The sequence below is a fragment of the Gemella haemolysans ATCC 10379 genome (assembly GCF_000173915.1).
Taxonomy (GTDB): Bacteria; Bacillota; Bacilli; order Staphylococcales; family Gemellaceae; genus Gemella; species Gemella haemolysans.
Window position 1 is genome coordinate 1 of sequence record NZ_ACDZ02000011.1, and the last position, 57,671, is coordinate 57,671.

The 57,671-nt window shown below is 29.9% G+C and carries 55 protein-coding genes (1 of these 55 running past the window's edge); 42 read left to right on the plus strand and 13 right to left on the minus strand.

Features of this window, described 5'->3' with window-relative positions; genetic code table 11:
- On the minus strand, positions 1 to 335 hold a 335-nt coding region (locus tag GEMHA0001_RS04525; protein WP_004264389.1), incomplete at its 3' end, for a pneumococcal-type histidine triad protein.
- Between the two features lie 233 nt (positions 336 to 568).
- On the opposite strand from GEMHA0001_RS04525, the gene GEMHA0001_RS04530 reads away from it, so the two are divergent.
- From GEMHA0001_RS04530 to GEMHA0001_RS08960, 6 genes are all read left to right on the plus strand, one after another.
- On the plus strand, positions 569 to 1,414 hold the full coding sequence (locus tag GEMHA0001_RS04530) for a sulfurtransferase (RefSeq protein WP_003144671.1): 846 nt from the start codon (positions 569 to 571) through the stop codon (positions 1,412 to 1,414).
- Positions 1,415 to 1,440: 26 nt separating this feature from the next.
- Positions 1,441 to 2,811: an SLC5/6 family protein gene (locus GEMHA0001_RS04535; protein ID WP_004264355.1), complete on the plus strand. Its 1,371-nt coding sequence runs from the start codon at positions 1,441 to 1,443 to the stop codon at positions 2,809 to 2,811.
- Positions 2,812 to 2,875: 64 nt separating this feature from the next.
- A complete protein-coding gene (locus tag GEMHA0001_RS04540; protein WP_003144680.1) occupies positions 2,876 to 3,781 on the plus strand; it encodes a metallophosphoesterase family protein in 906 nt (301 codons plus the stop codon).
- An 8-nt stretch (positions 3,782 to 3,789) separates the two neighbouring features.
- Positions 3,790 to 4,341 carry a GNAT family N-acetyltransferase gene (locus GEMHA0001_RS04545; RefSeq protein WP_003144723.1) on the plus strand — a complete coding sequence of 184 codons (552 nt, stop codon included), beginning with the start codon at positions 3,790 to 3,792 and terminating at the stop codon, positions 4,339 to 4,341.
- A gap of 114 nt (positions 4,342 to 4,455) precedes the next feature.
- On the plus strand, positions 4,456 to 6,258 hold the full coding sequence (pepF, locus tag GEMHA0001_RS04550; protein ID WP_004264501.1) for an oligoendopeptidase F: 1,803 nt from the start codon (positions 4,456 to 4,458) through the stop codon (positions 6,256 to 6,258).
- Positions 6,259 to 6,451: 193 nt separating this feature from the next.
- A complete protein-coding gene (locus GEMHA0001_RS08960; protein WP_004264498.1) occupies positions 6,452 to 6,616 on the plus strand; it encodes a hypothetical protein in 165 nt (54 codons plus the stop codon).
- A gap of 218 nt (positions 6,617 to 6,834) precedes the next feature.
- On the opposite strand, the gene GEMHA0001_RS04555 is transcribed toward GEMHA0001_RS08960, so the two are convergent.
- Positions 6,835 to 7,479: a metallophosphoesterase gene (locus GEMHA0001_RS04555; protein ID WP_345908465.1), complete on the minus strand. Its 645-nt coding sequence runs from the start codon at positions 7,477 to 7,479 to the stop codon at positions 6,835 to 6,837.
- Positions 7,443 to 7,664: a hypothetical protein gene (locus GEMHA0001_RS09195; protein ID WP_248657382.1), complete on the minus strand. Its 222-nt coding sequence runs from the start codon at positions 7,662 to 7,664 to the stop codon at positions 7,443 to 7,445. The genes GEMHA0001_RS04555 and GEMHA0001_RS09195 overlap by 37 nt, the downstream gene beginning before the upstream one ends.
- A 74-nt stretch (positions 7,665 to 7,738) precedes the next feature.
- On the opposite strand from GEMHA0001_RS09195, the gene GEMHA0001_RS04560 reads away from it, so the two are divergent.
- The 11 genes from GEMHA0001_RS04560 (at position 7,739) to GEMHA0001_RS04605 (ending at position 20,683) form a co-directional block, all read left to right on the plus strand.
- The gene (locus tag GEMHA0001_RS04560) at positions 7,739 to 11,440 is read left to right on the plus strand and encodes a UvrD-helicase domain-containing protein (protein ID WP_233445914.1); all 3,702 of its coding nucleotides are present in this window, start codon (positions 7,739 to 7,741) and stop codon (positions 11,438 to 11,440) included.
- 99 nt (positions 11,441 to 11,539) lie between these two features.
- Positions 11,540 to 12,355 carry a 6-phosphogluconolactonase gene (locus GEMHA0001_RS04565; RefSeq protein ID WP_004264466.1) on the plus strand — a complete coding sequence of 272 codons (816 nt, stop codon included), beginning with the start codon at positions 11,540 to 11,542 and terminating at the stop codon, positions 12,353 to 12,355.
- Positions 12,356 to 12,360: 5 nt separating this feature from the next.
- Complete coding sequence (locus GEMHA0001_RS04570) at positions 12,361 to 13,689, plus strand: hypothetical protein (RefSeq protein WP_003144693.1); 1,329 nt, start codon at positions 12,361 to 12,363, stop codon at positions 13,687 to 13,689.
- Positions 13,690 to 13,699: 10 nt separating this feature from the next.
- On the plus strand, positions 13,700 to 14,587 hold the full coding sequence (locus tag GEMHA0001_RS04575; RefSeq protein ID WP_004264495.1) for a DMT family transporter: 888 nt from the start codon (positions 13,700 to 13,702) through the stop codon (positions 14,585 to 14,587).
- A 188-nt stretch (positions 14,588 to 14,775) separates the two neighbouring features.
- Positions 14,776 to 16,044 carry a transcription termination factor Rho gene (gene rho, locus GEMHA0001_RS04580; protein ID WP_003144706.1) on the plus strand — a complete coding sequence of 423 codons (1,269 nt, stop codon included), beginning with the start codon at positions 14,776 to 14,778 and terminating at the stop codon, positions 16,042 to 16,044.
- 82 nt (positions 16,045 to 16,126) lie between these two features.
- Entirely contained in the window at positions 16,127 to 16,771 is a 645-nt protein-coding gene (locus tag GEMHA0001_RS04585; RefSeq protein ID WP_004264491.1) for a VTT domain-containing protein, read from the plus strand.
- Positions 16,772 to 17,477: 706 nt separating this feature from the next.
- On the plus strand, positions 17,478 to 17,606 hold the full coding sequence (locus GEMHA0001_RS09310) for a hypothetical protein (protein ID WP_267902317.1): 129 nt from the start codon (positions 17,478 to 17,480) through the stop codon (positions 17,604 to 17,606).
- A gap of 16 nt (positions 17,607 to 17,622) precedes the next feature.
- Complete coding sequence (locus tag GEMHA0001_RS04590) at positions 17,623 to 17,913, plus strand: bacteriocin immunity family protein (protein WP_003144667.1); 291 nt, start codon at positions 17,623 to 17,625, stop codon at positions 17,911 to 17,913.
- A 269-nt stretch (positions 17,914 to 18,182) separates the two neighbouring features.
- The gene (locus GEMHA0001_RS04595) at positions 18,183 to 19,142 is read left to right on the plus strand and encodes a Gfo/Idh/MocA family protein (RefSeq protein ID WP_003144725.1); all 960 of its coding nucleotides are present in this window, start codon (positions 18,183 to 18,185) and stop codon (positions 19,140 to 19,142) included.
- A gap of 15 nt (positions 19,143 to 19,157) precedes the next feature.
- On the plus strand, positions 19,158 to 20,027 hold the full coding sequence (locus GEMHA0001_RS04600; protein ID WP_004264320.1) for a glutathione S-transferase C-terminal domain-containing protein: 870 nt from the start codon (positions 19,158 to 19,160) through the stop codon (positions 20,025 to 20,027).
- A 5-nt stretch (positions 20,028 to 20,032) separates the two neighbouring features.
- Positions 20,033 to 20,683 carry an MmcQ/YjbR family DNA-binding protein gene (locus tag GEMHA0001_RS04605; protein ID WP_003144722.1) on the plus strand — a complete coding sequence of 217 codons (651 nt, stop codon included), beginning with the start codon at positions 20,033 to 20,035 and terminating at the stop codon, positions 20,681 to 20,683.
- A gap of 60 nt (positions 20,684 to 20,743) precedes the next feature.
- Here GEMHA0001_RS04605 and GEMHA0001_RS04610 read toward each other — a convergent pair whose 3' ends face one another.
- The 6 genes from GEMHA0001_RS04610 to GEMHA0001_RS04635 all read right to left on the minus strand — a co-directional run bounded on the left by GEMHA0001_RS04610 (position 20,744) and on the right by GEMHA0001_RS04635 (position 25,414).
- Positions 20,744 to 21,097 carry a hypothetical protein gene (locus GEMHA0001_RS04610; protein WP_004264385.1) on the minus strand — a complete coding sequence of 118 codons (354 nt, stop codon included), beginning with the start codon at positions 21,095 to 21,097 and terminating at the stop codon, positions 20,744 to 20,746.
- The gene (locus tag GEMHA0001_RS04615; RefSeq protein WP_003144665.1) at positions 21,098 to 21,697 is read right to left on the minus strand and encodes a response regulator transcription factor; all 600 of its coding nucleotides are present in this window, start codon (positions 21,695 to 21,697) and stop codon (positions 21,098 to 21,100) included.
- Positions 21,698 to 21,712: 15 nt separating this feature from the next.
- Positions 21,713 to 22,579 (minus strand): sensor histidine kinase, encoded by an 867-nt coding sequence (locus GEMHA0001_RS04620; RefSeq protein WP_233445913.1) that lies wholly within the window; start codon positions 22,577 to 22,579, stop codon positions 21,713 to 21,715.
- Between the two features lie 295 nt (positions 22,580 to 22,874).
- Positions 22,875 to 23,615, minus strand: coding sequence for an ABC transporter permease (locus GEMHA0001_RS04625; RefSeq protein WP_003144657.1), 741 nt, complete (start codon positions 23,613 to 23,615; stop codon positions 22,875 to 22,877).
- Positions 23,615 to 24,514, minus strand: a complete 900-nt coding sequence (locus GEMHA0001_RS04630) for an ABC transporter ATP-binding protein (protein WP_004264382.1) — start codon at positions 24,512 to 24,514, stop codon at positions 23,615 to 23,617. The genes GEMHA0001_RS04625 and GEMHA0001_RS04630 overlap by 1 nt, the downstream gene beginning before the upstream one ends.
- Before the next feature lie 300 nt (positions 24,515 to 24,814).
- Entirely contained in the window at positions 24,815 to 25,414 is a 600-nt protein-coding gene (locus GEMHA0001_RS04635; protein ID WP_003144663.1) for an NAD-dependent epimerase/dehydratase family protein, read from the minus strand.
- Between the two features lie 126 nt (positions 25,415 to 25,540).
- On the opposite strand from GEMHA0001_RS04635, the gene GEMHA0001_RS04640 reads away from it, so the two are divergent.
- The 4 genes from GEMHA0001_RS04640 (at position 25,541) to pflA (ending at position 30,477) form a co-directional block, all read left to right on the plus strand.
- Positions 25,541 to 26,395 carry a patatin-like phospholipase family protein gene (locus GEMHA0001_RS04640; RefSeq protein WP_004264425.1) on the plus strand — a complete coding sequence of 285 codons (855 nt, stop codon included), beginning with the start codon at positions 25,541 to 25,543 and terminating at the stop codon, positions 26,393 to 26,395.
- A 1-nt stretch (position 26,396) separates the two neighbouring features.
- On the plus strand, positions 26,397 to 26,867 hold the full coding sequence (gene msrB, locus GEMHA0001_RS04645) for a peptide-methionine (R)-S-oxide reductase MsrB (protein WP_003144661.1): 471 nt from the start codon (positions 26,397 to 26,399) through the stop codon (positions 26,865 to 26,867).
- A 424-nt stretch (positions 26,868 to 27,291) separates the two neighbouring features.
- Positions 27,292 to 29,532, plus strand: coding sequence for a formate C-acetyltransferase (gene pflB / locus GEMHA0001_RS04650; RefSeq protein ID WP_003144656.1), 2,241 nt, complete (start codon positions 27,292 to 27,294; stop codon positions 29,530 to 29,532).
- Between the two features lie 147 nt (positions 29,533 to 29,679).
- Positions 29,680 to 30,477, plus strand: coding sequence for a pyruvate formate-lyase-activating protein (gene pflA, locus GEMHA0001_RS04655; protein ID WP_004264295.1), 798 nt, complete (start codon positions 29,680 to 29,682; stop codon positions 30,475 to 30,477).
- A 121-nt stretch (positions 30,478 to 30,598) separates the two neighbouring features.
- Here pflA and GEMHA0001_RS04660 read toward each other — a convergent pair whose 3' ends face one another.
- On the minus strand, positions 30,599 to 31,537 hold the full coding sequence (locus tag GEMHA0001_RS04660; protein ID WP_004264403.1) for a foldase protein PrsA: 939 nt from the start codon (positions 31,535 to 31,537) through the stop codon (positions 30,599 to 30,601).
- A 65-nt stretch (positions 31,538 to 31,602) separates the two neighbouring features.
- Positions 31,603 to 33,120 (minus strand): cardiolipin synthase, encoded by a 1,518-nt coding sequence (cls, locus tag GEMHA0001_RS04665; RefSeq protein WP_003144703.1) that lies wholly within the window; start codon positions 33,118 to 33,120, stop codon positions 31,603 to 31,605.
- A gap of 244 nt (positions 33,121 to 33,364) precedes the next feature.
- Between cls and GEMHA0001_RS09060 the strand changes: the two genes are divergently transcribed.
- The 3 genes from GEMHA0001_RS09060 (at position 33,365) to GEMHA0001_RS04680 (ending at position 35,548) form a co-directional block, all read left to right on the plus strand.
- Positions 33,365 to 33,520: an SE1561 family protein gene (locus GEMHA0001_RS09060; protein ID WP_003144715.1), complete on the plus strand. Its 156-nt coding sequence runs from the start codon at positions 33,365 to 33,367 to the stop codon at positions 33,518 to 33,520.
- A 71-nt stretch (positions 33,521 to 33,591) separates the two neighbouring features.
- Entirely contained in the window at positions 33,592 to 34,947 is a 1,356-nt protein-coding gene (gene rlmD / locus GEMHA0001_RS04675) for a 23S rRNA (uracil(1939)-C(5))-methyltransferase RlmD (protein ID WP_004264420.1), read from the plus strand.
- Positions 34,948 to 34,963: 16 nt separating this feature from the next.
- Complete coding sequence (locus GEMHA0001_RS04680) at positions 34,964 to 35,548, plus strand: uracil-DNA glycosylase family protein (protein WP_004264315.1); 585 nt, start codon at positions 34,964 to 34,966, stop codon at positions 35,546 to 35,548.
- A 73-nt stretch (positions 35,549 to 35,621) separates the two neighbouring features.
- On the opposite strand, the gene GEMHA0001_RS04685 is transcribed toward GEMHA0001_RS04680, so the two are convergent.
- Entirely contained in the window at positions 35,622 to 35,903 is a 282-nt protein-coding gene (locus tag GEMHA0001_RS04685; RefSeq protein WP_003144652.1) for a peptidase dimerization domain-containing protein, read from the minus strand.
- 2 nt (positions 35,904 to 35,905) lie between these two features.
- A complete protein-coding gene (locus GEMHA0001_RS04690) occupies positions 35,906 to 37,063 on the minus strand; it encodes a M20 metallopeptidase family protein (RefSeq protein WP_003144672.1) in 1,158 nt (385 codons plus the stop codon).
- A gap of 208 nt (positions 37,064 to 37,271) precedes the next feature.
- Between GEMHA0001_RS04690 and GEMHA0001_RS04695 the strand changes: the two genes are divergently transcribed.
- The 18 genes from GEMHA0001_RS04695 to GEMHA0001_RS04780 all read left to right on the plus strand — a co-directional run.
- The gene (locus GEMHA0001_RS04695) at positions 37,272 to 38,627 is read left to right on the plus strand and encodes an ATP-binding cassette domain-containing protein (RefSeq protein WP_004264328.1); all 1,356 of its coding nucleotides are present in this window, start codon (positions 37,272 to 37,274) and stop codon (positions 38,625 to 38,627) included.
- Positions 38,628 to 38,966: 339 nt separating this feature from the next.
- A complete protein-coding gene (pyrR, locus tag GEMHA0001_RS04700) occupies positions 38,967 to 39,491 on the plus strand; it encodes a bifunctional pyr operon transcriptional regulator/uracil phosphoribosyltransferase PyrR (protein ID WP_004264393.1) in 525 nt (174 codons plus the stop codon).
- Between the two features lie 194 nt (positions 39,492 to 39,685).
- Complete coding sequence (locus tag GEMHA0001_RS04705) at positions 39,686 to 40,567, plus strand: aspartate carbamoyltransferase catalytic subunit (protein WP_003144695.1); 882 nt, start codon at positions 39,686 to 39,688, stop codon at positions 40,565 to 40,567.
- Between the two features lie 13 nt (positions 40,568 to 40,580).
- Positions 40,581 to 41,861 (plus strand): dihydroorotase, encoded by a 1,281-nt coding sequence (locus GEMHA0001_RS04710; protein ID WP_004264480.1) that lies wholly within the window; start codon positions 40,581 to 40,583, stop codon positions 41,859 to 41,861.
- Positions 41,862 to 41,892: 31 nt separating this feature from the next.
- Positions 41,893 to 42,981 carry a glutamine-hydrolyzing carbamoyl-phosphate synthase small subunit gene (carA, locus tag GEMHA0001_RS04715; RefSeq protein WP_003144720.1) on the plus strand — a complete coding sequence of 363 codons (1,089 nt, stop codon included), beginning with the start codon at positions 41,893 to 41,895 and terminating at the stop codon, positions 42,979 to 42,981.
- Between the two features lie 52 nt (positions 42,982 to 43,033).
- Positions 43,034 to 46,210: a carbamoyl-phosphate synthase large subunit gene (gene carB, locus GEMHA0001_RS04720; protein ID WP_004264433.1), complete on the plus strand. Its 3,177-nt coding sequence runs from the start codon at positions 43,034 to 43,036 to the stop codon at positions 46,208 to 46,210.
- Positions 46,211 to 46,270: 60 nt separating this feature from the next.
- Positions 46,271 to 47,035, plus strand: coding sequence for a dihydroorotate dehydrogenase electron transfer subunit (locus GEMHA0001_RS04725; protein ID WP_004264286.1), 765 nt, complete (start codon positions 46,271 to 46,273; stop codon positions 47,033 to 47,035).
- 9 nt (positions 47,036 to 47,044) lie between these two features.
- Positions 47,045 to 47,959: a dihydroorotate dehydrogenase gene (locus tag GEMHA0001_RS04730; protein WP_003144655.1), complete on the plus strand. Its 915-nt coding sequence runs from the start codon at positions 47,045 to 47,047 to the stop codon at positions 47,957 to 47,959.
- Between the two features lie 14 nt (positions 47,960 to 47,973).
- Entirely contained in the window at positions 47,974 to 48,672 is a 699-nt protein-coding gene (gene pyrF, locus GEMHA0001_RS04735) for an orotidine-5'-phosphate decarboxylase (protein ID WP_004264339.1), read from the plus strand.
- 34 nt (positions 48,673 to 48,706) lie between these two features.
- Positions 48,707 to 49,321 carry an orotate phosphoribosyltransferase gene (gene pyrE / locus GEMHA0001_RS04740; protein WP_004264368.1) on the plus strand — a complete coding sequence of 205 codons (615 nt, stop codon included), beginning with the start codon at positions 48,707 to 48,709 and terminating at the stop codon, positions 49,319 to 49,321.
- Between the two features lie 177 nt (positions 49,322 to 49,498).
- The gene (locus GEMHA0001_RS04745; RefSeq protein ID WP_003144696.1) at positions 49,499 to 49,732 is read left to right on the plus strand and encodes a DUF1858 domain-containing protein; all 234 of its coding nucleotides are present in this window, start codon (positions 49,499 to 49,501) and stop codon (positions 49,730 to 49,732) included.
- Positions 49,732 to 51,069 (plus strand): DUF438 domain-containing protein, encoded by a 1,338-nt coding sequence (locus GEMHA0001_RS04750; RefSeq protein WP_003144682.1) that lies wholly within the window; start codon positions 49,732 to 49,734, stop codon positions 51,067 to 51,069. The genes GEMHA0001_RS04745 and GEMHA0001_RS04750 overlap by 1 nt, the downstream gene beginning before the upstream one ends.
- Positions 51,070 to 51,615: 546 nt before the next feature.
- Positions 51,616 to 53,022, plus strand: coding sequence for a hypothetical protein (locus tag GEMHA0001_RS04755; RefSeq protein ID WP_004264323.1), 1,407 nt, complete (start codon positions 51,616 to 51,618; stop codon positions 53,020 to 53,022).
- A gap of 2 nt (positions 53,023 to 53,024) precedes the next feature.
- Positions 53,025 to 53,975, plus strand: a complete 951-nt coding sequence (locus tag GEMHA0001_RS04760) for a helix-turn-helix transcriptional regulator (protein ID WP_004264278.1) — start codon at positions 53,025 to 53,027, stop codon at positions 53,973 to 53,975.
- 71 nt (positions 53,976 to 54,046) lie between these two features.
- Positions 54,047 to 54,280 (plus strand): hypothetical protein, encoded by a 234-nt coding sequence (locus GEMHA0001_RS04765; protein WP_004264414.1) that lies wholly within the window; start codon positions 54,047 to 54,049, stop codon positions 54,278 to 54,280.
- 11 nt (positions 54,281 to 54,291) lie between these two features.
- Complete coding sequence (locus tag GEMHA0001_RS04770) at positions 54,292 to 56,907, plus strand: AAA family ATPase (RefSeq protein ID WP_003144689.1); 2,616 nt, start codon at positions 54,292 to 54,294, stop codon at positions 56,905 to 56,907.
- 12 nt (positions 56,908 to 56,919) lie between these two features.
- Complete coding sequence (locus GEMHA0001_RS04775) at positions 56,920 to 57,450, plus strand: hypothetical protein (RefSeq protein WP_003144711.1); 531 nt, start codon at positions 56,920 to 56,922, stop codon at positions 57,448 to 57,450.
- Positions 57,451 to 57,578: 128 nt separating this feature from the next.
- Positions 57,579 to 57,671: the 5' portion of a UvrD-helicase domain-containing protein gene (locus GEMHA0001_RS04780; protein ID WP_004264453.1), read on the plus strand. It continues 102 nt past the right edge of the window; only the first 93 of its 195 coding nucleotides appear in the window; the start codon lies at positions 57,579 to 57,581; its stop codon lies beyond the right edge, outside the window.

A 57,671-nucleotide genomic window follows, 5' to 3' on the forward strand; every position in this document is an offset into this window, starting at 1 on the left:
CCTGCAAGTTCGTACTGAATATCTTCATTTTTTAGTTTATAGTCTTTATTTTTATAAACTAATGAATCAAGAATTTTAGCATTATAAGGTACTAATCCTTTTTCATAATGGCTATGGTCACCGTGAAGTGTAACATAACCATCTTCAGTAATTTCACTTACAACTACTGAGCTAACTTTATCAGAGTAATTAATTTTTTTTGCTTGTGCTGTATTTTGTACTAGTGGTGTAGTTTCATATGCTTGGTGTTTTCCGTATTCGTATCCAGCAAATGCGGATAATCCGATTACTAATGAACCACAAGCACCAGTAATAATCATATTTTTTTTATTCATACATATTCTCCTTAATGATATAATCCGTAATAATTTCGATTTATTATACCATGATTATTAAGGTTTGTAAATAGTTATCTTTTCGATTTAAAAAATATTTTTATTGTATTTATATATACTTGATTATTTAAAAAAATGTAATAATCTTATGATATTTATAAAGCGGAATTATATTTTTTAATTAAAAGCTATGTTATAATGAATAATAGTATAGTTAGAAAGGAGAAAAAGTTATGACACAATTTGATTTTAAAAAGTTGGTTGATGCTGAGTATTTATTAAATAATAGAACAAATAACAATGTTGTTGTGATAGATGCACGTGGGGGAATGCTTGAAGAAGGTTCTTTAATGTATGATAAAGCAATCGTTGTTGACTGGACGGATATAAGTTTACTTGGAGAATTTGGTGGAGAAGATTTAGGGAAATTATTATCTAAAGATAATTATCAACAAATTTTTTCTAAAGTAGGAATTACTAATGAATCTGAAGTACTAGTATATGGTTTTACTATGCCTGAACAAGGATTTGGAGATGAAGCAAGAGTTCTGTATACATTTAGTTATGCAGGATTTGATAATATTAAGTTCATTGATGGCGGTTTTAAACAAGTTGAGAAACTAGGATTTAATAAGAAATATGTACCAACTACTGACAGAATTGATGTTAGCGATGTAGTTCGTAGCGAAGCAACTCAAAATGAAAAAGCTATTTATACTGACGAATTATTATCAAAAATAGGTAATACAGATGTTCAAATTATTGATACTAGGTTAGAAGTTGAATATAATGGTCGTGTAATTTATGGAGAGAATAAGGCAGGTCATATTCCTGGTGCAATTTCTCTACCGTTTAATTCGTTAGTTGATAGTAATGGTTTTTTAAAATCTAGAGCATCATTAGAAAAATATGTAACTGACAAAGGTTTAGATAAAAATAAACTACAGGTTACTTATTGTACTACTGGAGTTCGTGCTTCGTACGTTGCCGTAATATTAGAAGAGTTAGGTTTTAAAGTGCGAAATTATGAGCCTTCATTTGCAAGATACGCTAATGTCGGTGAAGTAGTATTAGATTAAAATAATAAGGAGAATTTATATAGAAAATGAATGATATGACAGGATATCTATTTTGGGGATTTTTAATAGTTTATGGAGTGGTAATGTTTTTATTATCACCAAAGAAGGTAACAGAAGCAGGATTTTTTAGAGGTGATGGTAACAGAGGTGAAAAACCTACTGAGATGATGCTTATGTTAAGTATTTTTATAAGTTGGATCTTTGCTAAATCTGTAACTAATGCTGCAAATTTAGGAGCCCAATATGGCTTTGTTGGTGGATTAGCTTATGCAACATATTGGCTTTGTATTCCTATTTGTGGTTTAGCAATCTATAGATTAAGAACAAAGTACCAAGCAAAAGGATTGGTAAGTTTCTTAACTTCTAATTATGGAAAAGCAGCTTCTGTTGCATTTTCGGCTGCGATACTTATTCGTTTATTTAATGAAGTATGGAGTAATACTTCTGTTGTAGGTGGATATTATGGAAAAGCGGGTAGTAAAGAGTTTATTATCTCTGCAATTCTATTTACTGCTATTACTTTAGGGTATACTGTGCTTGGTGGATTAAGAAGTTCAATCGTAACTGATGTTATCCAAGCCGTTATTTTTATATTCTTTGTTGGTTGGGTAGTTACTTTAATTTTACCGCAACACAACATTAGTGATTTTGTAACATCGGGAAGTTGGGCGATGAACGCAGGTGTAGATATGTTACTTGTAACAATTCTACAATTATTTAGTTATCCATTCCACGATCCAGTACTTACAGATAGAGGATTTATAGCTAGTGAGAAGACTATGCTTCGTGCATTTTTCGTATCTGGTATTTTAGGATTCTTCTCTATTCTAATCTTTAGTTTTATTGGAATTCATGCGAAATTAATTGGAATGGAAGTAAGTAGCAATGTTCCAGCAGCTTTAGGTAAAACTTTAGGTGTCGCAGGGTATTTTGCTATGATAGTAGTAATGGTATCTGCAGCAGGTTCTACACTTGACTCTACATTTGCAAGTTTAGGGAAGTTAACTGCTAAGGATTTACCAGAAATGTCTAATAGAGGATTAAAAAATCCTAAGAAAGTAGCTATTTTATTTATGATTGCATTTGCTATTATAGGTAATCTTCCAATGATTATGGGAACAGATATTCTTAAAGCTACAACGATTAGTGGAACAATGGTAATTGGACTAGCTCCGATTTTCTTATTACACGGTTTTGTTAAACCAACAAAATTAGGATTCCACTTGAGTTTTTGGATTGGAATTATTTTAGGAATACTATTAACTATTAATTTAATTCCTACAAGTTGGGCTATTGGTACAGGTAAGAATGCATTACTACTAGGAGTTAATTTATACGGACTAATTTTATGTACTATTGGTTATGCAGTACCAGGAATGTTCGCAAAAAATAAATAAATATAATATAATAAAAGTAAAGAGGGTAAGTCTTTACTTTTATTTTTAATTTGGAGAGGGTTATATGGAAAAAGGTAGAAATTGTTCATTAGAGTATATTCTTCAAAAGGATTGGGCAAAGAAAAGTAAAAAATTAGAAGAGGAAGTAATCTATATAGTTGGAGGATTATATGGAAATAGATATGCTTTAGAAATTATCAATAAGATGGCACATGATGAAAATGCGAAGATAGTTTTTAATGGTGATATGCATTGGTTTGATGTCGAAAAGGAAGATTTTATAAAGATTGAAGAGTTATCTAAAGATAGTATAAAACTTCTAGGAAATGTTGAATTTGAATTATTAAATAATACATCATCTTTAGGATGTGGATGTAATTATCCTGAGGACGTTAGTGATGGAGTAGTAGAACGATCAAACATTATTCATAATATGATGAAAGGAAATATCAAAGATGATCAAATACTTAATGATATAAAAGAACGTTCAAAAACCTTAGTTTTAGATATTTTTGGTAAAAAAATTGCAATTACTCATGGCGATGAGAAAAGTATGTCAGGTTGGAAATGTTCGAATGAGAATTTAAAATTAGTATCTAGAAAGAAAGAATTAGACAATTGGTTCAAAGAAAATGATATAGATATATTAGCAACCACACACACATGTTTACCTGTAGTATATGATAATGGAAGAAATATTGTTATTAATAATGGTGCAGCAGGGATGGCTAATATCCAGGGAGAAACCTTTGGTCTATTTACAAGAATAGCTAAAAATAGTCATAAAAAAACGATATATTCAGAATATAGAGATGGGATATATGTCGAATTGGTTAAAGTTGATTTTGATATAGAAAAATTCAAGTTATGGTTCGAAAAGGTGTGGCCAGATGATTCACCGGCGAGTATTTCATATAAAAATCGTATTATAAATGGAACAACACTAACAATAGAAGATATTATTGTATAGGAGAAAAAATGATAAGAAGAGCAGCGAAAGAAGATATTAAAGTAATAGAAGGATTATTTGACTTTATTAAATCATTAGAGATAGATATATTAAAAGATTATTCAGAGGAGAAGGTTTTTAAGATTTTAGAATATGTATTTTCATCTGAATATGATAGATTTAGTTATAAAAAATGTACGGTATATGAAATTGAAGGTGTGATTAAAGGATTTTCTTTTACGTATCATTATGATGAAGTCGAAAAAATGAAAGAGTTTTGGTATAGCGAAGTTGTAAGTAATTTTGATTTGAAGAAAGATTCGATGATTTTTGATTATGATGAGGTACTAGTTGGAGAATTCTATTTAGATACATTATTTGTTTTTTCTGATGCTAGAGGAGAAGGTATTGGTAATAAACTATTAACAGAATTTGTTAATAGTGGAGAAGCTAAGTTAAGTTTAAATGTTGCACAATCAAATAATAGAGCAAGGAAGTTATACGAAAGTTATGGATTTAAAAAAGAATGTGAAATTTTTATCGGACATGAAAATTATGATCATTTGATAAGAAGGAAGTAGAGGACTAATTTATTGTTTTCAGAAAATTTAAGTCAATTTTTAAAATATATATTACCAAATTACTAAAATATGTGCTATAATTAAGATTATGTATTATACATAAGGAGAAATAATATGGTAGAATTACTAAGAAAAGATCAAAAAGTTGAGAATACTTGGGACTTAGAATCGATGTTTAAAACAAATGAAGATTTTTGGAACCAATTTAAAGAAGTAGAAAAACTTATTCCAGAAATAAAAAACTATAGAGGAAAAGTTAAAGAAGGAGCAAAAGCATTATTAGAAGTTTTTAAAGTTGAAGGAGATATGTCTTTAAAAATGGAGCAATTAACTATTTATGCTTTCCTAAGAAAAGATCAAGATAGTACAAATGCTGAATATGGTGAAATATATGCTAAGACAATGAATTTAAATTCTAAGTTTGATGCAGAATGGTCATTTTTAAAACCGGAACTTCTTTCTATAGAAGAGGAAGTACTTCGAGAATATGTAGAGGAATTAGAAGACTTAAAAGTTTATAAGTTTAAATTAGAAAAACTTAATAAAAAACGTCCTCATACATTAGATGCAGAACAAGAAAGAATTGTTGCTATGGCTGCAGAGGCTTTAGATGCAAGTGACGAAACTTTTTCAGCACTGAATAATGCAGATGTTAAATTTGAAGAAGTTGAAGATAAAGATGGAAATAAACATACTCTGACTCATGGAACTTATGGAACATATATGGAAAGTCCGGATAGAGTACTTAGAAAAAATACATTCCATGCTTTATATAATTATTTTAAAAAACATAATAATACTTTGGCATCTACATTAGGTGGAAATCTAAAGAAAAAAAAATATTATGCAGATGTTCATAAATATTCATCAACAAGAAATAATGCACTGTCTAATAACTTAATTCCTGAGGAAGTTTATGATAATTTAGTAACGGTAGTAAATAAAAAAATTCCTGCCTTACAAAGATACTATAATTTACATAAAAGAGCGAAAGGTTTTGAAGATTTTAGACTATACGATAGATCAGTATCTATAGTGAAAGGTGAACCATTAAAATTCACATTTGAAGAGGCTCGTGATATTGTACTTGAAGCGGTTAAACCAATGGGTGAAGAGTACGTTAATGATATGAAAAAAGCATTCACAGAACGATGGATTGATGTTTATCCAAATAAAGGTAAACGTTCTGGTGCATATTCATGGGGTGGTTATACTACAAAACCATTTGTACTATTAAATTTTGATGGTACATTAAATGATGTATATACTTTAATTCACGAACTTGGACACTCTATGCATTCTTACTATACTAGAAAACATCAGCCATATGTATATGGAGATTATTCAATCTTTGTCGCTGAGGTAGCATCAACTTGTAATGAGGCTTTATTAACTGAGTACCTTTATAATAAATTCGAAAAAGAAGGTAATAAGAACGGTATGCTACGTGTACTTAACCAGGCATTAAGCGGCTTTACAGCTACAGTATATAGACAAACTCAATTTGCAGAATTTGAGCACAAAATTAACCAACATCTTCAAAATGGGGGAGCTCTGACAGCTGAATATTTTAATAATGAGTATTTCAACTTAATTAAGAAATACTATGGTGATGTATTTACCTATGACGAAGATATAAAATATGAATGGTCTAGAGTGCCACACTTTTATTACAATTACTATGTATACCAATATGCTACTGGGTATTCAGCAGCACAAGCTTTATCTAAGTTAATCTTAGAAGATAGTAAAAACGCTAAAGTTTATATCGATGAGTTTCTTTCAAAAGGATGCTCTAATTATCCAATTGAGGTTCTAAAAAATGCAGGTGTAGATATGTCTAAACCTGAGCCAATAGAATTAGCTCTTCAGGATTTTGAAGAAAAAATAGAAAAATTTGAAAAATTATATTTTTAAAATTTAAGAAATCACCTGTATAGTAAAATAGGCTATACAGGTGATTTTTTATAGTTACTTTTAAATTAAGAAATATTAAAAATTATAAAAATAAAAACTATATTTTCTTGATAAAGGTTAATTTTAAAGGTTTTTCTTTACGTAAAAAAACAAATTTTTATTGATATAATTATAGAATAGCAGTATAATATATTTGGAAAATTTATTTGTAAAAGCAGAAGGGCCATCACAACCAACAACGCCTGCTGGAACTACACCATCAGTTTTATCGAAAGATGTAGATATATCAACTGGTAAAGAAGCGGGAGGGCTGAGAATAATACAATTGATAGAGCAGAAGCTAAATATAATAAATTAAAATCAGAATATAAAAAGGAGACGCACTGGTTAATCACAAACCAGAATATAAACTTCCAGCTGCTACTCAAACACCTAAAAAACATGTAAATCCAATGAATAAAAAACGTTAAAAAAGTATTGCCAAAAACTTCAGCAGTAAAATAGTATAATTAAATTACCGACTCTAAAAAGAAAGGATCAATTTCTAACATTTTGAGTCGGTATATTAGTTTTATTTTATTTTTTTAGTGTTGCTAAAACTAACTCTATTCTATTATTAATCCTAATAGGGAATGAACTGTTGCCAAGCCCTTGAGAAACAATTAAAGTTGAATCTTCTAGAACATAGTTACCATTAGTATATTTTGGAAAGAAACCTTGACTAGGAGAGAAAATACCACCTACAAATGGGATTCTCCATTGACCGCCATGCGCATGACCTGAAAAGATAAGTTCATATCTTATATCTGCGTAAATTGGAAATTTCTCAGGTCTATGTGATAAAAGTATATTAAAGTGATTTGGTGAGTAAAGTTCTTCTAGAGTTTTTATGAAGTTTGCTCTATGATTTAACTTATCTTCATTTTTAAAGAAATTATAATCCTCAACTCCAACCAAATTAATACTTTCATTATTTTTTGAGATAAACAGTTTACTGTTGTGTAAATATGTAATATTAAGTTTTTTCATTCTATTTTTAAGTTGCTCGTATTCTTCAGGAAGTCTAAGTTCATGATTTCCAGAGACGAAATAACATGGAGCTACTATTGCTAATTGACTTAGAATGTTATAAGCAATATCCATATCATTATTATAGCTATCTAGAATATCTCCAGTAATAACAATTATATCTGGATTAAAATTCTTAATTTTTTTATAAATGAAAGGTCACTATATCCAATCCTATCACAATGAACATCACTAACTTGAGCGATTTTAAAATTGTCAAAAGCTTGAGGAAGTTTATTAAACTTAAGAGTAGTTTTTCTTACTTTTAATTTTTTATTTTGTCTTATTATTGAACTAGCTGCAATAATTGGAGCTAGCGCTAAAATTTTTCGATTCATTACATTTCACCTTTAAAATAATTTAGTAATAAACATAATAGTATTTTAAAATATTATACCATAAAGCTTAAAGTATGTTAAAATATATAATGATAATTAATGTGAAATTAGAGGATAAATATATGATAAAAATTGAGAAGATTGATAAAATAGCCGCTTCTAGAAAGCATTCTTATTCAGCCCCGCAATGGCAAGCAATAGCTATTACCGGTGCTGATGTTCTTGTTGCGGCAGCTGCAGGAAGTGGTAAAACTGAAGTGCTTTCTGAGAGAATTGCAAGGAAGGTAGCTTCTAATAGATGGGATATAGATCGTTTACTAGTACTGACATTCACGACTGCTGCGGCGAAGAATATGATTGTAAGAATTGAGAATAAAATCAGTGAACGATTACTATCTACTAATAAGGAAGAAGATTTAATCTATTTAAGAAAACAAAGAATGTTAATGAATGATGCTTATATAAGTACTATTGATAGTTTTTGTTTAAATGTATTAAAGAAATTTTATTATCTTGTAGAAGAAAAGATTGATAATGAAATTAAATATTTATCACCTAATTTTAGTATACTTGCGAATAGTAGAGGATTATTAAATGAAACAGTAGGAAATGTTCTTGAAGAATTAGTACAGGAAGATTCTAATACGACTGACCTATTATTTACAGTATTTGGCTCTAAACAGAATATTAGCTCTTATATTATTGATTTATACTATAAATTATTAAATATTCCAAATTTCCAAAATTATCTAGATGAAGATTTTACAAAACTAAATAATTTAGTGACTAATAATTTTGAAGTTGAAGATAATAGTATAATAGACAAGTTTAATAAAGTTAGTGAGTTAACACAAAAAGAAAGTATAGCTACTGCGATAGATTTCTGCAAGTATGTACAACAGTATTTAATAAATTGTAAGAAGGAAAGCTCATTAGATATATTGTCTCTTGTAAACTTAGATGAAACAAAAAAAGAAAAGCTTGCAAGGTATGTAGATGAAGATGATATTTCAATAAAGAGTAATCAAGAACAACTTGAAGAGATAAAAGAGCTTATAAGTAAGCTTAATACACAGTTTGAGACTGAAGATAATATTTTTGATGCTGGGCTATTAAGTGAAGTTCACGGAGTTCTTATTGATTATCTAAATTATTTTAGAGTTATAGAAAAAATGAATTTATTGGCTAAGTCGATTACAAGTTTATTGAAGAAACTGCACAATGATTTCATTAAAAGAAAACGAGAGAATAACTTTTTAGACTTTTCTGATTTAAACCACCTTGCTATAAAGGCTTTAACTAGAGAAGAGAATGGGGAAATTGTTCCTAGTGAAGCGGCCCAGTATTATAAAAATTATTTCTTAGAAATATATGTTGATGAGTATCAAGACAATAATAACCTTCAAGAGTATATCTTAAATCTTATTAAAGGAGAAGGAGTACATTTCTTTAGGGTAGGTGATGTGAAACAAGCAATCTACGGCTTTAGAGGATCAAATCCTGATTTATTCGAACAGAAATATAATAGTTATAGAAAACTAGAAATTGATAATTATTCAGAAAAACAAGAATATTCTTTTGAAAGTGATTCTGAAGGAATTTGTATAGTTTTAAAAGAAAACTTTAGAAGTGATGTTAATATATTAAAATCTAGTAATTATATTTTTAATAGACTTATGGGGAATAAAAATGCTGGGGTAAGTTATGGAGAAGACAGTGCACTATATTATCCGAAAGCAAAAGAAAAGAATAGTTCTGAAATTATTCCAACTAGGTTAATTAATGGTAAGATTAATTATTTTACAGGTGAACTTTTAGAAGATAAAAAATCTTATAGAGAACAATCTATAGAAAATATTGCTTATGAAATATTATTAGGTATAAAAAATGGAAGAAAATACAGTGACTATGCTATTTTAGTTAGAAATAGTACAAAAATGTCTAGTTTTAAAGAAGTTTTTGCCAAATACAATATACCGTTATTCTTTAAGGAAAAGGTAGGATTTACTGAATCTAATACATTTAATATTTTGTATAATATTCTTAGGTTTTTAGATAATACGAATAGAGACGCTAGTTTACTAGCAATTTTACATACTGAAATTTTTGATTACAGTAATGATGAATTATTAAAATTATCCATAACAAAAGGGAAAAATCTTTTTGAAAGATTACAAAACAGTGAAAAGGAAAAAGATTATAATACTGTAAATTTATTAAAAAAATGGTTGAATTTCAGTTTGAACAACTCACTTCCAAATCTATTGGAATGTATAGCTATTGATACAGATTTTAAAAATTATTTAGTAACAATTGATACAAATGATGAAGAATTAGATTATTATGAAAACTTTATAGATATTGTTAATGACTATCAAAATATAGATAATAAATTGAGTGGCTTGGTAAATCAATTAAAAATTATAAAAAATGATGAGGTATTTGAAACAAAAAAACGCACACCAAATGATAGTGTAACTTTATCAACGATTCATATCTCTAAAGGATTAGAATATAAGATAGTTTTTGTGGCAGATTTAGATACTTCATTTAGTAAAAGAGGTTATACAGGTGAATTATTATTCACAGAAATCTTTGGTTTAAGTATCAAAGCAGAAGAATTAGCTCAAAAGTTTGGTTTAATTTCTAGTAATATAGAAAAATTGAATCAGCTGTATAAATATAATAGTATTTTAATAAAATTACGTGAAAGAGAAGAAGAAGTACGTAATTTGTATGTTGCACTGACTCGTGCTGAAAACTCGCTACACCTTGTGAGTCCAAATGGTGTAGAATTAAATAACGAGAAGACTAAAGATAAACCGTTATACCAATCTCTAATAGAGGACGATAATTTCGAGAAAATCTTAAATAATCTACTAAGTGACTATGGGGAAGAGTTTATTTTTGAAAATGAAAAGGATGCTTTGTTTAAAGATTACGAAAGTGAGCCTCTTGTAAAAGATGAAGAAGATAGTTCGGGATTTGATTTGCAAGAATTTTATAAGCAATTTGAAAGTAAGCAACAGGATGAATCAAGTAAACAAAGTGATAATCACACGATCGAAGTAAAAAATAAAGTATTTCCTGCTAAAACTTCATATAGTGCCTTGAAAAAAATTAATACTAAAGATCATGAGTGGAATTATAAAAAAGAAAAACGAGGATACTTAGAATTAACTACATTAAAAAAATCAACATCTACTAGCAAGGCGATTTTAAGAGGGAATATCATTCATAAGCTTTTTGAAAAGATAGTTAATGATACTAGAGCAGGAGTAGAGATTTCGGATGTAGTGAGTTACATCGATAGCTTAAAGAAAACAGATAATTTACTACAAAATATAAAAGAACAAAGGATATTATCTCAAGAGGAATTTGATAATATAAATAATAAAGATGATATAGAAAAGATTACTAACTTTATTAATAGTGAGTTAATAAAATTAGTATCTAAAAGTAAGTTCTGTCAAACTGAGATAGCATTCACAACCGCTAAAAAAGCAAAAGAATTATATGATGATAGTGAAAGTGATATAGATGTTATACTGCAAGGGGTTGTCGATTTATTTATTAAAATTTCTGATGAGGAAGCAATTATCGTAGATTATAAAACGGATCACGTGACTAGTAGGAACGGAGAAGAAGTTTTACGAGATAGACACAGAGAACAACTTAGAATTTATAAAGAAGCGGTAGCGGAATATTATAAATTAAATAATATTAAAACTTATGTATATTCTTATGTTCTGTCAAGTTTAATTGAAATAGAGTAACTTAAAATAATAGCACAATTATGAAATTTTATCACGTTGTTAGTAGAGTCTAATTGTGGTATAATAAAAAATGATTTATTAAACTATGGAGGTGAAATTGTGAAATATATAGTTTGTAATAGTGAAACAGCAGTTTTAAATAGAATGTATGATGAATTTGAAAAAAATTTAGAAGATGGTGCAGTTATTTGTTTACCAGAAAATATTATTAATACTCAATTTACAAATAGAATGATAGATGATAATAAAATGGGGAAATATCGTTATAAACATGTAATTATGCTAGGACAACGTGAGTTTGCTGATATTGATATAGAGGAAAGATTTGGATTATATCGATATGCAAGACATGAACTTTTTAAGAAATTAGATGTTGAAGCAAAAAACATTTATTATCCTGAAGCTTTAAACAGTGATGAATGTGATGAAGATTTAACTAGCTATAAAGAAGTATTAGATGAGAATCCAATCGATGTTGCCGTAGTTTTCTTAGGATCAGATGGTGGAATTCTCGATTATCGATATGCAGATGAAGTAAATAAAGATCTTCACATTGTAGAATTTTCAAATGAGGAAAAATCTAAGCTTCAGATGGCAGGAATGGAAATAAACGGTAATAAATTAATAAGTATTGGATATGAAAATCTAATGGCAGCTAGAAATTTATTTGTAGTTGTATTAGGTAGTGATAAGAGACAATACATAGCAGAATTGTTTGAGAATGAGGATTCAGACAATAAGACTATTCTGTCAATCTTAAATAATCATAAAAATTTATTTATTTTTACTGATAAAGAAGCTAGTTATAAATCAGAAGAAGAAGTAAATAGACTTATTAAACAAAGACAAAAAAAATTAGAAATTAAAGAACGTGAAGAAAAATTACAAAATGAGGAGAAAAAAAAGGATAGGTAATAAGTATGAATGATTATCAGAAAATTATAGATTATGATTTTAGTGATACAGTTCTTGATGATAAGCTTGTTGTAAAATTCAAATTGAAGAAAACTTTTACTGAAGCTCAATTTATCAGTCTTTTCACTCCAAAAAAAGGTGAGAGATTTATTATAAGAACCCCTGATACTAAATCTTCTATAATTGGAATAGGTTATGAAGCAACATGGTTATTAGACTCTAATGATTTTTTAACAAGTTTTGATAATAGTAGTGTTTTATCTGGATTCGAAGAGTTAAGAGCACAGGTAAGTGTCTTAGAGATAGATGAACATGATTGTGAATACTTTGGTATTTACGGTGGAATTTCTGATGGTAATAATAAAAACAGCCAAGAGTGGGTAGACTTTAGTGATACTTCATTTGTTGTACCAGGTATACTCGCAGTTTTTAAAGATGATGATGTTTATATCACATTGTTCTTTAATATGAAAGAGGAAAAAGAGTTTTCTGAATTATGGGCGGAGAGAATTTCATTTTTAAACAAACTTGATGATGAAAATGAAATATCTAGTGAACCACAGATTAATGTCGTTAGAGAAATTTATCCAGAGCTTTGGCAAGAAAATATTAGAAAAGCTCTTCTTCAAATAGAAAAAGAAGAATTAAAACGAATAGTTTTATCAAGAAAAAATTTAATATTATTAGAAAATAATACTTCTTTAGGAGCGGTAACAAAATATCTTCTAAGTAAAAATAGGTACTTTATAGCATTTGAATCTAAAAAAAGTTTATTCATTACTACAAACCCTCTAATATCCTTAGATTACACAGATAATGATCTAAAAGCACATCTTTATTTGAAAAAAGAGAATTTATTCAATAATGATTATTCAGTTATGTTTGATGAAGAAGAAATAATCAATGAGTATAAGGAAGATTTTGAATCCCATTATAATACTGATTTTAAGGTGTATGATGACAAGACTCTAATGGGTAAAAAGCTTGATGTATTTTCTGTTTTAAATTCTAAAGTTGAAGATTCGCAACAAGCGATAAAAGCGCTTAGTCTTTTATATCCTATGCCAATAATAAAAGGTTATCCAGAAAATGTTGCGAAGAAATTCTTTGATGAAAATTATAATGTAGGGTATGGTTTTTGGTACTCTCCGTTCGGATATATTACTAATAATTTAGACGCCAAGTTTTATACTTGTGGAAATATGATGGTAGCTCAGAACAATATGATTACTTTATTCACTAGTATCTTATTATCAAAAGGTGAGAAATATGATGAAGTAATAGAAAAATCTAATAAAATTGTTAGTTCTAGTCTGAAACTGTTTGATCATTAGGAGAGTAACTATGGGACAAAGTACGATGAAAAAAGGTATAGTCTTCACCTTACTAGGGGCTACATGTTGGGGATTATCAGGAGTATTAGGGGAATATTTACTAAATATATCAAAAATAGACCCTGTTTGGATAATAGCTAATAGATTATTTTTCTCTGGAATCGTAATGGTAGCTATGTTATTCCTTAAAGATAAAAACAACTTAGTAAGAGTATTTTCAGATAAGAAAGATATTTTAAAACTACTAAATTTCTCATTTTTTGGTCTGTTAATCTGTCAGGGAACATTCTTTTTAACAATTAAGTATACTAATGCTGGTATGGCAACGGTTATACAGTATATTGGTCCAGTAATAATAATGTTATATTATTGTGTCATAGGTAGAAGATGGCCCCTTCCGAGAGAAGTTATTGCAATAGTAGTTTCACTATTTGGAACGGTGTTAATAGCAACCCATTTTGATTTTAGCAAACTGAATATTTCTACATTAGGATTATTCTGGGGATTACTTTCTGCATTTGGTCTTGCTAGTTATAATATTTTTTCAATAAGTTTAACTACAAAATACGGTGTAATGCCTATAATGGCTTGGGGACTATTATTTTCTGGCATTGTAGTATACTTTTTAACAGGTAGTTATTATATTCCGGATAATTTTAAATTGATTGATTTAATATGTATGTCAGGAGTAATTTTAGTTGGTACAATTTTATCATTTTCTACATATCTAGAAGGTGTTAGGTTAATCGGTGCAGTCACGGGAAGTATTATCGGATGCTTTGAACCGATTGCTGCCATAATGTTCTCGTTTCTGTTGCTAGGGACAACATTTGGAACGATAGATTTAATTGGTGCAGGTTTTATTCTATCAGCGGTAATTGTACTAAGTAAGAGATAAATAAAAAATAAGAGTTTAAGATATTTGATGAACCGAACGGGGGTAACTTTTAAAATCGATTTTGAAAATAATGGTTTTAAGTTACTCTCGTTTAAAGTTGTTAGGAATTTTAAAAAATTTTAAATAAAATATTTTTCTTGAAATATTTTTCGTTAGATTTCTGTACAATATACAGAGGAAGGAAGAAAATGAGTAACGTTAAATTTGATGAAATGTATAAAAGTATGAATACTAAAGAACTTACAGCTTTGGCAAAAGAATTAGGTGTTCCAAGATATTATACATTAAATAAAAAAGAATTAGTTTTAGCAATTTTAGAAAAACAATCAGTTAGTGAAGAACATTACTATGCCTCTGGAATTTTAGATGATATTCATCCAGAAAATGGTTTTGGCTTTTTAAGAACGGTTGATTATAAAAAAGGTGAGACGGATATTTATATTTCCGCTTCTCAAATTCGTCGTTTTGAACTTAAAAAAGGTGATGAAGTCTATGGGAAGGTTCGTAAACCTCGTGAGGGTGAGAGATATGCAGGAATTCTTCAGGTTGATAAAGTTAATGATGTTGATGCAGAAGTTGCAAAAGGTAGAACTCATTTCCAGGCGTTAACACCGATTTATCCGAATCAAAAAATTGTTTTAGAGACTACTAAGGAAAAACTTTCTACAAGATTTGTTGATTTGGTAGCACCGATTGGATTCGGACAACGTGGATTGATTGTTGCACCACCTAAAGTAGGTAAAACAACACTGCTAAAAGATATAGCAAATTCAATTAGAAAAAATTATCCTGATAAGAAGTTGATTATCCTTTTAATTGATGAAAGACCAGAAGAGGTTACTGATATGGAAAGATCTGTAAGAGGTGCAGATGTAGTAAGTTCTACATTTGATGAGACTTCAGAAAATCATATTAAGATGGCTGAGTTGGTAATTGAACATGCTAAACGTCGTGTAGAACTTGGTCAAGATGTAATTATTCTTATGGATAGTATTACAAGACTTGCACGTGCTTATAATATTGTTGAGCCAAGTAGTGGTAAAGTCTTAAGTGGAGGGGTAGATCCATCGAGCCTTCACAAGCCAAAAGCATTCTTTGGAGCAGCGAGAAATGTTGAAGGTGGAGGAAGTTTAACTATAATCGCAACTGCCTTGATTAATACTGGTTCGAGAATGGATGATTTAATATTCGAAGAGTTTAAAGGAACTGGGAATATGGAAATTGTCTTATCACCTGAGTTAGCTTCAAGAAGAGTTTATCCAGCTATTGATTTCTTGAAGAGTTCTACAAGAAAAGAAGATTTATTACTAACTGAAGATGAAGTAAAAATATTATGGCAAACACGTAGAAAGCTTGAAGATGTTAGTGAACCAACTATCGGTGTATTGAATCATCTTAGAAAACATGAAAGTAATGAGGACTACATTGCTGAAATGAAAAAATTCATAAGAGATTAATGTATAAAACTACATGATTATTAGACAGTGTATGTTCTCTATGGTATAATCATTAGAACATATTTATTTTAGGAGGATTACATTGGAAACAATTAAATTTTTAATTGATTTTGTATTGCATATTGACAAGCATCTTGGTGAATTAATGATTCAACACGGTCCATGGTGGATGTATGGGATAATTTTCTTAATTATCTTTATCGAAACTGGTGTTGTATTCATGCCGTTTTTACCAGGTGACTCATTATTATTTGCTAGTGGAGCATTATGGGCAGCAACAGGGAATAACATCTTTTTATTATTATTCTTATGTGTAAGTGCTGCAGTAATCGGTGATAATTGTAACTATTTTATTGGAAGAAACTTCTCTGATTATTTAAAGAGTAAAGCGTGGTTTAAAAAATTTGTGTCTGATGAGAATATAAAAGACGCTGAAAACTTTGTAGCAAAACATGGAGGGAAATCTATTTTCTTAGCGAGATTTTTCCCGATTATCCGTACGATTGTTCCATTTATCGTAGGAGCTGGTAAAATGAAATACTCTAAATTTAGAGTGATAGATTTCTTTGGAGGACTTTGTTGGTGTACATTATTTATATCAGTAGGGTACTTCTTCGGAAATATTTCATTTGTTAAGAAAAACTTCTCAGTAGTAGTAATTGCTATTGTTTTAATTAGTTTAATTCCTTTAGTTATTGGAGCAATTAAATCTAGAAAAAAAGCATAAAATAATAGGGTGTATAATAATTAGTGTGGATGAGAAAAATCCATACTAATTATTTTTTATTAATTAAGAAAGTAGTTACAAAAGAAATATTTGTACATTTTGTTATACAAAAAAGTAAGGGAGTGACTCAAAAATCGTGATTTCGGAGAAATCGATTTTGTCGAGTCACCCCAGCACAGTTTATTAGATATCTAAAAAGCTTTTATAAAGCGAATTTAGATATCAATAAACCACTGCGTCTATGAATTATCATATACATTTTGTTAAAATTTAGGACTTTTGAGTCAGCCCCTTGCCAGTATGAAGATAACTAAATATAAAAAATAAAACAATCTATCAAATTTGATACGGAGATAAATTCAAAGTTAAATTAATTATTGGACTATAGTTGATATTCTGAAAAAACAAAATATAGAACTAAAAGAAGTACAATAATTTATTAAAGTATTTGATAAATTTTATAAACAAAGAAGACAAAAAATTGAAAAATATAAGAAAGTATAAGCTAAAAAATGGTTTAGATGATTTGCAAACGTTTTAAAAAATTAAATAAAAGACTTGTATTTTTTATTATTTTACTATATAATAAATCTAACAATCCATTTCTAATATCTTAAAAAATGTTAAATTTTCTAAAAAATAACAGAAAGAAGGTTCTATTATTATGAAAAAGAAATTATTTTTTGTTTTATTATTATCAGGTAGTATGTTTTTAAATTTTAATATAGCTGATGCAAAAGGAAGAATAGAAGTTACTACTTTTTCTCAGTATAATAATACTACTATTGCGAATGATGGTGGTGGTTTACCACTGGAACCAACTATTAATTGGTAATTATTAGGAATTTTATATGTTTGATTATTCTCCTAAAGAAGAAGAAATTTTAATTGATTTATATAATTTGATATTAGATAAAGAGGTTGGAATAAAAGAGAGAGAATTGTATAAGAAAGCTATTTTGTTAATTGAAAAAGAAAATGAATATTATGAAGCAGTTTTATTTCAATTAGCACCTGCTTTAGCTTATTTAGCACGACAAAAAAGTATTTCTAGTAATGGTGGTATTTTTATGACTAAAATTAGTAGATTTACTAATAATTCTATAGGATTTTATTTATTTGATTCTATATTAAAAAAATAATTTGTAAAATCAAAGAAAACAGTGTAAAATATGTATATAAAGCAATTAGTTAGTATGTTGCATAGAGTAAAGACCTAAGGACTCCATTCCTTAGGTTTTTTTTTATAAGTCTAGTGTAGTAATGTAGGATAAAGTTATGGTTGAGGGAGACGAAATTAGAAACTTATTAAAGAGGCTTGAATAAGCTTCTTTTTTTTTGCAAAAAATTTGCTAGCTAGATGTTAACAAGTTATAATTAAAGAACTATGTTGAGTAATTTGGAGGGAAACATGAAACTAGGAATTGTTGGTTCTGGAATGATAGTGAAAGATTTCTTATCTTTTGCTCATGAACTTCCAGAAATTAAATTAGAAGCTATAACAGCTAGAAATATTGAAAATTTAAAAGAATTACAAAACAAATATAATATTAAAGAAATATATACTGATATTGATCTTTGTCTTGAAAATAAAGAGATTGATACGATTTATGTTGCAGTTCCAAATAACTTGCATTATACAGTCGCTAAGAAGGCTCTAGAAGCTGGTAAAAATGTTATTTGCGAGAAACCTTTTACGTTAAAGTATGACGAAGCTGTAGAATTGTTTGGAATAGCTGAAGACAAAGGATTAATATTAATTGAAGCAATAACAAATCAATATCAAAAAAATTATCTTGATATAAAAGACAATATTGATAATATTGGAGAAATACGACTTGTTGAGTGTAATTTTTCTCAACTTTCTTCAAGATACGAAGCATTTAAAAATGGAGTAATAGCTCCAGTTTTTGATAAGAGTAAAGGTGGAGGAGTACTTGGAGATTTAAATATTTATAATATTCATTTTGTTGTTGGATTGTTTGATAAACCTAATAAAGTACATTATGCACCTAATATAGTCAATGATGTGGATACTTCTGGTATTCTTCTATTAGAATATGATAACTTTAAAGTAGTGTGCATTGCAGCTAAAGATACTTTTAATAATAGTTATGTCAATATTCAAGGTGATCAAGGTATAATTAAAGTTATTGGTCCTACAAATGAAGTTCCTAATTACAGTATTCAAACAAAAGATAATTTTATAAATGAAAATAATAATATTCATTCACACAGAATGTTTGCTGAGTTTAAAAAATTCGTTGAAGTTATAAATAATAAAGATTTTAAATTCATGAATAATCAAAAAGAACATACTTTAAATGTTATGTATATTTATGAAAAAGCGAAAAAATTTATAGAAAACTAAAAAGGAGAAAATCACATGAAAAAATTTTTTAGTAAACCATTTGGAACAGAGGAGCAACCTATAGAGAAAGGAAGATATAGATTGTTTTGGACTGCAGTCTGCCCATATGCACATAGAGCGGTTATAGCAAGAGAGATACTAGGGTTAGATGATGCGATTAGTTTAGGAACATTGGATTATCGTCGTGGAGAAGAAGGATGGCAATTTAGCTTAGATAAAGATGGGTTAGATCCAGTTTTAAAACAATCAAAAATTAAAGATGTGTACTTAAATAGTGATTCAGATTATGAAGGACCGTATTCAGTGCCGGTACTTGTTGATGTAACTACAGGAAAAGTAGTTAGAAAAGAATCAGCTGAGTTACTTCATGAATTCGCGACAGTATTTAGTAAACTACATAAGAAAGACGGAATAGATTTATATCCTGAATATCTTGCTGATCAAATTGATGAGTGGAATGAAAAATTAGCTGTAGCTATTAATGATGGTGTATATGGAATGGGATTTGCTGAAAGCCAAGAAAAATATGATGAGGCATTCGATAGATTCTTCGATATGATGGATGTATTTGAGAAACGTTTATCAAATCAAAGATACTTCCATGGTAATACAATAACAGAAACAGATATTCGTTTCTATACTACTATGATTCGTTTTGATGTCGTTTATTATGGATTATATTCTGCGAATAAAAAGAGAATTGAGGAATATCCTAACATTTTCAACTATTTAAAAGATTTATATCAAACACCAGGATTCGGCTCTACAACAGATTTTGAAGCAATTAAGGTCGGATATTATGTATCAGCAGGTAAAACTATTGTACCAAAAGGACCAGAAGTAGATAAGTGGAATCAAAGTCACGATAGAGGCAGATTCAAATAATAAATATGAAGATTATAGATGTAGAGGAATATAACTTCTCAAAAGAAAAACTTTTACAGTATGGATTTAAGGAAGAAGCGGAAAAACTAATATATCGAAAAGAAATTTTAGACAATAGTTTTCTAATAGAAATAGTATATGTTGATAGTCAATTTTTGATAGAAGTCTATGATTTAGAATTTGATGAGATTTATTCATTATTTAGTGTAGATAGTGCTGTAGGTGAAACGGTTCAAAATATTAGAGAACATGTAGAGAAACTACTAAGTTCAATATTAGGGTTAGCTGATGAATCAGGAAAAATAAGTTCAGAAATCATCGACTATTGTAATAATAAATACGGTGAAAATCATGTTAATCCTTTTAAAAAACATCCCGATATATTGGCATTTATAAATGAAAAAAATAAATGGTATGCCTTGTTTCTGGATGTAGAATATAATAAATTGAATAAAAATACAGATATTACAACTAAAGTGAAAATTTCAAATGTAAAATATCCAACGGATAAAATATTAGAAATTATTGATAATAAAAATATTTTCCCAGCATATCATATGAATAAAAAGCATTGGATTAGTATAGTGTTAGATAAAAATATCAAATTGGAGACAATAAAAGAATTAATAGATATGAGCTATTCTTTAGTCAAATAAAATAACAGGAACAACTAAAAATCAATTTGTAAAAATTATGATTTAGAGTTGTTCCTTTTTCTATTTATTGTATGCAATTATCAAGAATATTATTTGGAAAATAATAGAAATAATAAAGAAAAATCCAATATAAATCCCTAACGCACCAGAGATGATATATAATATAATATTTATAATTATTAAATAATTTTTCGTGAATTTTATTAATGAGATAACAATATTAAAAATAATAGCTATTAAGAGCATAAAGTAGTGTGGTATTAGAAATGCAAGTAGCATTCCTAAACCAGCGCCTGCACTAGGACTGTCAGAATGGTTAATTTTTGATATTATACTTGTAAAGTATAGTATTGTTAGTGCTATGTATATAATTGACGAAAGTAATGATAATCTTATAGCGAGTTTTCTTGTCATCTAAAGCCATCCTTCCTCGGTAGATTTTTTTACAGCTTCTGTTCTGTTTTTGCAGTTTAATTTTGTAAGAATGTTAGAAATATAATTCCTGATAGTTCCTTCCGATAAAAACAGTTCATTAGCAATCTCTTTATTTGGTAATCCTTCTTTAATTTTTAAAAGAATAATTTTTTCTTGATTTGTTAATGGATTGTGACTATTGAAGATATTTTCCATTAGTTCAGGTGAGTATTCTTTGTTACCTGCTAAGACGTTGTTAATTGTTTTCATAAGTTCATCTATTGAGCGATCTTTTAGTACATAGGCATCTACGTTATTTTTTATGGCGCGTTCAAAATATCCCATACGTTTAAAAGTTGTCACAATAATAACTTTACAATGTATATTATTACTACGAATGTATTCTAGTACGTCTAGTCCTGTTGCTTCAGGCATTTCTACATCAAGTATAGCTACATCTATATCATTAGTAGAAATTAAATTTATTGCTTCTTTTCCATCTTTAGCTTGAAGTACACTCTCAACGCTATCTTCCATTGATAATAATGTTGACATTGCATCTCGTAACATACTTTGATCTTCAGCGATAAGTAATTTCATATTGTCCTCCTGTTGTTATTTACTGATTGTTACTTCGATAGTTGTGGGAGATTTTTTTGATATTATATTTATTACTCCATTAACTAGTTTAATTCTTTCTCTTATAGATGAAAGTTCAGTTCCGTTAATATTTTCAAAACCATTACCGTTATCAGAGATAATAACAGTGTAGTTGCTATTAGATTCATTTATTTCAATATTGCATTTATTAGCATTACTATGTTTAATGACATTATTCGTTAATTCTTTTAGTACCATTGTAATAGTCCATTCAACAAGCTGAGATGGTAGCGTAGTTATATTATTCTCAATACCTAACGAAATATCAGCCATTGTCATTATATCTGAAATAACTTTTAATTCTTCATTAATACTTCTATATTTAAGCTTATTAATTATAGATCGCGTTTCTGTCATAGAAGAACTACTGATTTCACTGATTTCTTTAAGTTCATTTCTGGCTGCTTCAATATTATTTTTTTCTAAATATTTTTCAGCTAGTTCTGCTTTTAATTTTAGCATAACAAAGGTATGGCCGATACTATCATGTAAGTCACGTCCAATTCTATTTCTTTCATTTTCAGCAAGTAGCAGATTAATATGTTCATTGTGTTTTAAACGCTCATTTTTTAGTTTATTTCTTTCATAGCCATATTTTTGGGTAAAATAAGTTATGATACATATGGAAGAAAAAATAAATAGGATTATTCTATCTGCAATATTTATTTTGGGATTAGCAATCATATATAATGTTAGGGCATTTATTGTTATGAAAAAACTAATTGTTCTGTATGTAAAATACTTATCATGAAAATGCCAAACAAGTAGATTACTTAAATAAAAACTAAATAGAATGTTCGTTGGATATAAAACAATGGTCATGTAACTGATATAAGCAATTAAATAAAACCATTCTATAAAAACAAGAACTCTATTTTTTGTATATAACATTCCTATATATGAAGCGATGGCGAGAATAGTTAAGGGTAATGTATATTTTGGATAACTTCCACTAATAACATATACAAGTGGGAATATAAAAAATACCAAAGATAGATAAAACCCATAATTTCCCTTCAATAAATTTAGTAATTTTTTATACATTTCAGCCTCCTTATTCTTTAATAATACCACAATAATCTAAGAGTGTGAATAATATATCCACACTCTTATGTTATTATTTTGATTCTCTTTTGTTTTTTATTACCAATGTAGCAATTATACATGCAATTGAGTAGGCTAGAAGTATAGCTAGAGCTTTATAAGAGAAAATATCTTCTTTAATATATTTATTAACGAACTCTAATAGATAGTAGGTTGGTGTCAGTTTAGATATATTTTGTAACCATTCTGGGAAAAGATAAACAGGCCACCAAAGTCCTCCTAACATAGCAAGTCCTAGGTATAATATATTAGCAAGTAACGAAAGTTTTTCTTCTGATTTAATAAGGGATAGAAGTAATCCCATACCTAAAAATGTAATACTACCGATAAGCATAAGAATAGCTGACATAAACCATTCACGAGCTGTCATATTAACGCCCCTAAAGATATGACCAACAGCAAATACAACAACTATTGATATAATAAATGTAATTATTAGACGAATAAAACGAGCAAGGTAATATTCAGATATTTTTATAGGAGAATTATTTAATATGTGTAGATAATTATTTTTCTCATCCTCTTTTATTGAAATAGGAAGAGAAAATAAAGCGAAGCTTATACTGCTGAATGCGGTCATTGAAATAAGCATATCTTTTACTACGCGTACCTTTGTTTCAGGATCATCGAATTGCTGCATTCCAGAAAATAGGATAAAGAAGATAACTGGAAAACCTAATCCCATAATAAAATTAGTTAAGTTTCTTTTTATGAATATAAATTCTATGTTTAATAAGTTGGTAAGATTTTTCATTATTTCTCTCCTCCGTTATCTTTAGTTGTTATAAAAATACTATCTAATAAAGTTCTATTTTGAATTTCAATTTCTTTAAACGTGCAACCAGCTTGGTGTAATATGTTCCATATTTCATCCGGTTTCTTTGTTAAGAAATTAATATTATCTGTTTTTATTTCTAAATTATTTATAATATCACTATCTTTCAATAAATTTAGATATTTTATAGGTAGTGTGAAGTATTTTTCAATTTCTTCAGCACGCATAGCATGTGGAGTAGTATCACGAACTAGTTTCCCTTTATTTAGAACTAAGATTCTATCTGCTGTATGTTCTACTTCTTCAATGTAGTGTGATGAATAAATAATAGTTAAACCTTTATTTTTTAAGTTATTCACAATTTCCCAAAATCTGATACGTGTTGATGTATCCATTCCAGCTGTTGGTTCATCTAAGAAAATTAATTTTGGTCTTCCTATTAATGTAATAATAAAAGATAATAATCTTTTTTGCCCACCTGATAATTTAGAAGCGAAATTATCTTTTTGAGACTCATCAAATCTTAAAAGTGCATCGATTTCTTCATTTGTTAATGGATTCTTATATAATTTCTGTATAAAATCTAGTAGTTCTTTTACTTTTAGTTTTTCAGGAACAACATTTTCCTGAGAAAGTATGTTAAGAAATTCTTTTAGTTTTTGGTTGCCCGGATTTAGAGAATTAATTTTTATTGATCCTGAATTGATAAATTTATTTCCTAATAGACAATTCATTAGGGTAGTCTTACCAGCTCCATTAGGTCCAATTAAAGCAATGCATTCACCAGAATTCACTTCAAAAGAAATATCATTTAAGATGTTTTTCCCTTTAATTGTTTTTGTTATATTTTTTACTTTTATAATATTATTTAATGACATTTAGATCACCTCTCCTTTGATAATTAAATTATATCAAAGTAGGAGAGTGTCTTTTAGTAGGTAATGTCATAAAGTAATATGACAAATGTCATAAAAAATAGACTTAAGGGGCGAACCCAAAAGCCCTAAATTTTAACAAAGTGTATATGAAAACTCATAGACGCAGTGGTTTATTGATATCTAAATACGCTTTATAAAAGCTTTTTAGATATCTAATAAACTTTGTGGGGGTGACTCGACAAAATCGATTTCTTCAAAATCATGATTTTTGAATCACTCCCTTTAAGTCGGTGTATATAGTTATTTCATGTCTTTTATTTCAATAATAGTTGAATCAGTATTGTTAAGAATAGATTTAACTACTGACTTTGCTACTTTTTCAACTGGAAGAGGATAAACATTTTTGAAAAATGGCATACCTAATTTTGAAAAGAATTTAATCGGTAATATATTGAAATAAGAGGTAAGTCTGTCTTTACCGTATATAAGACCTGGGCGTACTATTAGGTAATCTAGTTTTGAATCTTTTACTAATATTTCTCCAGCAACCTTGCTTTCAATATATTGTCTGAAGCCACCGTTTGCAGAAAAGTAGACGAGTTTATTGATATTGTGTTTTTGACATAATTTAATTGTCTGTTCCACACTTTCTGTATTTAGTTTAGAATATAGATTTTTATTTTTAATTGTTCCAATTAAATGAATGACTATATCGTAGCATTCTTTAATCATTATATTATCAAAATCAAAAATATCTCCTTGTATCCATGTTACTTCTTCTCTAGTGATAGAGTGGTTTTGTGCTCTAGATAAGTAGCTAACTTTTACTTTGTTTTCTGTGAATTCTTTAATTAATGCTTGGCCTACAAAGCCATTACCACCGATCAGTAATATGTTCATAAATACCTCTTGTTGAAAATTATATTTGTTTTAAATAATAACATAACTTAAAACTCAAGTAAATTTATTTAAACTAATGAATAAAAGATGATATAATAGTATCAATTTAAAAAGGAGTGTGATTGAATGAAAGTAGGTTTAGTATTAGAAGGTGGAGCAATGAGAGGACTATTTACAGCTGGTGTCCTTGACGTGTTCTTGGAAAATAATATAGAGGTTACAGATATCGTAGGTGTTTCAGCAGGAACGCTGTTTGGAGTGAATTATGTTTCTAAGCAACCTAAAAGAGCACTTCGTTACAATGTTAATTATATAAATGATAAGAGATATATGAGTTTAAAAAGTTGGATAAAAACTGGAAACTTGATTAATAAGGATTTTACATATTATAAACTTCCTTTTCAACTTGATGTATTTGATAATAAAACGTTTAAAGAATCAAATACAAATTTTTATGCGACAGTAACTAATATTGAAAATGGGGAAGCGGAGTTTATAAAAATCCATGATCCTTATCTGCAAATGGAGACTTTAAGAGCCACTTCTGCATTACCATTTATTTCAGAAATAATAGAAGTAGATGGAAAAAAATATCTTGATGGAGGAATAGCAAATAGTATACCTATAGATTTTTTTGAAAAACAAAATTACGATAAAATAATTGTTATACTAACAAGACCCATCACATATAGAAAGAAAAGATCAACAAGTATACAATTTAAAATGTTCTATAAAAATTATCCTCATCTAGTTGAAAAATTAGAAAATAGATACAAACATTATAATGAAACAGTAGAGAAAATAATTGAGTTAGAAAAACAAGGGAAAGTATTTGTCATAAGACCTAGTGAAGATATTAACGTAAAGCGACTTGAAAAAGATATTGAAAAACTAAACCACGTGTATAATTTAGGGGTAAAAGATGGAAATCATATAATAGAAGATTTAAAAGAATATATAAGTTATAAAGGAGATAAATAAAATGAGTGAAGAAATTAAAATTAATCCAGAAGAATTTGAAAGAAAATCAAAAGATGAATTGAAAAAAGAATTATCGGATTTAGAATATGCAGTTACTATGGAGAGTGCAACTGAGAGTCCATATACTGGACAATATTGGGATAGTTTTGAAGAAGGAATATATGTAGATATAACAACAGGTGAACCATTATTTTCTTCGAAAGATAAATTTAGATCTCAGTGCGGATGGCCAAGTTTTTCTAAACCAATAGAAAAAGAAGTTACTAGATATTACAAAGATAATTCACATTATGTAGAAAGAATAGAAGTAAGAAGTAGAGTAGGAGATGCTCATTTAGGGCATGTATTTCCTGATGGTCCTACTGAGTTGGGAGGACTTAGATACTGCATTAATAGTGCGTCAATAAGATTTATTAAGAAAGAAGATTTAGAAAAAGAAGGATATATAGAAATGAAAAAACTATTTGAATAAATTTATAATACATTGGGATAATTGATATAGTGTATCGATTGTCTCAATGATTTTATTTAAAATAATGTTATTTTTGGTATATTTATACTAATAGAAAGTTAGTTAAATAATAACAGTGTCATAACAGTTATATAAAGGATTTTAAATACTATTTTAAAATCAAAGCTCATTATTTAGCGTTTTCATAACTTTTGCATCAGTATTTGAAATTTAGGTTTTTGAAAATAATAAGAAAAATAATTGAAATTGTATGAAACGAAAATGGCTGTATTAGTACTAGAGTTCACAAAATGTCCACAAATTGAATAAGAAAAATATTGTCTTAATAATATGGTTGGGGTACACTAAGAGTGTAACAAATAGTTTAATTAATAAATTTATTTATCACATATTATAATAAAAATTTTTAAGGAGTGACATTAATATGACAACAGTTGCAGAAAAAAAAGCATTCGTTGGTGGTAAATGGCAAACAGAAGTGGATTTAGTAGATTTCATTAAATCTAACTACACAGAGTATAGAGGAGATTCTTCTTTCCTAGCTGGGCCAACAGAAGCTACTATAAAATTAGTAGAAAAATTCAATGATTTAATGCGTCAAGAACGTTTAGCTGGTGGAACATTAGACATGGATACTAGTATTCCTTCAACTATCCTTTCTCACGGACCAGGATACATCGAAAAAGATTTAGAACAAATCGTTGGATTACAAACAGAAAAACCACTTAAACGTGCTTTAATGACTTTCGGTGGTATTAACATGGCTGTTAACAGCTGTAAAGCATATGGTTATGAAGTAGATGAAGAAGTTATTAAAATCTTCACTGACTACCGTAAAACTCACAACCAAGGTGTATTCGATGCCTATACTCCAGAAATGCGTTTAGTAAGAAAATCTGGTGTTATCACTGGACTTCCAGATGCATATGGACGTGGACGTATTATCGGGGACTACCGTCGTGTAGCTTTATATGGTGTTGATCAACTTATCGCATGGAAAAAAGAAGATTTAGCTAAAATCGGTGCTGATGGTGTAATGACTGAACACGTAATCCGTGACCGTGAAGAAGTTAATGAACAAATTCGTGCTTTAGGTGAATTAAAAGAAATGGCTAAAATCTATGGATTTGATATTTCTGAACCAGCTACAAATGCTAAAGAAGCAGTTCAATGGTTATACTTCGGGTACTTAGCAGCAATCAAACAACAAAATGGTGCTGCGATGTCAATCGGTAATATTGCTACATTCTTAGATATTTATATCGAAAGAGATTTACAAGATGGAACAATTAACGAATCTCAAGCTCAAGAATTAATTGACCACTTAGTATTAAAATTACGTTGTGTTAAATTCGCTCGTACTCCAGACTACAACCAATTATTCTCTGGAGATCCAATTTGGGCTACATTAATCGTTGGAGAAATGTTAGATGCTGAAAGATCATTAGTAACAAAAACAGACTTCCGTTTTATCCACACATTAGATAACATGGGTAACTCTCCTGAGCCAAACTTAACAATCCTTTGGTCAACTAAACTACCAACAGGATTCAAAGAGTACTGTTCTGAATCTTCAATCAACCACAGTGCTATTCAATACGAAAGTGATGAGTTATTAGCAGACTTCTTAGGAACTTGTGATAAATCTATCGCATGTTGTGTAAGTGGTATGACTACTGGTAAAGATATGCAATTCTTCGGAGCTCGTGCTAACTTAGCAAAAGCTTTATTATACACAATCAATGGTGGACGTGATGAAAAATTAGGTATCCAAGTTGGACCTGAAACTGAACCTCTACGTGGTGTATTAAACTATGATGAAGTTTGGGCTAAATTTGATGTATTCATGGAATGGTTATGTAAACTGTACATCAATACATTAAATGTAATCCACTACATGCACGATAAATACTCTTACGAAAGCTTAGAAATGGCATTACACGATACTAAAGTTAGAAGATTCATGGCAACAGGTATTGCTGGATTCTCAGTAGCAGTAGACAGTTTATCAGCTATTAAATATGCTAAAGTTACTCCAATTGAAGATGAAACTGGATTAGCTGTAGACTACAAAGTTGAAGGTGAATTCCCAACATTTGGTAACAACGATGATCGTGCAGATGAAATCGCTGTTGAATTACTAAAAGTGTTCATGACTAAACTTAAAAAACATGAAACTTATCGTGCAGATGAAACTACAACTTCTATCTTAACTATTACTTCAAACGTAGTATACGGTAAGAAAACTGGTAACACTCCAGATGGACGTCGTGCAGGAGAACCATTCTCTCCAGGTGCGAACCCAATGAACGGACGTGACCAAAGCGGAGCTCTAGCTTGCTTAAGCTCTGTTGCTAAATTACCATATGAATACAGCCGTGATGGAATCAGTTTAACTGCTGCATTCACACCAAGCTCATTAGGTAAAACTAAACAAGATCAAATTAAAAACTTAACAGCAATGATGGACGGATACTTCAAAAAAGGTGGTTACCACTTAAATACTAACGTATTTAATAAAGAAACATTACTTAAAGTTATTGAATCTCCAGAAGATTATCCAAACTTCACAATTCGTGTATCAGGATACGCTGTACGTCTAATCAGTTTAACTCCAGAACAACAACGTGACGTATTAAGCCGTACAATGCACCAATTCATGTAATTAAGTAAATAATTAAAAGAAGGTGGAGGCTATAGGCCTCCACTTTTTTAGATTAATAAAATATAAGTATTATTGTAAAAGTGTTTACAGAATAGCGATGAATACGATATAATTAAACTACAGAATGGCAAAAGGAGGAAGTCGCATATGGAAATGGAAAAAGTAGAAATAAATTCTGCAGAAGAAAAAAAAGAATTGACAGCTAATGTTCACTCAGTAGAATCTTTCGGAAATGTTGATGGTCCTGGAATAAGATATGTAGTATTCTTTCAAGGGTGTATGTTAAGATGTAAATACTGCCATAATCCAGATACTTGGAAGATGCAAAATCCTGATGCTAAAGTTATGACAGTGGATCAATTAACGAAAGAGATAGTGAAATATCGTGATTTCTTTGAGGCTAGTGATGGTGGAGGAGTTACAGTAAGTGGAGGAGAATCGCTTCTACAAATTGATTTTATTCTAGCACTTTTTAGAAAACTAAAGGAACTAGATATTAATACGTGTGTTGACACTTGTGGAGGTTTTTATGTAAATGCTCCAAGTATGAATGAAAAAGTTTTAGAATTAATTTCATTAACAGATCTATTCTTAGTGGATATTAAACATATTGATGATGAACATCATATGCGTTTGACAAAACGAACTAATAAAAATATTATTCAATTTACTAATTTCCTAAGTGAACATGGGGCGAAAATGTGGATAAGACATGTACTTGTTCCGCAATGGACAGATGATGATTATTATCTACAAAAACTTCGTGAATATATAGATACGTTACAAGGAGTTGAACGTGTTGAAGTCCTACCTTATCATGATATGGCCAAATTCAAATATAAAGAATTAGGAATAGAATATGAATTGAACGATATTAATCCGCCGACAAAAGATAGAATAAAAAATGCTATCGAAATCTTAGGTGCAAGATATGATATAAGTTAAATAATTAAAAGTGGGTAATTAGAAGTCGTATCGTTTAGAAATGACTTTTGAATTATTCATTTTTTTATAAAAAATATGACTATAAGTACGAGTTCTTATAGTCATATTTGTATTGTTGTTATTATTGAGCTGCAGCAGTACCTTCTAGCATAGATTTAATATATGCTTCAACATCACTGTTGCTTGATTTTACATTGTACTCTTCAAATAATTTTTTAAGAGCTTTACTAACGATTGTAGTATCTTTCTTAACAGCTTCTTCAGCAGCTTTTTCAGCTAATGCTGGTTTTAATTCATCAAATGATGAATCTTTTTCATCTAATACTTTAATGATGTGGTATCCAAATGAAGTTTTAACAACATCAGAAGTTTTGTCTTTACTTAATGCATAAGCAGCATCTTTAAATTCTTTAACAAATGAGTTATCTTCTTTAGAAGACCAACCTAAATCTCCACCGTTTGAAGCATTTGCAGTATCATTTGAGTTTTCTTTAGCTAAAGTTGCGAAATCTCCACCATCTTTAAGCTTTTTAAGAACGTCTTCAGCTTTTTTCTTAGCTTCTTCATCACTTAATCCGTTTGGATTTGATTCACTTTTAACACTTATAAGAATGTGCGCTAGGTGATATTGGTGTTTATTTTTTTCGTAGCTTTCTTTTAGTTTCTCGTCATTTGTACCAGCGTAATCGTTGATTAATAATGTTTGAGCAGCTTTAACTTTTAATCCATCTTTATATTTATCAAGTGTAAATCCTTGTTGTTTTAAAAGTTGTTCAAATTTATCTTTACCACCGTATTGTTCTTGAGCTTTTTGAAGTTGCTCATCGATTGATTTTTGATCAATTTTATTTTTATATTTGTCTAAAAGTACTTTTTGAATCATCATACTTGTAGCTGTTTTAGAAAGTTGGCTAGCACCAATACTTTCTACGATATCTTTTTCTGTAACATCTCCTGCTTTACTAGAGATATATTTTGTTCCTCCAGCAGAGCATCCTGCTAATCCTATAACAGAAATACTTAATGCTATAGGTAAAATAGCTTTTTTAAATTTCTTCATTAAAATTTGTCCTCCTATGTATTATACATATGTATTAATATATCATATTTTTCAATATAAAACAACTAAAGAATCGGTGATATCAGTCTTGCGAACGCTTCTTTAATTTTTATTAGTAAACTTCTTTGTTGATACTTAGAGAATGATATTAGGGTTGATTTTTCTATATCATTTAAGAATATATCTCTAAATTCTTTTGTGGTTTTATCATCATACATAAATGCGTTTAGTTCAAAGTTAAGTTTGAAACTTCTATAATCGAAGTTTGCACTACCGAGACTTGATACTTCATCGTCGATAATAATCATTTTAGTATGAATAAATCCATTTTCGTAGATATAAGTTTTTGCACCTAATTCTGCAAGCTCACCAATAAATGAGTATGTAGCCCAATAAACGAAAATGTGGTCAGGTTTATTAGGTACCATAATTCTAACATCAATTCCAGATAATATTGCCATCTTTAATGCATCCATAACACTTTCATCAGGAATAAAGTAAGGTGATTGGATGTAGATATATTTTTTTGCTTTTGAAATCATATATAGATAACTATATTTAATTTTTTGAAGTTTATTATCTGGGCCACTGGAAACTAACTGAATAGGTAGATAATTATCTACTGCTGTAGCAACGTGTTCAGCCGTTAATTTAAGTTGATCAGTTTTTTTTGTTGTCTGTGAATTCCAATCATCTATAAAACGATATTCTAAAGAACCTACCGCTTCTCCTTCAATTCTAAGGTGAGTATCTCGCCAATAACCAAATTTTTTATCTAATCCTAGGTATTCATCACCAACATTGAATCCTCCCGTATAACCGATATTACCATCGATTGTAACTATTTTTCGGTGGTTTCTGTAATTCATACGGAAATTGATAAGTGGAAATTTAGATTTGAAGAATCTTTTTATTTTAGCGTTGTTTTTTGTTAATTGTTTTAACGATGAAATACTTAATTTTCTTGAACCAATATCATCATAAAGAATATATACGTCGACACCTTCTAAAAGTTTTTGTTCTAGAAGACTGAAGAGCTGTTTTCCAATACCATCCTTTTTTAAAATATAATATTGAATATGTATATAGTTTTTGGCGTTTTTTATATCTTCAAAAAGTAATCTGAATTTTTCTTTTCCATCTGTAATAATCTGTATCTTATTTTTTTTAGACAAGAATGATTTATCAGTTTCAAAATTTAATTCTATTAGATTCCTGTGTTTATAAATTACTTGTTCGTTTTTGGTAATTTCATAAGGAACAGTTCTTTTTAATAAGTTTTGTTGATATCTAATTTTTTCTTCATCTGAACATGGAAAGATTTTTTCTCTATATATAGGTCGTCCAAATATTAAATAAAGGATAAAACCTAGGTAAGGTATTAAGAATAATACTAATATCCATGCCCAAGATGATGTAGTAGTTTGATACTCTAGAAAAACTATTGAAAATGCCAATAAAGTATTAATAATTAAGAAAATTGTTAACACGATATCAAAATTTATATCATTAAAAATAGAAGTAATATAATAAAAAATACTAGAAATATTAATATTTGATAATTGTAAATTTATATGATTCATAATATAACACTCCTAACTTAATAGTACCTTAAAACGCCTTAAATGTCTAATGATATTATTTACATAAACAATGTGTTCTTTAAGCTGATAATAATTTATTTAACACTAAAATGAAAAATATAGAGTATTTTTGAATAAATACTAAATATTATGCTGATAAAATAATTTATTAATTTTTGTGTTATGAGTTGAATTTTTATGAATTTATATTATAATGGAATAGAGAACAAAAAAGGAGAATGTTATGCCTAATAATATTTTAGAAGAATTAAAAACAAAATTTGAAGATTTTGCAAGCGAGTTAGAAAATATTGAACCTGAAAAAGTTGATTTAACTCAAATTGACAGATTAATTGCATTAGTAGAAGAATTAGATAACGAAATTAAAACTATAAAATAATAGTAGAATTGGATAAGCTGAAGTGGGAGTGTTTTGCTTTTACTCAGCTTATCTTTATGAATGAGGATACGATGAAAAATAAAAACGGAAAAAGATTAAACGTCTTACTTACAATAAAAAAAATTGGTATTAATGGTGAGGGTATAGGATATTATAAAAAGAAAATTACTTTTGTAAAAGGTGCTTTACCTGATGAGGTTATTGTTTGTGAAATAGTTGAGGAGACACCAAAATACATTATTGGGAAACTTGTTAAAGTAAAAGAACCAAGCCCACATAGAGTAGAAATTAAACGCGAATATGCAGAAAGTGGAGCATACGGCTTAGCTCATGTTAGCTATGAAAAACAATTAGAATATAAACGTACAATTTTATTAGATGCATTTGATAAGTATTATAGACTACCAAAACCTGATAAATTAGTACTAAAAACGTTAGCGAGTCCTGTAACAGAAGGGTATCGTAATAAAAATCAATTTCCACTAGCTGTTAGAAATGGGCGAGTTATTGCAGGGTTATATAAAGAAGGTTCTAACGATTTAGTAGAAATTAATGAAGATTTAGCATTACATGAGAATGGTAATAAAATAACGAACTTAGCTAAGAAGTTACTAGGAAAATATAAAGTAGAGATCTCTACAAATAAAAAGAATTACGGTGTGAAATATATTGCAACAAGAACTTCATTCTATAATGGGGATGTTCAAGTAACTTTCGTAGCGAATACTGATAAGATTAAGAATATGGATAAGGTCGTTAATGAACTTAAGCGTGAAAGAATCGTTAAAAGTATAATACTAAATATCACTAATGACAAAGATCATTTGGTAATGGGAACAGAAAGTGTTACATTATATGGTTCAGATTATATCGTTGAAAAAATAGGAGATACTAAGTATGAACTTTCAGCTAAGTCATTTTTCCAATTAAACCCACCGGCAACTAAAAAACTTTATGATAAAGTAGTTGAATTTGCTGCGCTGAAAGAAACAGATGTTGTATTAGATGCATATTGTGGGGTTGGAACAATTGGGCAATATGTTAGCCGTAACTGTAAAGAAGTATACGGTGTTGATATTATTCCAGCTGCTATAGAAGACGCTAATGACAATGTTAAATTAAACAACCTAAAAAACTGTACTTATGTTGCAGGAGATGCTAATAAAATAGTTCCACGTTGGAAGAAAAAAGGAATCAACTTTGATGTTGCAATAGTAGATCCGCCGCGTGTAGGTCTTGGACCATTAGCTAAAAACCTATTGGCAGTTGAAGCTAAGAAAATTGTCTATGTAAGCTGTAATCCATCTACATTAGCACGTGACTTAAAAGTGTTAACAAGAAAATATAAAATTAGACGTATTCAACCAGTAGACATGTTCCCAGGAACAGCGGCAGTTGAAGCGGTAGTTGAATTAATTAGAAAATAATTTTCAGAGGAAAAATATGGATAGTTTTGAACAATTGAAACAAGAGATAATGGTAGATAGTGATAATAAAAAATACACGGATGTAGGAATTGAACCGTTATTTTCTACGCCAAAAACAGCTAAAATATTAATCATAGGTCAAGCTCCTGGTATTAAAGCTCAAGAAAGTAAGATCTTCTTCAATGATAAAAGTGGGGTTAAACTTCGCGAGTGGATGGGAATAGATGATGAAATATTTTATAAATCTGGTTTAATAGGTGTAGTTCCAATGGATTTCTATTATCCTGGTAAAGGTAAAAGTGGGGATTTACCACCAAGAAAAAACTTTGCCCCAAAATGGCATGTTAAAGTTTTGGAACTCATGCCTAATCTAGAACTTATTGTTCTTGTGGGAAAATATGCACAAGATTACTACTTGGGAAATGAAAAAAAACAGAACTTAACGGAAACTGTATATAATTATAAACAGTACTTGCCACGTTATTTCCCAATTGTTCATCCTTCACCATTAAATTTCCATTGGCATAATAAAAATCCATGGTTTATTCAAGAAGTAGTGCCAGAACTGAAAAAAAGGGTGAAGGAAATACTACAGAAATAAATTATTAAAAATAAAAGCTGAGGTAACTTGAAGATTTCTATGAAATCTTGATTTCGAGTTACTCTCAGTCTTTTTAATTTTCTATTATTTCAAATCTATTCTGCTCACCGTAATATATAAGCAGCGAAGATAGTATTGTTTCTAATTGTTCTAAATTATCTGTTTTTAAGTTAATTTCTGCCTTACCAGAGATTACATTAAAAGCATCACCGCTTTTTACAGAGATTATCTCTATATTTTTATATTTTGTAGTTTTTCGTACAAATTCACTAGCTATAATAGTAGCATCAATAGCTTCGTGAGGTTCGGCTCCGTGTCCACCTTTACCAAAAATATTAACTAAATATGTATGCATATCTATTGTTCCTCCTTAAGATTTTTAATTACATTAGCGGAATCAAAGGCTAGTGTTAAGAATATTGAAGCTGTTTGTTTCATGACTTCTTCTTCAAAATCAAAATTTGGATGATGGTGTGGATACTTAGCGAATGTAGAATTACCGGCACCGATTAAGAAAAATGCTCCTGGGACTTCTTCAACGTAATAAGCAAAATCTTCACCGATCATTAACGGTTCAATTTCCAACTGTTTAATATCTGGAAGAATCTTAGAGGTTGCTTTTTGTATTTCTACTGTTCCTTTTTTATGATTTATAAGAGGTGGATAACCTCCGTAGTAGATAAATTCTATATTAGTACCAGAATATTCATTTTCTAGAGCTTTGCATAAGTTTTGAAGTTTAGTTAGCACCATTTTATGAAGTTCTTTATTGAAATGTCTAATAGTTCCAGTAATACTTGCTTCTTCAATAGAACTCTCTAATTTTCCTAAAGTGATAACAAGTGTCTCTCTCGGTTTAGAAAATCGTGAAACTATTTGTTGAGTCATACTAACAAATTCTGCAGCAATAATATTTGCATTTCCCTTAGTGTTGATTTTCACTTCGAATCTATCTGCAGCGGCACACAGTTCACTATAACTATAGCCTAATGTTCCAAGTGGAAGTGGTGTCCAAAGATGGGCACCGAATATTGCATCAACACCTTGTAAACAACCAGCATCTATCATAGGTTTTGCTCCACCTGGAGCTTGTTCTTCTCCGTATTGGAAAATTGCGACAACATCGTGAGGAAGTTTTTTTTGATAATCCATTAAAACTTTACATGTTGCAAGTAATGCAGTTGTATGTCCATCGTGCCCACAAGCATGCATTGCATTAGGAATTGTAGATTTGTAAGGAGTATCTTTTGCATCATTTATAGGTAGAGCATCAAAGTCTGCTCGAAAAGCGATTGTTTTTGAAGAATCTTGTCCTTTTATTCTTGCAACTACACCATTTAAGCCGACTTTTGTTTTAATATTAGTAATACCAATTTTTTCTAAATATTCTTTAATGAATCTCGCTGTATTTTTTTCGTTAAATGAAACTTCAGGATGCATATGCATATAGCGACGAAGTTCAATCATTTCTGGATAAAATTTTTCAAGTTCATCTTGTATAATTTTTTCAATCATAAAAACCTCCAGATTACTTTTATTAATTATAAATACAATTATAGCATAAATATTTTAATTAATAGAGAATTATTAAAGAAAATGTTTTCAATTGTTTTTTATTTTTGATATAATATGGATAAAATAGATACTAGTAAAACTCAATTCGGGGGTGGGAACATGGATACATTAGATTAATAGAGAGATTTTATTAAAAAGGAGTTTATGTATGCAAATATTAAATATTAAAAACATAGAGTTTGAAAAACAAGGGAAGATATTATTCAAAATTGAAAAATTGAGTATAAATACTGGTGATATTATTGGTTTAATAGGGAAAAATGGTTCAGGGAAGACAACTCTGTTAAAATATATAGATGACTATCTTAAAGATGAAAATAACATTTCATCAGAGTTTTTAGAATTTGGAGAAAATTCTCTTCTTAAAAAAAGTGGAGGGGAAGTTGTTGTGAACAAGATTAGAGGTAGTTTATTATCAAATGTTGAATTATATTTACTAGACGAACCATCAACATACTTAGATTATAATAATGCTAACAAAATAGCTAATCTTATAAAAAGAACTCCAGCGACCTTTTGTATAGCAAGTCACGATAGAAATTTCTTAAATAATGTTTGTACTAAGTTATGGATAATCGAAAGTAATACTGTGAGAGAATTTAATGGAAATTATCATGAGTACAAGCTACAAGAAGAAATTGAAAATACTGAATATGAGGCTGAACTGCAAAAGTACAATAAAGAAGTTAAGAAGATAAAGAAAAGCATCCAAGAGATGAAAGAGGAACAGAAGAAGAAATCTGGAAAGCCAAAGAACATGAGTGGATCAGATTATAGAATTATAAGTGTAAAAAATAAAATTTCAAAAAACGAAAAAAGGTTACAGAAAAAAATATCAAGACAAGAAGATAAGTTGCAGGCTAATATTAAACCTAAGCCATTAAAAGATAAGTATGATATTGAATTTTTAGAGATATTTAAGGAAACTCATAACAAGAGTTTTTGTATTGATGCGAAAAGCTGTGAAATAGATGGGAAGTTTCTCTGGTCATCACCTGGTTTTTCTTTTTCTAGTGGTGATAAGATTTTAATTAAAGGAAAAAACGGTTCGGGGAAAACTACTTTTCTAAATTATGTGAAAGAGTCCATTCCTATTTCTTTACAAGTAGCATATTTTGAACAAAATAACTTCGATATTTTTAAAGAAGAAAAAACATTGTTTGAATTTGTGAAAGAATCTACTACACTAGATGTTATAGAACTTAGAAATATACTAGCTTTACTAAATTTTAGAGGTGATGATATCAATAAGAAGATATCAGTTTTAAGCAAAGGGGAGAAAGTTAAACTTTATTTTGTAAGTTTACTTTTTAGAAAAACAGACGTACTGTTATTAGATGAGATAACTAACTTCTTAGATGTTGTTGCGATAGAAGCGATAGAGAAGATATTAAATAAATATCCTGGTATACTAATTATGGTCAGTCACGATATGGAATTTATCGATAATGTTGCAACTAAGGTTATAAACATTACGAATAAAGAAGTACTGAAATTCGAATAAATTATAAAATAATGAAACTATTTATGAGGACAATTATGATAAAAATTATTATAGCTGCATTCTTAATATTAGGTTTCGTTTGAGCTGAGTTTGCTAGTGCTAGATGGAAAGAAAAGGATGAAGATGAATAAAAAGAAAAGTGGATTATTGGAGACATTTAATTGCTCCAATAATCCATTATAAATTTGACAAATCTCATATTATGGTATATAATATTGATAATTTGAATAACACATCTTTAATGTGATCCAGAGAGGTCAGCAAAGATTTATTAATTGGAAAACCAAGTTTATTTATGCTGTCCTGCTCAATAGAGTAGGCTTTTTTTTGAGGTGAAGTATGAAAAAACGAATTCTTTTCGACGAAACAATGATTTCTAGAATGATTACCAGAATTGCTAATGAAATAATCGAACAAAATAAATTAGATGATATTGTTTTAGTAGGTATTCAAACTAGAGGGATTCATATCGCCAAAAGATTGAAACAAAAAATCAAAGAAATTGAAAATACTAATATTCCAGTAGAAACACTTGATATAAAATTCTATCGAGATGATTTAGAAAAAATAAGTGAAGAACCGGAAATAAAAGTTTCACGTTTTAAACTTGATTTGACAAACAAAGTTGTAATTATTGTAGATGATGTTCTTTATACAGGAAGAACCGTAAGAGCAGCGATAGATGCTATTATGGATGCTAGTCGTCCAAAAGCAATTCGCCTTGCGATTCTTGTAGACAGAGGACATAGAGAGCTGCCAATTAGAGCAGATCATATCGGAAAAAATATTCCTACTTCAAGAAAAGAAAATGTGAAAGTTCATTTGAATGAAGTAGATGATGTTGAAGAAATATTATTAATTTAAATATAAAATCTTTTTAAGGTAGTCCAGAGAGGCTAACAAGGGATTGAATTTAAAGTTTATACTTTATTTGAGTATAGCTATATTTAGGTATAACTATGCCCAGATAATAACTTGAATTTAATAGTTGATGAACAGTCATACCTTGTAGCCAGATGGATACAAGGTATTTTTTTATACAAAATGGAGGAAGTACTATGAGAAATATAGTAAAAATGTCGGATTTAACAAATGAAGAAGTTTATCAACTGATAGAAAGAGCTTTAGAGTTGAAAAATGGTAAACAAGTAGAGCCAAGAGAAGACTTATATATAGCAAATTTATTCTTTGAAAACTCAACTAGAACGAAACATAGTTTTGAGGTAGCTGAGCATAAACACAGATTAAATGTTATTAATTTTGAAGTAGCAACTTCATCGGTAAATAAAGGTGAAACTTTATACGATACTTGTAAAACATTAGAGATGTTAGGTTGCAATATGTTGGTTATTAGACATGGTCAAGATGCTTACTACAATGAACTGACTAACTTGAATATTCCGATTTTAAGTGGAGGAGATGGTAGTGGAGAACACCCAAGTCAATGTTTACTTGATCTAATGACAATGTATGAGAAGTTCGGAACATTCGAAAATCTTAATGTAATCATCGCAGGGGATATTAAAAATTCTCGTGTAGCAAGAAGTAATTACAACATGCTTACAAGATTAGGGGCAAGAGTAAGATTTGTTTGTCCTGACATTTTCAAAGACGAGACACTTGGAGAAGTAGTAGACTTCGATAAAGTAGTTGGCGAAGTTGATGTTTGTATGCTACTTAGAGTTCAACATGAAAGACATGACTCTAAAATGGGACTAAGTAAAGATGAATATCATAATAACTTTGGATTAACTAAAGAGCGCTATGAAAGATTAAAAGAATCAGCAATAGTTATGCATCCGGCACCTGTTAATAGAGATATGGAAATAGCTTCGGAACTAGTTGAAGCACCTAAATCAGTAATCTTTGAACAGATGAAAAATGGGATGTTCATGAGACAGGCAATGATAGAAAAAATAATTAAAGATAATAATTTATAAAGAGGAGAAGCATATGTTACTTTTAAAAAACGGTAAAATTTTAGAAAATGGTGTATTAATAGAAAGAGATATTTTAGTTGATGATAAAAAAATCGTAAAAATCTCTGAGAATATCGAAGAGAGTGGAGCTAAGGTATTGGACTTAGAAGGGAAATTCGTTTCACCAGGATTTATAGATGTTCACGTACACTGGAGAGAGCCAGGATTTGAATATAAAGAAAACATTTACCATGCTTCAAGAGCGGCAGCTCGTGGTGGATTTACTACAGCGATGCCTATGCCAAACTTAAATCCAGTACCAGATAACTATGAGAACCTAAAATTACAACTAGATATTATCGAACGCGATTCAGTAATCAGAGCAATACCATTTGGAGCTATAACAAAAGGTGAAGAAGGAAAAGAATATGCTGATTTCGAAGAATTAGCTGAGCATGTGTTTGCCTTTAGTGATGACGGTAGAGGAGTACAGGATGCTAACATGATGTATGAATCTATGATAGTTGCTGCTAAATTAAATAAAGCAATCGTAGCTCACTGTGAAGATAACTCATTAATCCGCGGAGGATGTATGCACTGTGGACGTAGAAGTCGTGAATTAGATTTACCAGGAATCCCTTCAGTATGTGAAAGTGTTCAGATTGCACGTGATGTTCTTCTAGCTGAAGCAGCAGGCTGTCACTACCATGTTTGTCACGTATCTACTAAAGAATCAGTAAGGGTAGTAAGAGAAGCGAAGGCAGCAGGAATTAAAGTAACTTGTGAAGTATGTCCTCACCACCTAATAAGTGATGAAATGGATATTCCAGAAGATAACGGAATGTGGAAGATGAATCCACCGCTAAGAGCACGTGAAGATAGAAATGCTCTAATCGCTGGTTTATTAGATGGAACAATCGACGTTATAGCAACAGACCACGCACCACACGCTACTCATGAGAAAGACTTATCGATGAGAAAAGCTGCATTTGGAATTGTTGGAAGTGAAACAGCATTCAGCCAACTTTATACGAAATTTGTAAAAACAGGAGTATTCTCACTAGACTTACTAGTTAAATTGATGACTGAAAAAGTTGCAGATACTTTTGATTTACCATATGGACGTTTAGAAGGAGGTGGTTTTGCAGACTTAGTAGTAATCGACTTAGAAAAATCACTGAAAATTGATCCGGAAAAATTCTTATCTAAAGGTAGAAATACACCGTATGTAGGAGAAGAAATTTATGGAATACCAGTATTAACACTATGTGAAGGTCAAGTTGCATACAAAGATAGTGAAGTATTTGAAGTTTAAAAAATAAAAAACTTAGAAAGAGAGAACAAAGATGTACAGTTACGATAGACAACTAATTTTAGAAGATGGAACAGTATATAAAGGATATGGATTTGGTGCTAATAAAGCACTAGCAGGAGAGGTAGTGTTTAACACAGGTATGACAGGCTATCAAGAAACACTTTCTGATCCATCATACAATGGACAAATAGTAACATTCACTTATCCATTAATCGGAAATTACGGAATCAACAGAGATGATTTTGAGACAATTAATCCTAGTATTAAAGGACTTATCGTTAGGGAAGTTTGTAAAAAACCTTCTAACTTTAGAACAGAATACAGTTTAGATGAGGTATTAAAAGAGCTTAACATTCCAGGGATTTCTGGAATTGATACACGTAGTTTAACAAGAAAAATAAGAGAACACGGTACAATCAAAGGAATAATTACTGACCTTTGCATGGATCCGGAAGAACAATTAGAAAATCTTAGAAAAACTGACTTACCAACGAACCAAATTGAACAAGTTTCAACGCAAAAAGCTTTCTTATCTTCAGGAAATGGATATAGAGTAGTACTAGTAGACTTTGGTATGAAATCAGGAATACTAAGAGAACTTAATGAACGTAATTGTGATATCGTTGTTGTACCTCATAATGTAACTGCTGCAGAAATCTTCAGACTTAATCCAGATGGAATTATGTTAAGTAATGGACCTGGAGATCCAGAAGATGTACCAGAAACAATTGAGATGCTTAAAGAAGTTATGCCGAAAATTCCAGTTTTTGGAATTTGTATGGGGCACCAACTTATTGCATTAGCATCAGGAGCGAAAACATACAAACTTAAATTTGGTCACCGTGGAGCTAACCACCCAGTTAAAAACTTAATAACTGGAAAAGTTGATATTACTTCACAAAACCATGGTTTCAGTGTTGATATCGAATCATTAAAAGATACAGATTTAGAGCTTACACACTTATCAGTGAATGATAAAACATGTGAAGGAGTACGTCATAAAAAATACCCAGTATTTTCAGTACAATATCACCCAGAAGCATCACCAGGACCACACGATCCTAACTACTTATTCGATCAGTTTATAGATTATATGAGAGAATTTAAAGAAAACAAATAGGAAATAACCTGAGAAATTATAGAGTATCGATGCAAAATTAAGGAGAATAAAAATGCCAAAACGTAATGATATAAAAACAATACTAGTAATAGGATCTGGACCAATTACAATAGGTCAAGCAGCAGAGTTTGACTATGCTGGGACTCAAGCGTGTCTGTCTTTAAGAGAAGAAGGGTATGAAGTTATCTTAGTTAACTCTAACCCAGCGACAATAATGACTGATAAAGAAATTGCAGATAAAGTATATATGGAACCTTTAACTCTTGAGTTTGTAAGTAAAATTATCAGAAAAGAAAGACCTGATGCATTACTTCCAACATTAGGAGGACAAGTGGGGCTTAACCTTGCGGTAGAGTTACACAAAAGTGGAATCTTAGATAAATACGGAGTTGAATTACTAGGAACGAAATTAAGTTCAATCGAACAAGCAGAGGATAGAGAATTATTCCGTGATCTTATGAATGAACTTAATGAACCAGTTCCAGAATCAGCGATTATTACAACTTTAGATGAAGCGAGAGAATTTGTGGCTGAAATAGGATATCCGGTAATTGTTCGTCCTGCCTTCACTATGGGGGGAACAGGTGGAGGTATCTGTTACAACGAGAAAGATTTAGAAGAAATCGTAAGTAGTGGATTACACTATTCACCAGTTACTCAATGTCTATTAGAAAAATCTATCGCTGGATTTAAAGAAATTGAATACGAAGTAATGCGTGACTCTAACGATACAGCGATTGTTGTATGTAACATGGAAAACATTGATCCTGTTGGGATTCACACAGGGGATTCAGTAGTAGTAGCACCTTCTCAAACATTAACAGACAGAGAGTACCACATGCTACGTAATGTATCATTAAAAATTATTAGAGCTTTAAAAATTGAAGGTGGATGTAACGTACAACTTGCACTTGATCCAGATTCATTCAAATACTATATTATCGAAGTTAATCCAAGGGTATCACGTTCATCAGCTTTAGCATCAAAAGCTACAGGATATCCGATTGCGAAAATTGCAGCGAAAATTGCTGTAGGATTAACTCTTGATGAAATTATAAACCCAGTTACACAAAATTCGTATGCTTGTTTCGAACCAACACTTGACTATGTAGTAAGTAAAATCCCACGTTTCCCATTTGATAAATTTGAAAATGCGGATAGAAAATTAGGAACACAAATGAAAGCTACTGGTGAAGTAATGGCGATGGGTAGAACTTATGAAGAAAGTTTACTAAAAGCTATTCGTTCATTAGAATATGGTGTGCACCACCTTGGACTACCTAATGGAGATGATTTCACATTAGAAGAAATTATTGACAAGATTAAACAAGCCGGAGATGAAAGATTATTCTTTATTGGAGAAGCTTTAAGGCGCGGACAAAGCACAAAAGATATTCATGATATTACAAAAATTGACATGTTCTTCCTAGAGAAAATGCAAAATATCATTGATATCGAACATGAGTTAAAAGACAATGTTGGAAATGTAGATTTACTAGAATATGCTAAAAAATACGGATTCTCTGATAAGGTAATTGCCCATAGATGGGGAGTGACAGAAGATGATATCTACAACCTTCGTCAAGAAAATAAAATAACACCAGTATTCAAAATGGTTGATACATGTGCAGCTGAGTTTGTTTCAGAAACTCCATACTTCTATTCAAGTTATGAACAAGAGGAAGAATCAATCGTTAGCGATAAGAAAAAAATTGTTGTCCTAGGATCTGGTCCTATCCGTATCGGACAAGGTGTAGAGTTCGATTATGCTACGGTTCATGCAGTAATGGCGATTAAAGATGCTGGTTACGAAGCAATCATTGTTAATAACAACCCAGAAACAGTTTCTACAGACTTTACAATCTCTGATAAACTGTACTTCGAGCCATTAACTGAAGAAGATGTTATGGCGATAATTAATCATGAAAATCCACTAGGGGTTGTAGTGCAATTTGGTGGACAAACAGCGATTAACCTAGCAGCTAAATTAGAAAAACACGGCGTGAAAATTCTAGGTACTGCTTTAGAAGAAATCGATAATGCAGAAGATAGAGATAAATTTGAAGAATTATTACATAAACTAGATATTCCACAACCACTTGGAAAAACTGCATTTGATGTAGAAACAGCAGTTAAAAATGCAGAAGAAATTGGATACCCTGTATTAGTAAGACCATCATACGTACTAGGTGGACGAGCTATGGAAATAGTATATGAAGAAGCTGAATTACGTCGTTATATGAAGACAGCTGTAAAACTTACACCAGAACACCCAGTACTAACTGACAGATATTTAGTAGGTCGTGAGATAGAAGTAGATGCTATTAGTGATGGTGAAACAGTAATTATTCCAGGTATTATGGAACACATCGAAAGAGCAGGGGTTCACTCAGGTGACTCAATAGCGGTATATCCACCTCAAACCCTAACAGAAGGTGAAAAAGCTAAGTTAATAGAATATACAATTAAATTAGCAAAAGGATTAAACATCGTTGGATTATTAAATATTCAATATGTAATAAGTAAAGGTGAAGTATTCGTACTAGAAGTTAACCCACGAAGCTCAAGAACTGTACCATTCTTAAGTAAAATCACAGGAGTTCCAATGGCAAAACTTGCTGCTGGAGCTATCATTGGAGAAACTCTAAAATCTAAAGGATATGAAACTGGATTATTACCAGAAGCACAGAATGTTTACACTAAAGTACCGGTATTTAGTTTCCAAAAACTAAAAGATGTTGATACTACTCTTGGACCTGAGATGAAATCAACTGGAGAAGTAATGGGAAGTGATAGAACTCTAGAAAAATCACTTTACAAAGGACTTCTTGCAGCAGGAATCAAAGTAAGTGATCAAGGAAATATCTTATTCACTATTAGTAATGATGATAAAGAAGAAGCATTAAATATAGCAAAACGATTCTTCGATTTAGGATATAACCTATTAGCTACAGAAGGAACAGCTAAGTACTTAGATGAACATGGATTAAGAGTTACTCCAGTAGGAAAAATTAATCAAAGTGATTACAGTGTACTTGATGCTATATATAATGGAGATGTGGATGTAGTAGTAAATACTACTTCAAAAGATAAAGATGTAACAAAAGACGGATTCAAGATTCGCCGTGTAGCGAGTGAGCAAGAGGTTGTATGTTTAACATCATTAGATACAGCAGATGCGCTACTAAAAGTATTAGAATCAATATCATTTGATATATTACCACTATAAAATAAAAAATGATGAAGAAGGGGAAATTTTTTCCCTTCTTCTTACAGAAGGAGCATTTGGATGGATACTTATTTAGCAACAGTAATTAGTAATGAACAAATTGCAGATAAAATATTTAGAATTGAATTGCAGGGTGATGTAGTTGAAGAAATGAATACACCTGGACAATTCGTAAATATTAAAGTTAGCAATAGTTATGAATTTTTATTAAGAAGACCTATTTCAATTTGTGAAATTAATAAAGAAAAAAATACATTTGTCATGGTCTACAGAGCAGATGGAGCAGGTACTAAGAAAATATCTGAATTAGAAGCCGGTGATTTAGTAGATGTATTAGGACCATTAGGAAAAGGATATGATGTTTATACACTAGAAAAAGGGCAAACTGCATTGCTAGTAGGTGGAGGAATTGGAGTTCCACCGTTATATGAATTAGCAAAGCAATTTAGAAAACAAGGGATAAACACAGTACATATTTTAGGTTTTAATAATGTGAAAGATGTGTTTTATGAAGAAAAATTTGCAGAGCTTGGTACAACTTATGTTGCTACTGCTGATGGAAGTTACGGAGAAAAAGGTTTTGTTACTGATGTTATAAAAAATTATAAAGTTGACTATGATAAGTATTATAGTTGTGGTCCATTTGCTATGTTAAAAGCATTAACTAAGATGGATGAAGAAAAGATGGGGTATATTTCTTTAGAAGAAAGAATGGCTTGTGGAGTAGGTGCATGCTATGCATGTGTTTGTGAAAAAATCGATGGTTCGATCTCACGTGTATGTTACGATGGACCTGTATACGATTCGAAAGAAATAGCATTATAGGAGGAATTTATGAGCGAAAGATTACGAGTAAAATTACCAGGATTAGATTTAAAGAATCCTGTAATGCCTGCATCAGGGTGCTTTGCATTTGGTTTAGAATATGCTAACTTTTATGATTTAAGTAGACTTGGCGCAATCATGATTAAGGCAGCAACAAAAGAACCACGTTTTGGAAATCCTACACCACGCGTTGCTGAAACTTCTAGTGGGATGCTGAATGCCATAGGATTACAAAATCCAGGAGTTCATGAAATAATGGAAACAAAACTTAAAGAATTAGAAAAGTATGATGTTCCTATTATTGCTAATGTGGCAGGAAGTGAAATAGATGATTATGTCTATGTAGCGGAGCACATAAGTAAAGCGCCGAATGTTCATGCATTAGAGTTAAATATATCTTGTCCTAATGTTAAGCATGGAGGAATTCAGTTCGGAACAGATCCTGAAACAGCAAAAAACTTAACTAGAAAAGTAAAAGAGGTATCTAGTGTACCTGTTTATGTGAAACTTTCACCTAACGTTACCAACATCGTAGCGATGGCAAAAGCTGTCGAAGAAGGAGGAGCTGACGGTATTACAATGATAAATACCTTAGTAGGTGTAAGGCTAGATAAAAAGACTGGAAAACCAATAATTGCGAACGTAACTGGAGGATTATCAGGACCTGCGATTAAACCTGTAGCTATAAGAATGGTTTATCAGGTGAGTCAAGCTGTAAACATTCCTATTATAGGTATGGGAGGAATTATGGATGAGTGGGATGTAATTGACTTTATCTCAGCTGGAGCGAGTGCGGTAGCAGTAGGTACAGCGAATTTTGCAGATCCATATGCTTGTCCAAAAATTATCGATAAGTTAGAAGCGGCCCTTGATGAACTAGGTGTAGAACATATACTAGAACTTCGTGGTCGTGCATATAAATAAAAAGGAGAAATATTATGAATAAAGATGTAATAATAGCGTTAGATTTTCCAACTTTGGAAGACACTTTAAATTTTTTAGAAAAATTTGGTGAAGAAAAATTATTTGTAAAAGTTGGGATGGAATTATACCTACAAAATGGACCTGTTGTTATTGAAAAAATTAAAGAATTAGGACATAAGATATTCTTAGATCTTAAACTACATGATATTCCTAATACAGTTTATGGTGCGACAAAAGGTTTAGCAAAATTCAAAGTTGATATTCTTACAGTACATGCTGCAGGAGGTTATGAAATGCTTAAAGCAGCAAAACGAGGAATGGTCGAAGGCGGTAGTGTAGATACTAATGTAATAGCGATAACACAATTAACTTCGACATCAGAAGAAGCGATGAAAGACGAGCAACTAATTGCTGTATCTTTAGAAGAGAGCGTAATTAATTATGCTAAACTAGCTAAAAAAGCAGGACTTGATGGAGTAGTTTCATCAGTTTGGGAAGCAAGATTAATTAAAGAAAACTGTGGAGATGACTTCTTAAAAGTAACTCCAGGAATAAGATTGGAAACAGATGAAGTTGGAGATCAAAAACGTGTAGCAACTCCAACTGTTGCTAACGAAGAAGGAAGTACACATATCGTGGTTGGTCGTTCTATAACTAAATCGCAAAATCCACTTGAAGTTTATAAACTTATTAAAAGTCAATTCGTAAAATAATATTAGACATACAGCTAACATAAAGGAGAAGAACATGGCATTAGAAAGAAAAATAGCAAAACACTTATTAGATATTGAAGCAGTGGCATTAAGACCAAATGATTATTTCACTTGGACATCTGGAATTAAATCACCGATTTACTGTGATAACAGAATTACAATGTCATATCCTGCTATTCGTCGTGAGATAGCAGCTGGTATGAGTGAAGTAATTAAAGCTAAATTTCCAGAAGTAGAAGTAGTAGCTGGTACTGCAACAGCAGGTATTCCTCATGCTGCATGGGTAAGTGAAGTATTAGATTTACCTATGATCTACGTTAGGGACTCAGCTAAAAAACACGGTAAAACAAATCAAATCGAAGGTAGATTACTAGAAGGACAAAAAGTTGTTATTATTGAAGATTTAATCTCAACTGGATTATCTTCATTAAAAGTAGCCAAAGCTTTAGAAGAAGCTGGGGCAGTAGTCTTAGGAGTAGTAGCAATATTTAGTTATGAACTTAAGAAAGCACAAGATGCCTTTGCAGCAGATAAAGTAGAGTACCACACTTTAACTAACTACAACTACTTAATCGAAGAAGCTGTAGTGAGTGATTATATTAAACAAGAAGATGTAGAAAAACTTCTTGAGTGGAGAAATAATTTATAATAAAAGTTCTTTATCGGATTGAGATTAGTTTCAAGGAAATAAAGTAATATTAAAGATGTAGCTTAGATGAAAGTTTTAAGATACATCTTTTTATATTATCATTTTTAATTTGATAGCGATTATCAATGGCTTATGATATAATTATATTAATAATATAAGGTAGTGAGGTAATGAGAAATGGATAATATTATTGATGTGAGTATACCAGTTGCACAAGTTGTTGATAAACACCCAGAAGTATTGGATATTTTAGTAGATTTAGGATTTAAACCTTTGGCTAATCCTATTATGAGAAATACTGTAGGAAGAAAGACTTCACTTAGAATGGGTTCGAAGCTAGCAGGAATTAAACTTGAAACAATTATTGCTACATTAGAAGCTAATGGATATGAAGTAGTAGGATTAGACTAATGGCTACAAAGAGAATTGAAGTATTACGTGATATACTATTACGACTTCATAATGGAGAATCTGCAGAGTCAGTACAAGCTGAATTTGATGAGCATTTTTCTGGAGTATCTGCGATTGAGATATCTTTAATGGAGCATGAGCTTATAAATTCAGATTCTGGCGTAACTTTTGAAGATGTAATGAAGCTATGTAATGTACATGCTAATTTGTTTAAAGGTGCGATAAAAACTGTTGAAGTTGAAGATAGTGAGCATCCAGGACATCCTGTACAAGTGTTTAAACAGGAAAATTTAGCTTTAAGAGCTGCAATTATTCGGGTTCGTCGAATTCTAGATAACTATGCTAAGCTCGATGATGGTGACACAAAAGTAGCTGTTTTAAAAGGATTGCTTCGTCAGTTGCAATTATTAGGACAATTTGATATTCATTATAAACGCAAAGAAGAACTTATGTTTCCTATAATGGAGAGATATGGACATGATGCACCACCTAAGGTTATGTGGGGTGTTGATGATGAAATAAGAGATTTATTTAAACTTGCTAAAGAAGAAGCGGAAAAGCTACCAAATTCAGAGATAGATGTAGTTAAAGAAAAGTTTGAAGTTTTTGTTAAAGAATTTGAAGAAATGATCTTTAAAGAAGAGTCGATTCTTCTGATGATATTACTAGAAACATTTACTCAAGACGATTGGTTGAGTATCGCTAAAGATAGTGATACATACGGTTATGCAATAATTCGACCACAAGAAGAGTGGATACCTCATAGAGAAGATTTTGAAACTAAAATTACTAGTGAAGACAGTGAAGTAATAGAAGTAAGCGAAGGGGAATTAACGAAAGTAATTCAAACTCCTGAAGGAGAGTTCACTATTACCTATAAACCAAAAGAAGTTAAAGAAGAAACTTTAAATAGAGATACACCTCAGAAAATTGGAAATGGGTATCTATCATTAAATCAAATTGATTTAATATTAAATCATCTGCCTATGGAAATTACCTTTGTTAATAAAGATGAAGTTTTTCAATATTACAATAATCACTGTTCAGAAGAAGAGATGATTTTTAAACGTACGCCAGGACAAGTAGGTAGAAATGTAGAACTATGTCATCCACCTAAGTACCTAGAAAAAGTTAAAACTATAATGAAGAACTTGCGCGATAGGAAAAAAGACAAGTATGAAATGTGGTTTAAATCAGAATCAAGAGGGAAGTTTGTTCATGTCACTTATGCAGGTGTTTATGATGAAAATGGTGAATTTCAAGGAGTGTTAGAATATGTTCAGGATATAGCTCCTTATAGAGAAATAGACAGTGATTATTATAGGGGAATAGAATAATAAAGTAATTTAAATAGAGAAATCTTATTTTTAAAGTATCTATAACGTTATATACAGACCTAAAATAATATAAAATACTTTAGATACTCTTTAAAATAAATTAGAAGTTAAACCTGCAGAGTGGATAAAATTTTGGCTCTTTGTCAAGTACGGTTGATTTAGAAAAATAGGGAGGAAACTACACTATATTAAGTGACCTAGATTTTTCCCTATTTTTTCGTTTTAATTTTATTGTTTTCTTTTTAGCGAGATTTGAGTTATATTATAATGAAAAATCTTATAATAGAATAACTGAAAAGACAAACAATTATTCTATGGAAACTAAATATATACTTATGGTATTTAAAATAAGAATAAATCCTAAAGAAACTAAGATAAGTAGTTCAATGTAATTGATTTATCTAATATATTAGATAAATATCAAAGGTAAATGTCAATATCAAATTATTTTAAAAAAATTATAGATAGACACTATTTGTCCATTAAATATGGTAAAATATAATTGTTGAAAAGATTAACAAATAAAAATAGAGTGAGGTTAAAGTTATGTTAGAAAATAATAAAGAATCAAAACTTTTAAAAGATGCTATAAAAGAAGTATTTGAACATGAGTTACTAGAAAAAGGAATGTCTAAAGATAGATTTGATGAAGTAATAAATGATAAAAATATTTTTTTAGAGATATTTAGTCCTTGGCACCAGGATAAAGGTGAAGAGCTAATTCAAGGTTTTGTAAATAATGTCAAAGATGATAATTCTACTAATGATTTTTCTTGGTTAGATATTTTAGATGATGATGAAAGATGGAAGCAATTTAAAAAAGAAAAACCGGAGTGGACAAAATTAGAAGATAAAAATAAGAATTTGAATATGAGATACCAGATTCCAACACATTTTCATGGAGATATTAATGGAGCTATTATTTTTCATTGCATGGAAAATCCAAGAGGATATCTAGGAGGCTATGGAGATAATCAAATTGATAGTGGATTTGGGGTAACAAATTTAAAGGGATATTATGGAAAATCTTATAAATTGTTAAATGAAGATAAAAGTAAAAGAAAAACAATTAAAAAAATAAAAAATATTTTAAAAACTTATACAGAAGATAAAGATATTAAAGAAATTATATATGAGAGATATCAATTAAAGGGAGATGTAAAACAAGACATTTTATCAGAGTACATTAAAAATATTATCTATAGTGATACAGAGAGTGCCTTAGGTCGTGAAATTAAGCATATGTATAGAAAAAATGAAAATGAAGAATTTTGTAATTTTGACTTTGTAAATGAAGGGCAAAAAAGTAAAAAAATGTTATTAAAAGACTACTACTACTTAAAAGAATATTATTCTCATCTTATTCAGACGAATCAAGAATTAGATTTTAAAAAATTAAAGGATATGAAAGGTAAAGTTACAGCTATTGCTAATAGAATTTGTAATTTAGAAATTTATCCTTTTTCATGTGCTCAGCCAGAATTAGGTGAGGAGGGTGTTGGAGAGAAGATTCTTCTTCATTCAGATTTATCTCGTTTGGGAGCTTACATTGTATTGAGAAGAATTTATATGTATTTAAGTATAGAGGAACACAATGAAAAGCCAATTTTTGTTTTCCGTAAATATAATATGGCATGGGAGAAATTATTTAGAAGTATATTCTCTGAAATAACTGCCGATGATTACAAAACTGAAAAAGTCTTGAAGATACTAGAAGAAATATTTTTTTATTGTCAGTTACGAACTGTAGGTGGAGGTATTACATCCGGGAATGTAATTTCTGTTCCCAATTATAAGAAATATTTAGAATCGAAGTTAGATCCATTAAAAAATGAATTAGAAGAATTAGATAAAAAGTATAAAAAATGGAAAGAGGAAGCTTTTAAAGAAATTTCAAAATTATTACCTAGAATTGATATTAGTAAAGTTACTAAAAGAGGTACCGGTGATTAACTATGAATTCTCAAGAAAGACTAATAACAATTTTTCTTCGCCTACAATCTGGGAAACGATTATCTAAAGCTCAATTAATTAGGGAGTTTTCTGTAAATCCAAAAACTATTCAACGTGATATAAGTACACTAAGGAGAATAATAGAAGAACAGCATCTTTCAAACTGTAAAATAGTATATGATAATTCAGATAATACCTATCGTTTTTTAGGAAAAACTACTTTTAATAAAAAATATATTTTGATTATTTCAAAGATACTTTTAGAAAATAGAGCATTGAATAAATCAGAGATGAATTCGTTGCTAGAAAGCCTTTTAGCATTACTTTCGAGTGAAGAAATGAAAGAGGTTAAATCTATTATAGAAAATGAACATTTTAATTATAAATCATTGACAAATGAAAAAGATAGAATTGAAACTGTATGGTTTATATCTGAGGCAATTCGAAGCAAACAAATGTTAGAAATAGACTACGCTGCTCCTCTAAAAGAAAAGAAAACTCATATCATTTTTCCAGTTTCTTTATACTATGATGCTCATTATTTTTATTTAGTTGCTTATCATCTAAAATATGAAAATTATACAACTTTTCGAATTGATAGAATAAGTAGTTATAGTAAATCTAATGAAAAGAAACCAAACATATCCTATGGGAAAATGTATAGAGATGGGGATGTTCGTAATAAAAAAGTTGATGCTTTTGAAGGTAGTAGTGTTAGAATTACTTTGATATATAAAGGGAATTCAGAAATTATTTTAGACAAATTTCCAAATCATACAATTCTTTCGGAAGAAAAAGATGAGATGAAGATTCAAATCGATACACAATATACTCCAGGACTTAAAAGATGGATTTTAGGGCAAGGTGGAGAGGTGACTGTATTAACTCCTCAAAAGTTAGTTGAAGAGTTGCAAGAAATACTTGAAAAAACATTAAAAAATTATAAAAAATAGAAGAGGTAGACAAAATAAGTCTATCTCGTTTTTTATAATAGAGATATAAAAAGTGAAAGAAGGAAGATAGAATGAGAAAAGTGGAAATAGAAAAAACTTTTGAAATTGAATTACTAACTAATATGAATGAAGTAATAGAATTTCATAATAGACATTATGGAGGACAGATGATTGTATTATCTCTATCAGATATAAAAGAATTGGTTGAAGGAAAATTTTTTGCTTGGTCAACCGGGCAAGGGGAATATTCGGAAGTATTATATTTAGATGAAGAAGCGAAGGAAGTAATTAAGAAAATAGTATAAGGAGAATTTTTATGTCGAAAAAAAATATTATAGATTACAAAGTTAGCCGTCAACTAAAACTTGCATTAGAAGTACTAAATAATCGTATTCTTGAAAAAGAGTATAAAGTTATTGAAAGCCAAGATATTTTATTCAGCATACTAGATGTTTGTGATACAGGTATGGGTTATGCTTTAGGGTATTATTCTTTAACAAAAAGTAAATTGTTAAAGGAGTTTTCTAACGGGAAAGTTATTGATGGAAGAAATCGATCTTCTATAGAAGTTGATGAATTAAATATACTTTCTAGAAGAAGGATAATTAACGATATTATTACTTCTTCACCGATAGAAATTATTAAAGAACCGTCTTCTTCATATTATCTTGCAGAATGTAATACTTTTCCAATATCTGAATATATGAAATCTATTTTTGATTTTGCAGAGGAGATGCGGTTACAAAATTCGCCTGATGGTGTTATTGATTCATATTGGATACTAAATGGAATTTCTCAAGAAAGGGAAACAAACGCAAATCAACTTATTTATAAACAATATCTATTAACAGGAAATATTCATACAGAAGAATTTTTACTAGGTGTATTTAAAAATTCTAAGTTTTTGTATAAGGATTTTTCTGACGGAAAACTTGAGAGGGAAAAAGCTTCAAAAATAAAAAAAGAATCTCAAATTTCTGTTAAATTATCTAATCCTGATTACTCATTATTAAATGATATTGCTACTGATATAACTTTAAAAGCTAAAAACGGTGAATTGATGGATGTTATTGGACGAGATGAAGAAATTCGTAAAGTAGAGATGGTTCTCACACGTAGAGATAAAAACAACGTTATTTTATTGGGAGATGGTGGTGTAGGTAAGTCAGCAATAGTTGATGGAATAGCAATGCGTATCGCTAAAAATGAGATTGTATCGCTTAAAGGGAAGAAAATTTTGCAATTTAGTCTAAACGATTTAAAAGCTAAAATTGGAGGAGTTACTAGTGAAGGAATTATTAAATTCATTGAAGAGATGAAACGAGAAAAAGATGTAATTTTATTTATTGATGAGATTCATATGTTAGGAAGGGTTAAACATATAATGGATGCATTTAAACCCTTAATGGCACGTGGAGATTTTCGAATTATTGGTGCTACAACACCGATGGAATGGAAATTATATATCTCAAGTGATACTGCACTAGTCAGACGTTTTGAAAAAGTAATAGTAGATGAACCAAGTATTGAAGAAACTATCAATATTGTTAAAAATGTATCGTCAGTATATGAAAACTTTCATCGCGTAAATTTTGAGGAGAATACTATTGAGTTAGCGGTAAGATTAGCTAAGAAATATCTAAAGGGAGAGAAACTGCCAGATTCTGCATTTACAGTAATCGATAATGCAGGGGCTTTGGCTCGAATTGAAGCGAATCAAGACATTGTTATGATTAGAGATTACAGAAATGAAGTAAATAAATTAAAGAAACAACTAAAAGAAGCGGAATCTATAGAATATAATGAAGCTGCTGTTGATGATATAAGAAAAAGACTTGAACTTAAAGTTAGAGATTTTCAAAAAGAACGCAATAATTTAACTTTTAATAATTATGAATTTAAAATTACAAAGGAAGATATAAAAAAAGCAGTAGAGCAAAAAGCTGGTGTTAAAATCAGAGAGAAAGATTTGAAAGTTGGTAAAGATGCAGATGAGGAAGAATTAAGTAGACTTTCTAATTTGAAGAGTATCTTAGCAACGAAAGTTATTGGACAAATGGAGGCTACAAATACCATAGCAGAGGCTGTTATTCGTTCAAAAACAGGCTTCAGAAATCCTAAACGTCCTATCGGAGTTTTCTTATTTTTAGGTACTAGTGGAGTCGGAAAAACAGAAACAGCGAAAGTATTATCGGAAGAATTAACAGGTTCAGTTGATGATCTTATTCGTTTAGATATGTCGGAGTATCAACAAGAACATGAAGTAGCAAAATTAATAGGTGCTCCTCCTGGCTATGTAGGTTTTAGAAGTGGAGGTATTTTGACAAGGGCTGTAAAAAATAATCCAAAATCTGTTGTGTTGTTAGATGAGATTGAAAAAGCACACCCTAGAATTTATGATTTAATGTTACAAGTTTTTGATGATGGAATTTTAACGGATGGTATGGGTGAGAGAGTAGATTTTTCAAATACAATTATTATATTAACTTCAAATTTAGGTTCAAATTTAATTAGAGAGGAGAAGAAAGTTGGCTTTGCAAAATATGGAATGGAACAGATAATTCAAGAAAAAACCATGAGAGCAATTAATAATTTTTTCCGTCCAGAATTATTAAATCGTATAGATGAAATCGTAACCTTTAAATCCTTCACAGAAGAGTCAATATTTAAAATTACTAGCTTATTACTTGAAAAAGAAGTAGAAATCGTTAAGGAAAGTGGCTATGAATTGAAGTTTACGAAGGAGGCAGTTAGATTTCTTGTTAAAACAACTTATGATTCAGAAAAAGGAGCCCGAGCAATTCGGCGAGGAATTACTAAGCTAATAGAGACACCTTTATCAGAGTTGATTATCAATAATTGTATTAATAAAGGAGACAAGGTAGTTGTGGATTCTGATGGATTTAAATTGTTATTTGAAGTTATTAAGTAAAGGAGGATAATTATGGGACTTTCTTATGGACCACAGTATACGTGGACAAATCACTTTGAAAAAAGAGCTCAGGAACGTTTTGGAGTAAATGAGGAACGACTGCCAAAGTGGATTGGTAGGCAAATCGGTAGTCTAACAGTTTATGATTCTAATGTAGAGCAACGACCAGAAGAAAGAAAATATGTTTCTGCCTATGGAGTTATTTTTGTATGTAATACAGTTGAACAAAAATTTATTACTTGTTATGAAGCGAAAGATATAATTTTTGAAGGGAAGAAGGTAACAATTCATGATTATAATGTAGATTTATTTAGGGACGAAGTAGAAAATCTAGCAAGAAAATATTGCTTAAAAGATGCTAAGGAAATGTTATGTAGTGTAGAGGAACATCTACATAAGTTTCAGGAAATTTCTCAAAAATTAATCTCAGGAAGATTGACAAAGTATAACTATAATCTTATTACTAACTTAATTGATGAGTTTCATGTAATTAAGTCTGCAATGAGAGTTATAGAAACTAAACGTGATGATTTTAAAATTTAATTTATACATTTGAGTTTTCTAATAGCTATTTTAAATCTGGTATTTGAAAAGAAATATACATTAGTTTGCTAATATGTTATAATTATAAAAAATAAAATGGATGTAATTTTTTTAAAGAGAAAAAATTAATGAAGGATTTTAAAAGTATTTATCAAGAAGAATATGAAAAACTTAATAAACAACAGAAACAAGCAGTCGATTCAGTAGAAGGTCCAGTGATG

Excerpts from the sequence above, each read along its gene's own strand:
- GEMHA0001_RS04625 (WP_003144657.1), bottom strand. The coding sequence starts at position 23,615 with ATGAAAAATCTTACCAACTTATTAAACATAGAATTTATATTCATAAAA.
- carA (WP_003144720.1), top strand. The coding sequence starts at position 41,893 with ATGTACAGTTACGATAGACAACTAATTTTAGAAGATGGAACAGTATAT.
- pepF (WP_004264501.1), top strand. The coding sequence starts at position 4,456 with ATGGTAGAATTACTAAGAAAAGATCAAAAAGTTGAGAATACTTGGGAC.
- carB (WP_004264433.1), top strand. The coding sequence starts at position 43,034 with ATGCCAAAACGTAATGATATAAAAACAATACTAGTAATAGGATCTGGA.
- rho (WP_003144706.1), top strand. The coding sequence starts at position 14,776 with ATGAGTAACGTTAAATTTGATGAAATGTATAAAAGTATGAATACTAAA.
- GEMHA0001_RS09060 (WP_003144715.1), top strand. The coding sequence starts at position 33,365 with ATGCCTAATAATATTTTAGAAGAATTAAAAACAAAATTTGAAGATTTT.
- GEMHA0001_RS04640 (WP_004264425.1), top strand. The coding sequence starts at position 25,541 with ATGAAAGTAGGTTTAGTATTAGAAGGTGGAGCAATGAGAGGACTATTT.
- msrB (WP_003144661.1), top strand. The coding sequence starts at position 26,397 with ATGAGTGAAGAAATTAAAATTAATCCAGAAGAATTTGAAAGAAAATCA.
- GEMHA0001_RS04635 (WP_003144663.1), bottom strand. The coding sequence starts at position 25,414 with ATGAACATATTACTGATCGGTGGTAATGGCTTTGTAGGCCAAGCATTA.
- GEMHA0001_RS04605 (WP_003144722.1), top strand. The coding sequence starts at position 20,033 with ATGAAGATTATAGATGTAGAGGAATATAACTTCTCAAAAGAAAAACTT.
- GEMHA0001_RS04760 (WP_004264278.1), top strand. The coding sequence starts at position 53,025 with ATGAATTCTCAAGAAAGACTAATAACAATTTTTCTTCGCCTACAATCT.
- GEMHA0001_RS04750 (WP_003144682.1), top strand. The coding sequence starts at position 49,732 with ATGGCTACAAAGAGAATTGAAGTATTACGTGATATACTATTACGACTT.
- GEMHA0001_RS04575 (WP_004264495.1), top strand. The coding sequence starts at position 13,700 with ATGGGACAAAGTACGATGAAAAAAGGTATAGTCTTCACCTTACTAGGG.
- pflB (WP_003144656.1), top strand. The coding sequence starts at position 27,292 with ATGACAACAGTTGCAGAAAAAAAAGCATTCGTTGGTGGTAAATGGCAA.
- GEMHA0001_RS04745 (WP_003144696.1), top strand. The coding sequence starts at position 49,499 with ATGGATAATATTATTGATGTGAGTATACCAGTTGCACAAGTTGTTGAT.
- cls (WP_003144703.1), bottom strand. The coding sequence starts at position 33,120 with ATGAATCATATAAATTTACAATTATCAAATATTAATATTTCTAGTATT.
- GEMHA0001_RS04685 (WP_003144652.1), bottom strand. The coding sequence starts at position 35,903 with ATGCATACATATTTAGTTAATATTTTTGGTAAAGGTGGACACGGAGCC.
- GEMHA0001_RS04540 (WP_003144680.1), top strand. The coding sequence starts at position 2,876 with ATGGAAAAAGGTAGAAATTGTTCATTAGAGTATATTCTTCAAAAGGAT.
- GEMHA0001_RS04710 (WP_004264480.1), top strand. The coding sequence starts at position 40,581 with ATGTTACTTTTAAAAAACGGTAAAATTTTAGAAAATGGTGTATTAATA.
- GEMHA0001_RS04775 (WP_003144711.1), top strand. The coding sequence starts at position 56,920 with ATGGGACTTTCTTATGGACCACAGTATACGTGGACAAATCACTTTGAA.
- GEMHA0001_RS04755 (WP_004264323.1), top strand. The coding sequence starts at position 51,616 with ATGTTAGAAAATAATAAAGAATCAAAACTTTTAAAAGATGCTATAAAA.
- GEMHA0001_RS04595 (WP_003144725.1), top strand. The coding sequence starts at position 18,183 with ATGAAACTAGGAATTGTTGGTTCTGGAATGATAGTGAAAGATTTCTTA.
- GEMHA0001_RS04560 (WP_233445914.1), top strand. The coding sequence starts at position 7,739 with ATGTTAAAATATATAATGATAATTAATGTGAAATTAGAGGATAAATAT.
- GEMHA0001_RS04620 (WP_233445913.1), bottom strand. The coding sequence starts at position 22,579 with ATGACCATTGTTTTATATCCAACGAACATTCTATTTAGTTTTTATTTA.
- GEMHA0001_RS04695 (WP_004264328.1), top strand. The coding sequence starts at position 37,272 with ATGCAAATATTAAATATTAAAAACATAGAGTTTGAAAAACAAGGGAAG.
- GEMHA0001_RS04765 (WP_004264414.1), top strand. The coding sequence starts at position 54,047 with ATGAGAAAAGTGGAAATAGAAAAAACTTTTGAAATTGAATTACTAACT.
- GEMHA0001_RS04535 (WP_004264355.1), top strand. The coding sequence starts at position 1,441 with ATGAATGATATGACAGGATATCTATTTTGGGGATTTTTAATAGTTTAT.
- GEMHA0001_RS04530 (WP_003144671.1), top strand. The coding sequence starts at position 569 with ATGACACAATTTGATTTTAAAAAGTTGGTTGATGCTGAGTATTTATTA.
- GEMHA0001_RS04615 (WP_003144665.1), bottom strand. The coding sequence starts at position 21,697 with ATGAAATTACTTATCGCTGAAGATCAAAGTATGTTACGAGATGCAATG.
- pyrE (WP_004264368.1), top strand. The coding sequence starts at position 48,707 with ATGGCATTAGAAAGAAAAATAGCAAAACACTTATTAGATATTGAAGCA.
- pyrF (WP_004264339.1), top strand. The coding sequence starts at position 47,974 with ATGAATAAAGATGTAATAATAGCGTTAGATTTTCCAACTTTGGAAGAC.
- GEMHA0001_RS04705 (WP_003144695.1), top strand. The coding sequence starts at position 39,686 with ATGAGAAATATAGTAAAAATGTCGGATTTAACAAATGAAGAAGTTTAT.
- GEMHA0001_RS04730 (WP_003144655.1), top strand. The coding sequence starts at position 47,045 with ATGAGCGAAAGATTACGAGTAAAATTACCAGGATTAGATTTAAAGAAT.
- GEMHA0001_RS04725 (WP_004264286.1), top strand. The coding sequence starts at position 46,271 with ATGGATACTTATTTAGCAACAGTAATTAGTAATGAACAAATTGCAGAT.
- GEMHA0001_RS04660 (WP_004264403.1), bottom strand. The coding sequence starts at position 31,537 with ATGAAGAAATTTAAAAAAGCTATTTTACCTATAGCATTAAGTATTTCT.
- GEMHA0001_RS09310 (WP_267902317.1), top strand. The coding sequence starts at position 17,478 with ATGTTTTTAAATTTTAATATAGCTGATGCAAAAGGAAGAATAGAAGTT.
- GEMHA0001_RS04690 (WP_003144672.1), bottom strand. The coding sequence starts at position 37,063 with ATGATTGAAAAAATTATACAAGATGAACTTGAAAAATTTTATCCAGAA.
- pyrR (WP_004264393.1), top strand. The coding sequence starts at position 38,967 with ATGAAAAAACGAATTCTTTTCGACGAAACAATGATTTCTAGAATGATT.
- GEMHA0001_RS04630 (WP_004264382.1), bottom strand. The coding sequence starts at position 24,514 with ATGTCATTAAATAATATTATAAAAGTAAAAAATATAACAAAAACAATT.
- rlmD (WP_004264420.1), top strand. The coding sequence starts at position 33,592 with ATGAAAAATAAAAACGGAAAAAGATTAAACGTCTTACTTACAATAAAA.
- GEMHA0001_RS04680 (WP_004264315.1), top strand. The coding sequence starts at position 34,964 with ATGGATAGTTTTGAACAATTGAAACAAGAGATAATGGTAGATAGTGAT.
- GEMHA0001_RS04610 (WP_004264385.1), bottom strand. The coding sequence starts at position 21,097 with ATGACAAGAAAACTCGCTATAAGATTATCATTACTTTCGTCAATTATA.
- pflA (WP_004264295.1), top strand. The coding sequence starts at position 29,680 with ATGGAAATGGAAAAAGTAGAAATAAATTCTGCAGAAGAAAAAAAAGAA.
- GEMHA0001_RS04770 (WP_003144689.1), top strand. The coding sequence starts at position 54,292 with ATGTCGAAAAAAAATATTATAGATTACAAAGTTAGCCGTCAACTAAAA.
- GEMHA0001_RS09195 (WP_248657382.1), bottom strand. The coding sequence starts at position 7,664 with ATGAATCGAAAAATTTTAGCGCTAGCTCCAATTATTGCAGCTAGTTCA.
- GEMHA0001_RS04570 (WP_003144693.1), top strand. The coding sequence starts at position 12,361 with ATGAATGATTATCAGAAAATTATAGATTATGATTTTAGTGATACAGTT.
- GEMHA0001_RS04590 (WP_003144667.1), top strand. The coding sequence starts at position 17,623 with ATGTTTGATTATTCTCCTAAAGAAGAAGAAATTTTAATTGATTTATAT.
- GEMHA0001_RS04545 (WP_003144723.1), top strand. The coding sequence starts at position 3,790 with ATGATAAGAAGAGCAGCGAAAGAAGATATTAAAGTAATAGAAGGATTA.
- GEMHA0001_RS04600 (WP_004264320.1), top strand. The coding sequence starts at position 19,158 with ATGAAAAAATTTTTTAGTAAACCATTTGGAACAGAGGAGCAACCTATA.